Below are 57,200 nucleotides of genomic sequence, written 5' to 3' on the forward strand. Positions count from 1 at the left end.
TTAGAGCGATATGCCACAGCGTGCGTATTCGCTACCAATCGTTTCTTTAAGAAATTCACCATCATCTACCTCCTTGTTGTTTTCTAATAGACTCTCTAATTATTATATAGTGGCAAGGTTAAATCTATTTTGCCTATCAGGACTAAATCGACCTTACTGCAAATCACCTCAATTGCAATATACCGTATTTTGATGAATAGTATTATGAGTCATCGTTGGCTGTTATGTTAAATTATGCTTAACATTAGAGTTTCATCTGATAGAAAGAGAAGCTTTGTATAATAGAAAAGAAGGATTTATACGATTAACAATAGAGTAGAGATAGACTAGGGATAAAGAATAGTTGCGAAAAGTAGTAAGGTAAATAATAAAGTAGGTTGTTGAAAATAAGGTACGCAAGATACAACCATAAAAAAAGCTAGCAGATAAGTGCGTTTAGGCAACTTAGCTGCTAGCTTTTTTTATCTATCTCTTAGAACATTAGTACCAATAACTAATCCAGTACGTAGGCCAGATCTAGTCGTTATTTTGTAATTCAGTCAACGGATGCGTGATGTTATTATTGTGAGTGACCACAATTGCTTCATCAATGATACGTTGGCTGACACCGCGCTTACGCAAGGTCTCAATAAAAACTTCATCATGTGCTAAGGTATAGTCTTGATGATCACGGTCAAGCCCTTGGCGAATGTACAAGCGAATCAGCCCTTGAATGCGTTTAAATCCAAGCTCCGATGAAGTTGCCTCTAGCAGCTCAATCATCTCCTCAGAGAGGCGAATACTGATCGGGCGCATGATTTTTTGCGGATGATCAGAGAACTTATTTTTTATGCGTACAGGTATCATAATAAACCATTACTTTTAGTGACTAAAAACAAAGAACAAGAATAATAGTAGCTATTCATCTGCAATTGACGCTCACAGTAGTTACTTATAAATATTTTAGATAGCCGTTATAGATCAACAGTTATCAATACTACTTACCATACAACAAAACCACTGCAAAGAACACTACAGAGGCAAAAACAATAACCATAAAAAAGCCTTCATCAATAGTAGATGAAGGCTTTTCAATATATGGCTCCCCAACCTGGGCTCGAACCAGGGACACACGGATTAACAGTCCGTTGCTCTACCAACTGAGCTATTGGGGAATAAGCTGTGATAACGGCAAACCTGCTGAACGTGTCTGACATAGCAAGCACTAAGCTCGTTTGCGTTATGTGGGGCACATTTTAGCCAAGTAGCTGTAGCCTGTCAACCAAATAAATCACTAATCATCAGTTATTGATGATAATTTTTGATTTAACGATGTTTAGTACTAATTGTGCTGCATATTTGACCATTATTTGTCGTTTTTTCAAGCTATTTTGGTTGGAAGTAAGAGTTTGATTTAAGCAAAGACAGATAAGATGGTTAATGCAGGTGAAAACTTGAGTAATAGCCAAGCTGCGATTGTTTTTGATTAAGTTTTTTCTAGTCAAATTATTTAGGGCTAACTATCTAAGGTTAATCGTAGAGTTGCGCATATAGCACCCATAAAAAAACCCTCATCAAATCGACGAGGGTTTTGGCAAATGCCATAATTGAATTAATAATAATTCAAAGTAGTTTACTACTAAAATTTGGCTCTCCAACCTGGGCTCGAACCAGGGACACACGGATTAACAGTCCGTTGCTCTACCAACTGAGCTATTGGAGAATAAGCTGTAAGTGTTTAACTTCTTACAACGAGACTTAGAAGGCTCTAACGAGTTCTTGCTAAGTGGGGCGTATTCTAGCAAAAATAAAAGATACGTCAAGCTTTTTTTGCATTTTCTACAAAAATTATATTTTTCTGTGCTTACAAATCCCGTTATAAGCGTATTTTTGAAGTTGAAAAATTTAAGAAATACATGAAAAAAGACACCTACGATAGATATCATAGACGTCTTTTTTAGTTTAAAACTTACTATTAAGTCAGCTGTTTTAAACGAGTTTCTACTAAAACTTACTCAGTAACATCAAGGTCTGCAACCGCTTTTTCAATACGTGATAGGGCATCTTTTAAAGTAGCTTCATCAGTGGCATATGAGATACGCATGTAGCCACCAAGACCAAATGCATCACCAGGGACGACTGCTACACCGACTTTCTCCAATAACCATTCTGAGAATTCAGTACAAGACGAGAGACCAGCCGCTTTAATCAATGGCACGATATTAGGATAGACATAGAATGCGCCATCAGGACGTAGACAAGTGATGCCTTTAATCGCATTTAAGCCATCGACGACGAGGTTACAACGCTGCTCGAAAGCTTCGACCATAGGCGTCAATACGCTTTGGTCACCGCTGATAGCCGCTTCGGCAGCGACTTGACTGATCGATGCTGGGCATGAGGTTGATTGTGATTGCACTTTTTTCATTGCGCCGATTAATTTAGCAGGGCCACCTGCATAACCAATACGCCAACCAGTCATCGCATACGCTTTTGATACGCCATTTAAAATAATCGCACGCTCTTTTAGCTCAGGTGCGGCATTTAAGATGTTGTAGAACTTATCACCTGTCCAGCGAATATGCTCGTACATATCATCAGAAGCCACATAAACTTGTGGATGCTTTTTGAGCACTTCAGCGATGGCTTTTAGTTCATCTAAGGTATAAATCATGCCTGTTGGGTTAGATGGACTATTCAGCACCAACAATTTGGTTTTGTCAGTAATGGCCGCTTCTAACTGTTCGGCAGTGATTTTAAAGTCTTGCTCAGCTGGACACTTCACGATGACTGGCACACCTTCAGCGATGATAACCATGTCAGGATAGCTGACCCAGTACGGTGCTGGAATGATGACTTCATCACCTGGATTGATAAAAGCTTGCGCAAGGTTAAAGAATGACTGCTTGCCACCGACCGATACCAAAATCTCATTAGGCTCATAGCTGAGGTCATTATCACGCTTGAACTTCTCAATAATGGCTTTTTTAAGCTCTGGGGTGCCATCGACAGCGGTGTACTTAGTAAAACCTTCGTTAATCGCTTGAATTGCTGCTTGTTTTACGTGTTCTGGGGTATCAAAGTCAGGCTCGCCTGCGCCCAAACCAATGATGTCTTTACCAGACGCTTTTAGCTCTTTGGCTTTATTAGTAATAGCTAGGGTAGGTGATGGTTTAATGTTGTTGACGCGGTCAGACAGTTGCAATTCGCTCATGAGAGCTCCTTTTTAGCGGGGAGTAAAAGTTGGGTAATCAAGGCTAATTATATAGCGTTATTAGTTATCGTTAGTACGGGGTAAAAACTGGAAGGCTGGGTTGAATATAAATCCATGAAGGCCTTTATATTAACTTTAATAAGTTCATTCTTGGCATTGTAGCATGCTGATATTGCGCTGTCTTAATTGGCAATAGGGCATTGCTGTGGCTAGTGTAAGAAAGAAAGTTGGTTCTAAACAACAACATTTATAAGAAACATCTTGCGAAGTTACAACAGTAATTATCAGTCCTTATACTATAATTATTTAACTGCCTATTATTTAGTTTTATTAAATGAATTAGAAGTTTCGATAAGATTATTGCTAACAGAGATACCTAGTATTATCTCTTAACATATTCATATTTTTGAATTTATAAAAATTTCGGTATTTAACAAGCTACTTCAAAGAACTACTGAAAAAAGACCACTCAAAAAAGGATCTTACGATGACGGACTCTCCTAGAAAACTACATATTCTAATCACTGGTGCAACCTCTGGTATTGGCTATCAATTGGCAAAGGACTACTTACAAGATGGTCATGAAGTGTACGCGGTTGGGCGTGATGACAAGGCATTAGCAGAGCTAAAAGACCTAGGCGCAACACCGATTGATTTAGATCTGATGGATCGCGAGAAGGTCATCGAGGCCTTTGACAAAGTAAATCAAATTGATTTAGCGATTTGTGGCGCAGGTATGTGTGAATATTTAGATATGCCTAATTTTGATAGTAGCGTCTTTATGAAAGTCATGTCGGTCAATATGGGTACGCTATCACATGCTATCGAAGGCGTGTTGCCCAAACTCATTGCCTCAAAAGGACGTTTAGTCGGCCTTGGTTCTGCTTCGGCTTATGTACCATTTGCCCGTGCAGAAGCTTACGGTAGCTCGAAAGCTGCGATTCATTACTTAATGAAAACCTTGCAAATTAGCCTAGCACCGCACCATGTCGATGTTAGTTTAGTGGTACCAGGTTTTGTAAAAACGCCAATGACGCAGCAAAATGACTTTCCAATGCCGTTTATACAGACGCCTGAGCAAGCGAGTTTTGCTATTCGTCAAGGTATCAAAGATGGCGATGAGGTCATTGAATTTCCCAGAAGACTAACGCTATCGTTAAAGACGTTAGGCGCATTGCCGGATACGGTATGGCAGCAAGTCAGTGAAAAAATGAATAAAAAATAGTGAGCTAAGCGACTCATTATCAAGCTAAGTAATGTCTTATTAAATAGAACACCAAGGAAAGTTTTATGCCATTTTTTCGCCGTCAGCGTGCATCTGATCAACCAAAAACTGTAAAGCAACAACCAGTACAAGCTAATCAGACAGTCAATGATCAAGCAGTCAATGATCAAGCAACAAAAAGTGTCGCTATTATCGGTTCTGGGGTAGCAGGGTTAACTTGTGCCTATTATTTGGCAAAGCTCCATGAAGTAACAGTGTTTGAGACCAGCGATTATATTGGCGGGCATGTAAATACGATTGATGTGACATTGCAATATGGCAAAAAGTCAAAAGAAAATAAAGTGGAGAATAGTGCAATAGATACGGGTTTTATTGTCTTTAACGAGCGTACTTACCCTAATTTTTTTCGTTTATTGCATGACTTGCAAGTACCGTTTCAAGCAACGGATATGAGCTTTTCAGTGAAGAATACCGCTCGCAACTTTGAATATAACGGTCATACGCTTAACACCTTATTATCGCAGCGCAAAAATGTCCTTAATCCTAAGTTTTGGGCGTTTATGACTGATATTTTGCAGTTCAATAAACATATCCGTCAATTGCGTCAAGACTATGAGACAGCGCGCGCACAAGGGCAGGATGTTAGGGGTTTTACTGAGCAAACCCTAGGTAGCTATCTGACGAGTAAGCGTTATGGCGCTTTGTTTACCGATAACTATCTATTGCCGATGGTCTCAGCAATCTGGTCAACCAGTCTAGAAAAAGTACAAGATACGCCATTAGTATTCTTCGCCCAGTTTTTTGATAACCATGGCTTGCTCGATGTGGTTAATCGTCCGCAATGGTTCACTATCAAAGGTGGCTCTAAGCAGTATGTTAATAAGTTAGTGACGCGTTTCGTTAAAACCGGCGGTACTGTGCGAGTCAATAGTCCGGTGCAATCGGTCACTCGGCATGACAATAAAGTGACGTTAACCGTCATCGATAAAAGTGCTAATAGCGATGCGCAACAGCTAACCTTTGATGACGTTATCTTTGCTTGTCATGCAGATACGGCGCTAAAATTACTGAAAGATGCCAGTCCTGATGAGAGTGAAGTACTGGGACAATTTCAGTTTACTAATAATACGGCGGTGCTGCATACCGATACCGAAGTATTGCCAAAGAAATCACTAGCATGGGCCAGTTGGAATTACTTGATTGACAGTAAAGATAAAGCTCAGGATAAGACTGGTGAACGCGAACAACAAGCATCTGCGAAGCCAGTATTGACTTATCATATGAATATCTTGCAGCGTTTGACCAAGCAGCATAATTATCTAGTCACGCTAAATAAAGATATTGATCCAGCGCAGGTCATTAAAAGTATTGACTATAACCATCCCGTATTCGACAACGAGATGATTGCTGCACAAGCTCAGTGGTCGCGCATATCGGGTAGTGGTCTACATACGCATTTTTGCGGAGCATATTGGTTCAATGGCTTTCATGAAGATGGCGTACGTAGTGGCCTGCGTGTCTGTCAGGCATTGGGTAGTACGATTGATATTAAAGATGAAGTCGATCCAAATCACCTACCCCATAGTGATAGCACACACACGCCATTTCGTTATAGAGACTTGCCAGTAAAGGCAGATAAGCAAGCACGCAAACTCAAAAAATGTCACGTAATGACGGCTACTACCAATCAAGAATTGGTGGACTATGTTGCAACTTTACAACCAGCTGCACAAGCATTCAATAATAAGAAAAAACGAGGCTTATTCGGCCGTCGCAAAGCTAAAAATGCATAGCAGTGCAATAATATCATTATATAAGAGCACATTATGACTACCTCAGCCCATCCGTCTGACACCATGCCAATTCATGAGTTACCACAAGTCTCTAATATGTTGCTGCATCAGTTGTTTCAAGGGACAACGTGGCATAGTCGGTTGCTACCAAGCGTGCACAAATTTGCTTATCCGTATCGTTATTGGGGTGTCAATATCAGTGCGCTAGCAGCGGGAGAGTTATTACCGGAAGTGAGCACATTAGCCTTAGCCAAATCAATGTTAAATAAGCGTATCGGTATAAAAGGCTTACTGCTATTTTCAGCGAAAAAAAAAGCATTGCAGCAGTTCTGTGCAGATGATTATTTACATCCAAGTGTAGATGACGATGATGCTGATAACGACAAGAAGAATGGTTTAAATAGTGCTGAAACTCTCGAACAGCGCTTAAAAAAAGCGTTTATTAAGTATGCAGGTAGTGCTCCGGCAGGTGAAATGATGGGCATGGTAGTCTGCCGCAATGTTGGACTATATTTTAGCCCAGTCAATTTTTACTTGGGTTTTGATAAGGAGCAAATACCTACGCATCTGCTCGCAGAGGTTTCCAACACACCATGGGACAAACGTCACTATTATGGGTTTTTATTAGACGGTACTGACACCGAGTTTTGCCACGATAAAGACTTTCATGTTTCACCATTTAACCCGATAGATCAGCTGTATCGCTGGCAGGTAAAGGTAAAAAAACAGTCAGATAATTGCTTGCAAGTTCGCATCGCTATCAACATAAGTGACGCGCGTGGTGAAGTATTAAAAACAGGGGTCAAGATGTCCGGTATACCGATGACACAGACGACAATTCGTGACAGTCTGCGGAAAAATCCGTTAATGAATTTTACGTCGCTGACACGTATTTATTGGCATGCTTTCAAGCTCTACGCTATTAAAAAGGTTCCTTATATCAATTACGATGAAAAGCTGGCTGATAGTCAGCAGCACGTCAAAGATTCTACAGATATCTCTTAGTAAAAGTGACCGTCAATCCTAACAAAAAATTTCCGCTTTAAAATATAAAAGGATAATAGCACGATGCCAGCAAGCCCAACCGACCGTACACCTACATCAAAAATAGATAAAATCACTGCGCGTTTGAGTCAAACAATTAATGATAGTGTGGTCTTAAAGCCAGTTAATAAAAGTGTAAATTACTTGACTAGAAAGGCAATATTCCGTGCGCTTAGCTACCTTCAATTCGGTAGCATCACTTTAATAGAGGATTTTGACGAGCGAGCACTGAAGACAAACAGCTTCGGTAGCAAGCAGTCCAGCGCAATAAGCAGCTCAGCAGTGGGTCGTCACTCATTAGACGTTACTCTGACAATTCATGACAGTAATGTCTATCGTCGATTATTATTTGGCGGCTCTATTGCACTTGCCGATAGCTATATTGAGGGTGAGTGGGATACTGATGATTTGACTGGTTTAATACGGCTGGCTGCACGCAATTTAGCAGTGCTGAACAGTTTGGAAAATCGCTTTGCAAGTCTAAGTAAAACCTTAGAGAAAGCCAAGCATCAACTGCGCGGTAACGATCAGGCTGGCTCCAAATCTAATATTCTAGCGCATTATGATTTGGGTAATGCCATGTACGAGCGCTTTTTAGACCCGACTATGATGTACTCATCAGCGGTATACATGACACCTGATACAACGCTTGCAGAGGCACAGCAGCATAAGCTGGCACTGATCTGTCAGCGCTTGCAATTGACGGCTGATGATCATGTCATTGAAATCGGCACAGGCTGGGGCGGTTTTGCGATTTACGCGGCCAAACATTATGGCTGTCAGGTAACGACGACGACCATCTCTGACGCTCAGTATCAGGAGGCGCATCGCCGAGTCGAGGCGGCAGGACTGTCTGATAAGATTACTCTGCTTAAACAAGATTATCGTGAGCTGACAGGGAATTACGACAAGCTAGTAAGTATTGAGATGATAGAGGCAGTTGGTCATGAATATCTGCCAACGTTCTTTGCTAAATGTAATAGCTTACTCAAGCCTACAGGACTGATGGTGCTACAAGCCATCACCTTTAATGATCAAGATTATGAAGATTATCTAGAATCGGTCGACTTTATCCAGACACATATTTTCCCTGGTGGTTGTTTGCTATCCAACCAAGAGCTAAATACTCAATTTACCGAACAGACAGATATGGTCATTAAGCAATTGCATGATTATGGCTTTGATTATGCTTATACATTGCGCGATTGGCGTACGGCTTTTATGGCGCAGTGTGAAGAGATTAAAGCACTCGGTTACGACGAGGCATTTATCCGTTTGTGGGAGTTTTATTTCTGCTACTGTGAAGGCGGCTTTTTGGAGCGTACGATTGGAGTAGTACAGGTAACAGCAGTTAAGCCGGACAATATCGATTCGCTGCATTTTTCTGATTCGCCAGCAGCCCTGGTGTCAGCTTAGGTATAATTAGCGTAATAATAAGCAATGCTGCAAGCGTGTCTCATGCTTAGTTACCATTATAAAAGGATATTATCATGGGTTATGTATTTATCTACCTTGCTGCGGTTGTCATATTTTTAGGTATCGACGCGGTCTGGCTTAAGACTATGACAGGCTTATTCTATGAAAAGCGTATCGGACACTTACTCGCTGATGATCCAAATATGGTCGCGGCTGGCGTGTTTTACATGTTTTATCTATTAGCTCTCTGCATATTGATTCTTTACCCGCAAATTAAAGCAGGTGCTTCGATCGGTCATATTTTTTTACTGGGCGGGTTAATAGGACTAATGGCTTACGGTACTTATGACTTTACCAATCTTGCGTTATATAAAGGCTTTACGTTAGATACTGCCTTAGTGGACTTCGTATGGGGCGGGTTATTAACAGGTTCTGTCAGTGCTATTGTGGCATGGCTGGCTTATCGTTTTCACTGGCTGAGCTAGTTAAATTGACAGTGATGAGTAGCTCGAAATATTGATTAACCGCTGATGCTGACCGACCGGACACTATCATAAAGCTGTCATAAAACAGCTGGTTTGCGTTACACTATTGCCAATTATGCACGCCACCTTTAACTGATAATAGCGAACTGGGAAAACTATGCCACAATTAAACACCACTTCAACGGCCAAAAAAGCCCCATTAAACCATGAGCTCTATATGTCGGTGCTAATGACGCCTGATATGGCAAACTTCATTGGTAATGTACATGGTGGTGATTTGCTTAAAATGCTTGATCAGGTCGCTTATGCTTGTGCCAGTCGTTATAGCGGTAGTTATGTGGTGACGCTGTCCGTCGATCAAGTGATGTTCCGTGAGCCCATTTATGTTGGTGAGCTGGTCACCTTTGCCGCGAGTGTCAATTACGTGGGCACAACTTCTATGGAAATTGGTATTCGCGTTGAAGCAGAAGATGTGCGCGCGCGTACCATTCGCCATACCAATAGCTGCTATTTCACCATGGTAGCTATCGATGATAATGGTAAGCCGACACCTATTCCGCCGCTTGATATTAAAAATGCCATGCAGCAATGTCGCTTTGATGCAGGTTTGGAGCGTAAAAATCTGCGCATGAATAGCTCACAACGTCCTAGCTGTGATATCGATGAAATGATTGGAAATTCAGCTAGTGCCACTAATGATAATGCTAAAAAAAGCGACTGATTACTTTATCTTAGACTAGGCCATATCTCAGACTGGGCTGGCTTTTATTTTAAATAGCAAAGTATCTGTTGTTCTAAACAGCAAGGTAACTGCCGTAAACCATATAGTAAATATAGTGATTAAACATTCATTATTTTATTGAGACTATTATGAGTTTGAAGCCCTCGAAAACCAATCTACATGGCCATATTAATAGCCAGTCAGCGCCGCGCAGTCATCGTGCTCGCGGTGCTGGTAATCCCACTGAAGAGTCCAATTCTAGTTCTGCTCCTGATAAGGCCTCTAACTTTGCATCTAATAACGACGATCAACATTCTGGGTCATTAGTTACGGTACTGATTGCAGTCGGGGCAAACCTTATCATTGCTATTGCAAAAACAGTGGCTGCATTTATGACTGGCTCTGCCTCTATGATAGCGGAGTCAGCGCACTCTTGGGCAGATGCGGGTAACGGCACCTTATTAATTGTCGCAGAAAAAAAGGCGATTAAACCTGCTGATGAAAGCCATCCGCTAGGCTACGGTAAAGAGTCCTATGTGTGGTCAATGATTGCCGCTTTTGGCGTCTTTATGGCAGGTTCCATCGTTTCTATTTATACAGGCATCACCGAATGGAATGCTGCTGAGAGTGAAACTAACTACACTATCGGCTTTATCGTATTAGCGGTAGCTTTTGTACTTGAAGGTTTTTCGTTAATACAAGCTTACTTACAAAGCAAAAAACATGGCAAAGCGATTAATGTTAGCGCCATTGGTTATGTTGTTAGTACTTCAAACCCAACTTTACGTGGTGTATTCTTTGAAGATTTGGCAGCTGTTATTGGCTTGGTTATCGCTGCTGCGGCAATGGGTATGCATGCTTATACTGGGCAGCCGTTTTGGGATGCACTTGGCTCCATCATTGTTGGCCTACTATTAGGAGTAGTAGCCATCTTTCTAATCAGCCGTAATCGTGATTTTTTAGTCGGATATAAAGTAACAGATAGCATACACAATTATGCGTTAGTCGAGCTGCTCAATCATCCTGATATCGATAGTGTCTCGTATCTGCATTTAGAGTGGGTCGGACCCAAAAAGATATTTATGGTAGCGGCAGTAGATATTGCCGGCAATCAAAAAGAAGAAAAAATCGCACAAAAATTCGAAGATATTGAAAACCAGTTCCGTGCAGATCCGTTATTTCAAGAGGCTATTCTGACACTCTCCGTGCCCAATGCCGAAATTTTGAGTCTAGAAAGTAGTGAGGCTGTCTGATATTTCTGTCAAACTGGTAGATAGCAATTATCAAAGCTGACATTCTAGTAACTTTTAAAACGCTGAATAAGTATTACTGAGTGAGTATTTAAGTTTTAAACGACAGGCAAAAAAAGGTCACCAATTACGGTGACCTTTTTGCATTCATATTCAGTTTTATACTAGCTTTTATGTATCAAATTTTTATATATCAAAGCTATTAGTTAGCTAAGTTTATAAAAAATTTATGATTTTGGCGCGTTTGCACCGATGAACCAAGCATCTTTGTCAACGATACGGCTAATTTCAGTTAATAGATCAGCGGTATCTTCATCACCAGCATCTCCAGCGGTATCGATCGCTTCACGCAATGATGCTGCAATTGTCTTATAGCGATTGGTCAGCTCACGAACATGTTGATCAACTTCAGTAATGTCAGTTGGATAAGTTTCCAAGATAGAGTCCTCAACCACACGCTTAGAGATACCATTGGCTTTACCGCCAAGGATAACAATACGTTCAGCGACAGTGTCAAAAGCCTCAGTCAAACGACCATAAGTGTCATCTAATAACTGATGTACACCGATAAAGCCAGTACCTTGTAGATTCCAATGACACTGTTTACTGTCCATACTTAAATCGATTAAGTTGGCTAGATTAGCGTTTAGTAGATCGACCATTTTTTTAGCAGTGTCGTCGTTTATACCACTTGCGTAACGTTCTCTCATATCTTGCTCCATTAGTTAGAGTTATTTTATTGAGTCTAGAAATTTTATGATGAATAGTTCTTTATTAATATATTTCTTAAGCAGAAATGATGCATTAGCTTTTACAATCAGTATGAAATCCTGACTAACATTCTGCTTGGGTGTTGCTCGTTAATTCATTAATGATAATAACAGCTTAAATCGATGATTGAACCCTTAAGCGTTAGGCTTTATTAAGTGGTCGTGTAATGACTTTGTTAATCGTGAAAAGCTTTGTAACGCTAGAAGAAAATATAAGGCTATTCAACATGGATTTAATGCGTATGATGATTACTTTTTGGCCGTGGTGATGCCTTTCTCAGCAAATTTATCGAACAGTTGTTGCTGAGTAAGATTTTCAGTATCGTTAGCAAATTCGTAATATTCAGGTTTTTTATCGATAAATATTTGGCTAGCAAAGTTAAGGTTGGCATGTTCTTGGAATAGTCCTAGTGACAATACATAAACCTCAGAACCAAGTTGATGGTAATACAGATTAGTGCCACATTTATTACAAAATGCACGCTCAGCCCACTCAGATGATTGATATACAGTTATCGATTCCTGACCTTTAATATTAGGCTTTGATTGACTATGTACCGCCATCAAAGGTCCGCTGCCCCAGCGCCGACACATTCCGCAATGGCATGCCACAAAAGTATTGATGTCTTCTACTTCAATCGTTATATTGCCGCACAAACAGTTGCCTTTCATAGTATATTCCTTGGTTCGTTATGTTTGATAATTAAGATGCTCTATCGATAAAATATACCTGAATATCCAACCTCTTTATTGTATATTTTTACGTCTTAATCACTAGATTAGCCGTCAGTCAATCCTAGCGATAAAACCTGCAATTATCCTTTAAAAAGAGTAGTTTGACCCCCATATTGTTTTAAACCTTACCTCTTATAACCTTTTATAGATATCAGGAAGAAAGCCATTATGCGAATGCCTGAACCGCGCTCGTCGCGTCAGTTAAACCAATTGGCCACTCAGCTCCAAGGCGAAGCTGAAATTAGTGGTGTCAATGCGTCAGGGACGCAAATATCAAGTCGTGCCTTTGAGATGGTTACGGACTTTGAGCCAGCAGGGGATCAGCCGCAGGCGATTGAAAAGTTAGTCAAAGGTATTAATTCTGGCATGGATGAGCAGTTGTTGCTTGGTGTTACTGGTTCTGGTAAGACTTTCACTATGGCCAAGGTAATCTCTGAAACTCAGCGTCCAACCATTATCATGGCGCATAACAAGACCCTAGCTGCACAGCTATATGGTGAGTTTAAAGCGTTCTTTCCGAATAATGCGGTTGAGTACTTTGTCAGCTATTATGACTATTATCAGCCCGAAGCTTATGTCGCCGCCAGCGATACCTTTATCGAAAAAGACAGTGCTATTAACGATCATATTGACCAAATGCGCTTGTCAGCAACGCGGGCATTATTAGAGCGCCGTGATGCGATTATTGTCGCCTCGGTATCGTGTATCTATGGTTTAGGTGATCCAGAAAGTTACTTGAAAATGCTACTGCATATCGTCGTCGGCGACAAAATAGATCGTACTGCGACCATTAAGCGTTTGGTTGAGATGCAATATACCCGTAACGAGCTGGACTTCGGGCGTGGTACTTATCGATTGCGCGGGGAGTTATTAGACATCTATCCAGCTGAATCTGAGCAGCTGGCTGTGCGTGTGCATCTATTTGATAATGAAGTCGAGAAAATTACATGGTTTGATCCACTGACTGGTAAGACGGTACGCAAGGTTCCACGTATTACTATTTATCCAAAATCGCATTATGTGACCCCGCGTAATAAACTAGAAGCGGCCAGTCATACTATTCGCGCGGAGCTTGAGCCACGTTTAGAGTATTTCCGCGATAATAATAAGCTGATTGAAGCGCAGCGTCTTAAAGAGCGCACACAGTATGATCTTGAGATGATTCAACAGCTCGGCTACTGTAACGGCATCGAGAACTACTCACAGCATCTCTCTGGACGCCCATCAGGGGAGGCGCCGCCTACCTTGTTTGATTACATTCCAGAGGATGCGTTGTTATTTCTTGATGAGTCGCACGTGACCGTATCCCAAATCGGTGCGATGTATAAAGGCGATAGATCGCGTAAAGAGAACTTGGTCAATTATGGTTTTCGCCTACCAAGTGCGATGAATAACCGCCCGATGAAGTTTGAAGAGTGGGAACGTATCAAGCCCAAAACTATTTATGTGAGCGCCACGCCCGCCTTATATGAGTTAGAACACAGTGAGCAAGTGGTTGAGCAAGTGGTGCGCCCAACGGGTCTGATTGATCCAGAGATTGAAATTCGTCCCGTGCTCACGCAGGTCGATGATGTGCTATCGGAGATTACCAAACGCCGTGAAAAAGACGAGCGTGTACTTATCACTACCTTAACCAAGCGCATGTCAGAAGATTTGACCAGCTATCTCAAAGAATACGATGTAAAAGTCGCGTATTTGCATTCTGACATCGATACGGTCGAGCGTATGCAGATTATTCATGAGCTACGTACTGGTGTGCATGATGTGTTGGTCGGCATTAACTTGCTACGTGAAGGTTTGGATATGCCTGAGGTGTCATTGGTGGCGATATTTGATGCGGACAAAGAGGGCTTCTTGCGTTCTGAGCGTGCTTTGATTCAGACTATTGGTCGTGCCGCGCGTCATATCAATGGTAAGGCTATTCTCTATGCTGACCGTGTCACCAACAGTATGCAAAAAGCGATTGAAGAAACGGATCGTCGCCGTGAAAAGCAGGTCGCTTTTAACCTTGAACATAATATCACGCCAAAAGGCGCGCGCCGGAGTATCACAGATAAGATTGATACTGGCGATGATCTCAATGCCAATGATAATGAGGTGATTCCAATCAAGAGTCATCTGCCGGATGTCGATATTAGTATCTTGCGTAGTCCTGATTTGCTTGCCAAAGAAATCAATCGTCTTGAGAAGCTTATGAAGCAGTTCTCGCGTGATTTGAAGTTTGAGGATGCAGCGAAGACAAGAGATAAAGTATTGGAGTTAAAAGCGCATTTGATTTAACAAATTACTTGGATAATAGTTAATATCAATTTGTATTTAACAAAAAGGTGAGTTGCATATTTGTAGCTCACCTTTTTTATGGTCTGCTAAATGCTTGAAAGTAAGATAGCTTTTTGTTGGATAGGATTAATAACTAATGTTTGGGGTTTAGAAAACTTGTAATCATACCAAATGCCACTTAATATGATATCAGTCACTAAGTTTGATCTTATTATCCACTGACATTTAGGCGTATCGTCCATCATGCAAAATAATAAAATGATAGAGTTAAATGCGAACGAAAACTCGCTAGGCATGTCAGATTCTGCCAAAAAAGCCGTTACAGAATCTTTAAGTGAAGGTTTTCGTTATCCAGATAATCCACGCGCTGCACTCATTAGCAAAATTGCCACCATTCATGGCGTGGCAGAAGACCAAATCTCATTAGGCAATGGCTCGACTGAAAATATGCGAGCTACCATTCAAATGCTGCAACATAAAGCATTCAAAGAGGGCAAAGAGTTTCAGATGGTAATCCCTGTGCCAACGTTTGATTGTGCAGAGATGTATGCAAACTCCATTGGGGCGTCCGTAGTCAAGATACCATTAACTGCCGAAAACTATGACCTAGATCTTCAACGTCTGCAAAAAGCTGCCGACGAGTTTGACGGAATTAGTTTACTTTATCTTTGCAATCCTAATAATCCAACCGGAACCATTACATCAACGAAACAGCTTAAAACATGGATAGGTGACGCACCAGACAACCACTACTTTTTATTAGATCAAGCTTACTTAGAATACGTGAATGACCCAAGCTTTGAGAGTGGGGTTGAGTGGGTAAAGCAAGGATTATCAGAAAATCTTATTGTGATTCATACTTTCTCAAAGTTATGTGCCTTGGCTGGTATGCGAGTGGGCTATGCGATTTCTAACCCGCAAGCTATTGAAGCTGTCGAAGCGTTTATGTCTATGGATAACACCAACTTATCAGGTGCGGTCGCCGCCATTGCGACGTTAAATGATGCAGAATTTTTAGAGTTAAGTTTGCGTACGACTAATCAGTCGCGCCAGATGATTGAAACCGTATTAGACGAGCTTGGACTTCGCTACTTGCCATCCCAGACCAATTTTATTTTTCATGAAATAAAAGGTGATTTAAAAACCTACATCGCTAGAATGCGAGACAGTGGTATTAAGGTTGGTCGCGAGTTTCCACCTGTCACGGGGTTCAACCGCCTAACGCTTGGCACGCCTGATGAGATGGAAATATTTATCAAAGTACTAAAGTCATTTCGTGAAAAAGGTTGGGTATGATTGGTACTTTAAAAGATTAGTGAGCTAAACAGGACTAATCAATATTAGAAAAGGTGAGTTGCATAAGTTGCATCTCACCTTTTTTATGGCGTGCTCAAGATTAAAAACGGTCTTTTTGCCTGTAAAAATTACTACCAAAAAAGTATCTCATGTTTGTTTATGAGACCCCCTTGTAATCAAATTCAATGCCACTTAATATGGCACCCATTCACTCCATCATTCACTTCCAAATTAGGTCTATTATCCATTGTGCATACTCATAACTTACTAGAGTTAAACTCTAACGAAAACTCACTAGGCATGGCAGAATCTGCCAAGCAAGCTATCCTACAATCTTTTGATATCGGGTTTCGTTATCCAGACGATCAACGCGCAGCCCTCATTAGCAAAATTGCAGAAATAAACGGCGTGACAGAAAGCCACGTCTCGCTAGGTAACGGCTCCAGCGAAAACATCCGAGCTGTCGTGCAAATGCTACAAACCAAAGCTTTAAAAGCAGGTAAGCAATTCCAAGTCATCGTGCCTGATCCTACTTTTGCTTATGCAGAATTGTATGCACTCTCTATCGGCGAGTCTGTCGTAAAAGTACCACTCACGCCTGACAATTACGATTTAGATTTTGATAACCTGCAAAAAGCAGTTAACGAATTCGATGGGATTAGCTTGTTTTATCTTTGCAATCCTAACAATCCAACGGCAACCATCACCGCAACGGATAAGCTAAAAGCTTGGGTAAAAAATGCTCCAGCGAATCACTACTTCTTATTAGATCAAGCTTATTCAGAATACATTACAGACCCAAGTTTTGAGAGTGGGGTTGAGTGGGTAAAGCAGGAATTATCAGACAACCTGATTGTCGTTCGTACTTTCTCAAAACTATGTGCGCTGGCAGGTATGCGCATGGGCTATGCGATTGCTAATCCGCAAACGACCACTGCCATCGAAGCTTTTATGTCCATAGACAATACCAATTTGTCAGGTGCAGTGGCCGTCCTCGCGACGCTAGATGACGAAGATTTTTTGGCGCGCAGCTTACGTATGACTAATCAATCACGTGAAATGGTTGAAGCGACGTTAGACGAATTGGGTCTGCATCATTTGCCTTCACAAGCCAACTTTATTTTTCATGAAGTCAAAGGCGATGTAAAAACCTACATGGAAAGAATGCGAGAACATGGCATTGTGGTCGGACGCGAGTTTCCACCAATTGAAGGTTTTAGTCGCTTAACACTTGGAACACCCGATGAGATGGCAGTGTTCATTGAAGTATTAAAGTCATTTCGTGAGAAAGGCTGGGTGTGATTGACAATGTAGAAGAGATTAATTAGCACTAAAATTAATACTAAAAAAGGTAAGTCGCAAAATTTGCAGCTTACCTTTTTTATTGGAGTGTAATAATAGCGCTAATCCTACCATCCGCTATTATGTTGTTCTATATTTCCTTTTCCTACTTTTCCTACTTTTCCTACTTTTCCTACATAGTAATGCCATTTTTTAGTGACTCTGATACTACTATTAACAATTATCCTTGATCTTACTAACAGCACACGCAGTTTTACATTTCCTATCTTAAAAAAAAGCGTTGTCTCTTATAAAATAGTTAGATAAAGCTTTATTTATCAAAGATTTGAACAAATGCTGGGTCAATCAATGATTAGCCCTATAGTTGGTGGACTCTAAAGGATAACGAAACAGATACTTTATGAATTTAAGTATAATAATTTATATAAAACTCATGATAGATAAAGTGATAGATTCTAAAGGTTGTACGTCTGTTGTATTCAATTGAAGGTAGGTAGTAGCGAATCTGTATTATAAGCAAACTTGTGTGAAAGTTATTTTAGATTGATTTTATAAAAATTTAAACGTTAGGGATATATCTATGTTTGATATTAAGTCGTTTTTAAAACGAGAAGTAGAAAAAAAGCTAATTGATGTGGATGATTATATTTTCATGCCTGAACGTGTAGAGCTGGTGATTGAGAATGGAGAGTTAAATTGCGTATTAAATAGTGATGGTCGAGTCGATATCTTTTATACCAAGCAAGGTGTAACTGAGGTGAGATCAGCAGCTCGTAAACATCCATATACGCCTTTTGAAAAAGAGTTAAATCATGGCATTTACGACGACATTATCCAAGATTTAATCAAAGAAGTTGATAAAGTTCTTGATGGTAAATCCAAATATTTTCGTAACAAAATTCTGCCTCTAGCAGCCCCTTTGTAGCCAAATGAATCTATAACAAATAGAAGTTAAGTCTTTTGAGCTCAGGTATTTTCTTTTGATAATGGCTATATTTAGGGTGTTAGGCAGTGTGTTGTACGGTTTTACGCAGTGTATTGTACATAATAGGGAGTAGGGTGCGTCAAGATTCACCAACGCACCCTTTATTAGCGTCTTTTTCTGAGCAAAATCGTTGTTTAGTGATGCTTCTTATTTAACAATACTGCCGTAGCAGCTCTGCAACGATTTGGCGACGACTTTTGCCACTAACTGTGTACGGTATGCTGAATCTATAGCAGCGTTACCCAACTCAACAATAGTAACTTGTTGAGGTGCTTGCTCACTCACGCAACCACAAACTTTACTTTTTACCGCTTCTTCTTGTGTCTCAGTCATGGCAGCGCTAGCAATACGCCAAGCACTTTGATTTTCAATCTGACTGCGGCATTGGTTATCAATAGCTGCCTTGAATACGTTCATACCGATTTCGTTCGCTGTACCCATCGCAGTGCCCGCATTAGTATTTACGCCACCTGTGGTTGTACATCCAGCTAGGGCGAAGGTAGCAAGCATAACGGTTGAAACTAAGATTTTTTTCATGGTTTTCCCTTCAATGTTTTCAGTTGTGTTTGTAGCTTAACGGACTATAGCAAATAAACCTCCAAACCTGAGATTTTTATAGCTTGTAAATGATGTTGTTTTTAATTAATTTTTATTATTAGTCACATTTATTTAGGGCGTGTTGAACATTCATAGATAAGTTCTGCCATTAATGTCAGTGCTATGGTCGAATGTGAAATACGTCCCAACCAAGGAGCGGTGCAATGGCTATTAAATTATCACAACTTACTTTGTCAGTGGTTGCAGTGCTGACCGCATTGACAGGGACACAGACATGGGCGGACGCTGAATATGGGGCTTATGGCACAGAGACAGCGTTAACACTTGCTCGTAACTACTCTGGAAGATATACAGGCTCTGATACAGAATCACAAGCTGCCAATTATATGCAACAACGTATGACTATCGATGGCAGTAACAATCAAGTTGATCTTCGGAATTTTGATTTTATCGCTCCGTATGGATTATTCAAAGACCAGCAGCTCACTAGTAATAATGTAGTGGTGACTCAATCAGGAACGGCTGATACCGACAGAACGTTATTTATAGGGGCGCATTATGACTCTGCTGTAGCCTATCCAAACTACCAAAATCTGCAAGCATTGGATGACAATGCTTCTGGCGCTGGGATATTGTCAGAACTGGTCAGAAACTTGAACGGTATCGAAGCCGAGCATGACGTTCAACTCGTCGCGTTTGGTGCTGAAGAAGGCGGGCTTAACGGCTCAAAAGCTTTCGTTGAAGCATTGAGCGAAGCAGAAAAATCAAATGCGCTAGGTATGGTTAATTTAGACAGCTTAATCACTGGTGACATTATGTATGCCAATGCAGGTCGAAACGCGTATGACGATAACGGTCAAGAAGTGGCAGCTAACGTGAGCTTGCGCGAAAATGCGCTTCGTATTGCAAAAGAGCTGGGCATCGACTTCCAAGTTAACCCAGCCATTATTCCACCAGGTGAAACTGAGCCATACGAGCCTTATGGCGTCGGGTGCTGTAGTGACCAAGAGTCTTTCGATAGTGTTATGCCGGTAGTTGCATTTGAAGCGACGAACTGGAGCTTGGGACCTTATTATGATGGTTATACGCAGACTGACAATCCAAAAATTCCGGATGGTTATACGTGGCACAATCCTGCATTAGACAATGAAGAGGTGTTGGTAGATGCCTTTGGTGAGGCGCGCATTGCTCAAAGAATGCGTGATTACTCTCGTATTATTACTCGATTGATCGTTGAGCAAACCAATGCAGACATCGTGCAATCGATGAAGAGTGCTATTAATCTGCAAAATACGATGAGCGAGCATTTAAAAAACAACGCTACTGATTCACATTCACCAGTGTTTGAGCGGGCCAATTTTCTCGCTTTAAATACTATTGATCAACCTGCATCTCTCGATTCTGATTCGCGTACTCATGTCTGGGTTGATGGCTCTCAAAGTTATATAGATACTGAGGATATGGAAGAGAGTAGACGGGCACAGATTGGTCTATATGGCGAATACACTCTACAGCCTAATTGGCGAATGGGTGCAGGTTTGCTGGCTGCCAATCAAAACAATAAGAGTATGGAAAATAGCATCAAAAAAGACACGAGCTATGGTGTTCAAGCTTACTCTTTACTGGGTGGCAAAAACACACCTTGGTGGAATACCACGTCTTTGAGCCTGTCTCAACATGATTTAGATACCAATAGAACGGTAAGATTGGATGGGAATGATGGTATCAATATCATCAATAATAATGAGCGTGGTAGCGTTGATGCTGATGTGTTTAGCGCACACAATGAATTGGGTTATAATTTTATTATTAATAAAAATGTCGCCCATGGCGCTTATTTAGGTCTCAACTATAGCCAGATCGACATCGATGGTTATACCAGTGGCAACGCTAACTCTCGTACTGCTCTTGATATTGACGATATCTCTAATGATGCGTGGGATTCAGAGCTTGGTTACCAATTACAGTATCGTTTCAATGTGGCGGATACGCCCGTTAAGTTACAAAGCAAGCTTGCCTACGTGCATGTCATTGAAGATGGCTTGATAGCTAATTTATCAGCGACTGCTTTAGCTGATGGTAAAAAGAGAGAGGTTAGAATTACTCAAGATAACGATGATAATTACGGACGTTTTGACCTGGGTGTCAGTAGCAAAGTTCACAAGAACGTTTATGCTTATCTAAACGGGGACACCACCTTTGCACGGGATAATAGAGACAGTTCAGTACAACTGGGTTTGCAGTACGAGTTTTAATCTTGGATAAGGTCTGTTCTTTACAGATTTTCTGAATGCATGCTGTACTGTCATAATTGCTATTGAGCTTACAAATACTTTAATTGCCATCAAAAAACCAGCTAAGACAAATTATCTTAGCTGGTTTTATTTTTATGCGCTTATCTAATAGTTCTAGACATTCTTGCCATGTTGTTTTTTCTGAATGTCTTTCGCTAGTTTATAACATTCATTAATATGGTCATTCGCGATTTTTTTGAAAATCATATAGCCCATGGTAGCTGCAACCATTTGACCACCAAGAGGAATAAACTTAGTTACTTGCTTGGCAGCGATACGACCACCGAAGCCTTGTACAGTCTTTTTGACAATACCGCGTGTCGCCATAAGACCAGCGAAATCAACAGTACGATCTTTTAAAGCACCCCAATGTACAGCACGCGACTCTAAATCGACTGCTGATTCACGACCTTCAATCAGGCCAAAGCGTTCGCTAATTTGAGGTAGTAGCTGGGTAAGCATACCTGCATCAACCGCGACATCAAAGAATGGTACAGGGACGACGGCGACACCAGCTGAATATTTGGCGCGTTTTTTGACCAATTTTTGGCAGTCTTTTTTTACTTGTTCTAAGTCTAAATTTGGATCAATAGTATTTGGTAGTTTTTCAGCTGCTGGAGTGGTTTTCATAAAGCTTCCTTATAGATGAATAAATGATAAAAAACAAAAGAGCAAAAATTCAACAGATAGCAAGTATCTCAGATGGTTACCATTTTATGGATTTATAGACGGCTTACAATCATTGCTTTGTATCAAAATGCAGAAAAATAAGGTCACTATGCACAGTTTTTGTAAATAACGCACCGTATTGAGTAGAAATTTAACCTGTAGAAAGTTCGCGAAGCGCCGAACGTAATCAATTTTGGGCAACCATGCATCATGTACCATAGACTGAAGCGCTATAAATTCCCGTTGTGACCATCTAACAAAGCCAGTAGAATACGCTCATGCTAAATTTAACCCCCCGTTATACCAGCACTCGCATCGACGAGTTGCCCACTGCGTTGCAACCACTTGCCGCTCAATCATTTACTCTGGCTCGCCTGTATGCAGGTCGCGGTATTACTGTGCCTGATGAGCTTGAGACAGGATTGTCTGGTCTACTGCCAGCTGAGATGCTACATGGCGTCACCGAAGCAGTGCGTCTATTAGACGTGGCCATTGATGAAGGTCAGCGTATCCTTGTCGTTGGCGACTTTGACTGTGATGGCGCGACCAGTACTGCGCTGATGATGCGTGCGCTCACCAAGATGGGCGCGGTCGTTGATTTCCTAGTACCAGATCGTTTCAAATATGGCTATGGTCTGACGCCAGAGATTGTCGAGTTAGGTATTGAGACCTACAAGCCAGACATGATAGTTACTGTTGATAATGGTATCTCAAGCCATGAAGGCGTAGCGCGTGCACAGGCTGACGGTATTATTGTCATTATCACTGATCATCACCTTACGACCAAAGAGACCCCGCCTGCTCAAGCGGTGGTCAATCCCAATCAGCTCGATTGTGATTTTACTAGTAAGGCATTGGTAGGGGTCGGCGTGGCGTTTTATGTACTTGGACGTTTGGCAAAACTGCGCCGCGAAGCTGGCAAGTCTACCGTACAAGTCAGTCAGTATTTAGACTTAGTGGCGCTTGGCACGATTGCAGACGTTGGCATACTCGATAAGAATAATCGTATCTTAGTGCATCATGGTTTGACCGCTATCCGTCAAGGGCGCTGCTGTATGGGCATATTGGCACTGCTTGAGCAAGCGGGTCGGGACCCCAAGCAATTACACGCGCAGGACTTCGGCTTCGTTTTAGGCCCGCGTATCAATGCCGCTGGACGTATGGATAATATGCGTATCGGTATTGAATGTTTATTGACTGAAGATTGGAGCACCGCGCAGCGTTTAGCGCAGGAGCTTGAGCAGCTAAACCGTACCCGTCGTCATGTAGAAGGCGAGATGCGTGCGCAAGCTGATAGCATTGTGCAGACATTAGCGGCTGATGACAGTCTTGAGAATAACGATCTTGAAAACAATGATCTTCAAAATCACAGCTTTGAGAATAGCAGTTCTAATAACAGCAATCCTGACGCAAACAATGATGGAATTATTCCTCATAATAGCCTTGTTAAAAACAAACCTAGCAGCAATGGCAATCGCAGTATTATTTTATATCAGGATGATTGGCACCAAGGTGTTATCGGTATCGTCGCTGGGCGCTTAAAAGAGAGTCATTATTTGCCTAGCATCGTCTTTGCACCAGCGGATACAGAGCGTACTGGAGATGATGATGCGATTAAAGGTTCAGCACGATCTATCGCTGGCGTGCATATTCGTGATGCCATTGAACAAGTCGCCGAGCGTTATCCTGAATTGATTACTCACTTTGGTGGTCATGCGATGGCAGCAGGTTTGACTATTAAACGTAGCAACTTTGAAGCGTTTGTGATGGCGTTTAATGAAGTCATGGCAGAGATGGATGATGAGGTGTTCGCCGAGCAGAAATTCACCGATGGGCCACTACAAGCAGGTGACTTTAGCTTATGGTTCGCTGAGCATTTAGCCAATGCCAGTATTTGGGGTCATGGCTTTGCACCGCCGATATTTGACGGCATATTTGAGGTGCTGAGCTTTAAAGTCTTAAAAGACAAGCATTTGAAGCTATCACTGCGTTATCCTGAGGTGCAGTATCCGATTGAGGCGATTTATTTTAACTTTGATAGCAGTGCTTGGGATTACCGCGCTGAAAAAGTACATTTGTTGTTTCAGCTAGACATCAACGAATGGAATGGCAAACAAAGCTTGCAGCTTATGGTAAAAGATTTAGCGCTCGTCAAAGAGACTGTAGAAGTGAGCTAGGGCGTTAACTGTATTGGCAGTTGCTGTATTAATAGTTGCTAGGCTTTAATACTTCCATTCGAGTGTCGGAAACTGCCAGTCATAACGAATGGCAAGCATCCTTAAGGTAAAGATAGTACTCATAGCAGAGATATCAGCAACCCATTCAGCTACGCCTAGGTTGTGTAGCGCAAAGTAGAGAATGCCACCAGTTAGTGCTGCGGTAATATAAATCTCCTGCTGGAGCACTAACGGAATCTCGTTGCAGATCATATCGCGGATGATACCACCGACAATAATCGTAATGACGCCCAGTAACAATGCTACGGGGACATTGGCCCATACTGTCGGCAACTTTGATCCCGATTAAGGTAAAGGCTGATAGACCAATCGTATCAGAGAGTTTTAAAAACTTATCGACCCGTCTTGAATTGGGATGAAAGAATATCTGCATCGCTAATGAAGAGATAGTGATGACCGTAAGGTAACTCATGTCCACCATCCAAAATAGCGGATGACGATCCAAAATCACATCGCGTACCGTACCACCACCGATTGCCGTCACTATCGATACCAGTAAGCAGCCAAATACATCGAAGTTTTTATGTTTGGCTAATATCGTACCCGAAATACTACAAGCAACAATGCCGATCATATCAAACAGATATATCAAAGAGCGTGGGTCAAAAGTGGTAATCAATTCCGCGGGGTCCAGGGCGATAGCCAACATGGGTGATTCTCACTAAGTTCTTAATTATTAAAAGGTATGATTGCTAATAGTCAGTATGTTCAACAGGAAAAACAGAGCAGTTTGATTCTAAGATTATGCAAGATTTATTCTAATTAACTAATCAACCAAGCGAATAGAGGGCAGATGCCAATCAAAGCGCAACGCTAGCATACGCACGGCAAAGATAACGCCAAGCATGATAAATTCATTCAATCCTGCATTTACGCCCAAATTTTCAAGCAGCAAATAAGTCACTGATCCGGCAATACTTGCAGAGATATAAATCTCACGCTGCAGTACCATCGGTATCTCATTACAAATAATATCGCGCAGCATACCACCAATGATAGCGGTCCAGACCCCCATCATAATTGCAATTAGCGGTGACATGTCTTGGTTTAATGCAACTTTAAAGCCAATAACGCTAAATGCTGCTAAGCCAATCGCGTCAAAAAGCTTCAGTGCGTTATCAATCTTGTGATACAAATGAAAAAAGATTTGCAGAATTAAGGAAGTCACAGTGATTACAATCACATAATTGAGATCGGTCATCCAAAATAGAGGATGGCGATCCAATGCCATATCACGTAGCGTACCGCCGCCAATTGCATTGACCATAGATACGAGAATACAGCCAGCGATATCAAAGCCTTTATGCTGAGCCAGCAAAGTTCCGGCGATAGCACAAGCAATCACGCCAACCATATCGAGTAAATAGAGTAAGATATCAGGAAAAATCAAATCATTAGTCATGATTGTATCACCAAGCACTCACTATCAAAGTTGATGGAACGCTCTAACTTGAGCATTATTTAATACTAATAACTTAGTTTAATGCTAATAACTTATCTTATATAACTGATATAACTTTTGCTAAGCGGCCGAATAAGATTTAAGCGTTTTTTAACCATCTTTTGCAAACAACACCAATCCTAGCATAATCAGTGCAATGCCGATGAGCCCCATCGCTGAGGGTATCGCATTATTCAATAATAATATACCGCCAATTAAAGCAAATATCACCTCGCTGGCTTGGGTCGAATCTACCCCAGCAACCTCACTTGACGTTTGCGCTTGACCACGCGCATACAGAAAGATAGTGGTCGCTGCTACTCCTGCCAATAGTGCTACTAATAAAGTATTAAATAGTTGTGAAGTATCAGGCAATTCAGGCCGCACTATAATGCCTGAAAGTAACCAAAACGGCAAACTACCCAAAGTCATTAGCCATACTTTATTAAAAGCATTTTGCAACAGTGAGGTTTCGATAGCAGGAATGCGTGCAATCAGGGTTTGGAGAGTAGTTTGAGATTGGACGGTAATGGCGCTACTTTGTTTAATAGCGTCGTCTGCTAAGGTTTTATATTTCGCAGCATCACGCTTATCAGCGTTAGCTTTTTTCGCGTTGTAAGAGACTTGCCAGACTAATTGATTACCGATGGGATAGCTAAAAGCGGCAATCAGCGCAGGTAATGCACCGTAAAGCAGCATTTCTGCCATTGGCGCAGCATTGATATCTGTTACAGCAGCGGCACGTAGGCCTTCACTGACGTTGACTAGCACCACACCGATAAATACTAATAGCGCGTAACCAATAAACTTTTTATCAAAGCGCTGTCCAAAGGCCAATAGTACGAGCAAACTGGTGACGACAGTGAACATAAATGTCGCCGCAACGACCCAACCTGCGACATGGTCAGCGGCATAGCAGATGCCCGTATAAAATAACCCGAAGCCAATACTTCCGGTCACACACCAAAAACCCCAATGCTGACAAAAAATAGTGGTCAGCTCTTTAATGCGACCAAAACCATATTGCATCGTAATAATAACGGTAATGATAAGCCACATAAAAACATAACGTAGACTTGCCGACCAAAACCAATGACCACCGGCTGCACTCATCAGCTCGTTTAAAATAAACGTCGAGCTAAAAAACGCACCAGCCAGTAGGCCTAACAAAATTAATCTGACCATTCCTGTGTCCTTACAGCTGGCTGGTATATGCTTTTAAGTGTGTGGGTTGACTATTATAATTTTACTAAGACAGGGCAGCTATTAGGCTTTGATTATTGGCTATTTACCTTTGGCATCCGCCCAGATGATTTTGTGTAATTGCAATTGAAAGCGTACAGGCAGCGCATCAGCTAACATCCATTCTGCAAGTTCTCGCGCCAGTACAGGCACTTCAGGGCTGGCCTCTTCATCAAAATCATCTGCTACATTGAACATTGGTGAAAACCAAACGGTACCGACCAGTTTATCAAGCTTATGCTCAAACAGTTTCACCTTTGCCCAATCGTAATCCTCACGATTCATAATGACAAACTTAATCTGGTCATGTTGGGTTAAATAATCAAGATTTGACCATAGGTTTTTATCAACTTCACCTGAGCTTGGTGTTTTAAGATCCATGACTTTGCTGACAACTGGCGGGACGTTTTCTACCGTGAGTGCACCTGCTGTTTCAAGGGAGATTTCATAATCATCGGCTAATAAGCGCTTCATAAGTTCAATAGCATTAGGCTGTGCTAAGGGCTCGCCACCGGTAAGACAAATGCGTTTGCAAGGATAACCTTTAATCGTAGTCATAATGGTTTCAAGCGCCTGACGCTCGCCACCACTAAAAGCGTATTCAGTATCACAATAGACGCAGCGTAGCGGACAGCCAGTCAGGCGTACAAATATCGTCGGCAAGCCTGAAGTTAAGGCTTCACCTTGCAAAGAATAAAAAATTTCAGTGATACGAAGTCCTGCTTCAGGATCGGTGACAGGAATAGTAAGGTTGCGTAGTGATGACTCATTCATAACATTTTCAAATACAGTTAAGTGTCGATACATGTTTAGACAGGTATCAATCAAGACGAAAAAAGAGGGCTTATAAAAAGATGATTTACAAGGTAGATAAACTTATAACTCAGTCATATTATTAATAATAAAAGGATTATAACGTAAGCTATCCTATTAAGCCGCAAAAAAAGATACTGGAGTGTAGCAAAAAAGCTCACGACTAATTCATTAGACTGTTAATCATGCTATAGCTCATTTACTTTAAAATAGATGCAGTACATGGCTATTAACGTAACATGGTCACCAACGTAATGATTTTATGTTGTACTGACTATATTTATGAATGCGTCATGACTTCTCTGACGATATATTCGGCAATCGCTAAGGATGACGTTGCACCTGGCGATGGTGCATTACGAATATGGGTAATGTTTCCCTGTTTTCTAATAACGAAATCATCGACTAAAGAGCCGTCAGTCTCCATTGCTTGCGCACGAATCCCTCTGGTAGCGGGGGTTACTGAGACATTTGCTAAAGAGGGAACATATTTAGCGGCTTGTTCGACAAAGTTCGTTTGGCTTAGTACCGTACGTAACTCACGCACGGCCGCAGACATGTTTCTCGACGAAAACTTCCAAAAACCTTTATAGGTGAGAAAGTCATAAATATCTGAGATATTATAATCTTTACCGCTGTAATTTTCACGACCAAAAGAGATAAATGCGTTTGGCCCAATGGTCATTTGACCATCAATGCGTTTGGTAAAATGCACGCCTAAAAAGGGATAGCTAGGGTCGGGAACAGGATAAATTAAACCTTTAACGTGTGCTTTGTAAGCTTCATCAATCACGTAATACTGACCAAAAAATGGCACTATTTTAGGAGTTTCTATATCGCCTGAATGAGCGGCTAGTCGATCAGACTGCAGGCCAGCACAAGCAATAACCTGATCGAAATGAATATCGTGTTGGTCACTGTCTGAAAGATGGCCTGAGAAATGGACAATAACTTTATTATTTTTTTCAGTTAAACGAATCACCTTTTTCCCAAGGATAATATTGCCGCCTTTTTGCTTGATTTCTTTTGCCATTTCTATGGCAATATCTCCATAGCTTACGATAGCGGTACGCGGAGAGTAGAGAGCTTTAGTGCCAATACAATTGGGCTCAACCTCTCTGATTTCTTCGCCATTTAGCATGCGAACGTTTGGCACTTTATTGGCGATAGATTTTTGATAGATACTCTCTAGCCTAGCTTCTTCAACGACATTTAATGCCACTACTACTTTTCCGCACTCATCATAAGCAATATTATTTTCTAAACAGTATTGTTTGACCAATTCAGCACCTCGGCGACATAAGCGTGCTTTAAGACCACCCGGCTCATAATAAAGACCAGCATGTACTACACCGGAGTTATGACTTGACTGGTGCTGGGCGACATCGCCTTCTTTTTCAAACACCGTGACTCCAGATTCTGGAAAATCCAAAAGTAATTGCCGTGCCACAGAGAGTCCGTTAATGCCTCCACCAATAATGGCGTAGTGACAGTTAATCATATCAGTTCCTTTGATAAGCAGTCTGAAAATGAACAGTATAGAACTGTTCCAATTGCCAAGCACTCAGAAAAAAGCCGACTTAGGACAAGTCGGCTTTTCATTAAACTGAGTACAACGCTCACAATTAAATAACAGCTGAAATGATATAAAAGTTATTTAAAGGTGATTCGTTTATGCTAAGCGTAATAGCTCATTTACTGAAGTTTTAGCGCGTGTTTGCGCATCGACTTTTTTCACGATGATAGCGGCATATAAGCTATGGGTGCCGTCTTCAGAAGGCAAGCTGCCTGGTACGACAACTGAGCCAGCTGGTACGCGACCACGATGAATCTCACCCGTTTCACGGTCATAAATGCGCGTAGACTGACCGATATAGACGCCCATAGAGATAACTGCGCCTTCTTCTACGATCACGCCTTCAACGATTTCAGAACGTGCACCGATGAAGCAATTGTCTTCAATAATAGTAGGGTTGGCTTGTAGTGGCTCAAGTACGCCGCCGATACCCACGCCACCTGATAGATGCACGTTTTTACCAATTTGAGCACATGAACCAACAGTCGCCCATGTATCTACCATGGCGCCTTGATCGACATAAGCACCGATATTGACATATGATGGCATTAACACTGCGCCTGCTGCGATATATGAGCCTTTACGAGCAACTGCTGGTGGTACGACACGTACGCCAGCTTCTTTAAACTGTGCTTCGGTCCAATCAGCAAACTTAGTTGGCACTTTGTCATAGAACTGCACATGCTCGCCAGCTGGCATGACATAGTTGTCATTGAGGCGGAACGATAGTAAGACCGCTTTTTTGGCCCACTGATTGACAACCCATTCGCCATCTTTCTTTTCAGCAACGCGCAAGCTACCATTGTCTAACTTTTCAAGCACTTCATTAATGGCGTCGCGTACGTCTTGTGGCATAGTGCTTGGGCTGTATTCGTTACGTTTTTCAAATGCTTGTTCGATGGTCTGTTGTAATGACATAAAAGTTCCTAAAAAGTGATCATACCAAACCTAAAAACCTGCTTAACTTTGTCAAACTCGTTTAGCCTACTAGCTGTAGGGCTTGCACTTGTTTTCCGCGTTACTCTAATTTTTGAGATGGTATAGGTGAAGGTAATTGAAAATAGATTTTATATTTGAATATGAGCTGCAACTAAATATGACTGGCAACTAATACTAAAAAAGTAGCTTAGCGTATTGTCGCTAATTTGGCGAGTTTTAGCAAACCGAGTCAGCCACTGTTATGCACTTAAATGACGTATCCAATGCAAAATATCATGATAAACCACGGTTTGGTGTTGCTCATGTAGCGGCTCGTGGCGCATGTTAGGGTATAAGCGTGCATCAGTATTGCTAAAGCCTTGCTTATGCAAGTTTTTGATTATATCGCGAATGCCGCGACCCATATTACCGATAGGATCGTTCTCGCCGCTGACAAATAGCATCGGAAAGCTCTTGTTGATAGTAGATGCCCAGCCTTTATGCAATCCAGCCTGCATCAACGTAAACAACGTCATAAAACCATTGTTAGTAAAGTCAAAACCAGTCAGTGGGTCAGCTTCATATGCTTCAATATTAGCAGTGTCTTCACTTAACCATGCAAATGGAGAGGGGGAAATACGCTCATTAAGCTTAGCATTGAGTACCTTATTCATGATTTCGGCGAATACGGTATTTGGCTTTTTTGGGGCTGTTTTTGCAAGAATAGTGTTTAACGGAAGCAGGATTTTTACTAGTGGATTCGCATTTGCGGTGCCCATCAGAATGGCTCCAGTAAAATCTTGAGCATGATGCTTAAGTACGGTGCGCACGATAAATGAACCCATCGAGTGACCCATAACGAAGTGCGGCACATCAGGATGACGATTTTTTAAAGTATTCGCCATAACGATGACATCTTTTAATAATGATTGTGCAGGGTGCTCATTACCGAAAAACCCCAACTCATCTGGTGCTTTAATGGTACGTCCATGACCGAGCTGATCATAAGTAGCGACTGCAATACCATTGTCGGCTAAGAATTGCGCAAATTCTGCATAGCGACCACTGTGCTCTGCCATGCCGTGTACGATTAGCAAGGTCGCCTTAACCTCGCCGTCTGTTGGCTCAAAAAATGTATGATGCAAATAATGGGTATTATCAGAAGAAGTAATTTGTTCAAAAGTACTCATAAGCGAATCCTTAAATAGTTATGGGTTTAAAACGTATGGCCTGTTGTATTGTGTTGGAGTCTACGCTTATAACCGTCTTATCCTTTTTGATTATTTAACGCGCTCTAGGGTGCATATTATAATCATATCATTCTAGATAACCTGTCTTTAATAGCACTTTATTATATCGATAAGCTACAAAATCAATGTTTTATCACATTTATTTAGGATAAATTCATCATGCAACAAATTATGGCTGCAACCAATCTAACTATAAAGCCAGATGCGGTCAATATTATTTGGCTATTTATATCGTCTGTATATATCCGATGAACGTCTCGTAGCACCCAATAAAAGTTAGTGCTGATATGGAATAACCAGCTAAATAGTTAATATTAATAAAAATATGAGAAAAAAATAAGGTATTATTAATTAGATTAACTTTATTTTGACAGCGAACTTATAAGATTAATATTGCTTAAGTCAGAGTTTTAGTTATGTTTCCTTACGCTAAAGAGGGCCAACAACTGGATTCTATACCATTATGAAATCTACCATTGAACTACTCGAAGATACTGATTTTCCTACTATTAAAAGACGGAAACTCAAAGTCCTGCAAGTTAATATGGGCTACTTATGCAATATGTCCTGTGTGCATTGTCATGTCGCAGCCAGTCCGTACCGTACGGAGATGATGTCACGTGAGCTAGTTGATCTCATTCCACAAGTCCTACAAGCACAAAATATCGATACGCTAGATTTGACCGGTGGCGCGCCTGAGATGCACGAAGATTTTAAGCACTTGGTCAAAGCAGCACGAGCGTTGGGTGTAAAAGTGATTGATCGCTGTAATTTGACGATTCTGATGGAAGAAGGTTATGAAGATATGGCGCAGTTTTTAGCGGATAATGAGGTTGAAGTCGTCGCCTCGCTACCTTGTTACTCGTTAGAAAATGTAGACAAGCAGCGCGGTAAAGGGGCTTTTGATGACAGTATTTTAGGATTGCATAAGCTTAATGCCTTGGGTTACGGAAAGAGCGATAATAAAGCTGACTCTAATTTAACGTTGAATCTTGTTTATAACCCGCAAGGTGCAACGCTACCACCCAATCAGCAACAGCTGGAAGCTGACTATAAGCACGAGTTGAAAGCGCACTTCGATATTGAGTTTAATCAGCTGTTTGCCTTAACCAATATGCCTATTCAGCGCTTTGGTGCGGTGCTATTAGCTAAAAATGAATTCCATCCCTATATGGATCTGCTCAAAGCCAATTATGTGGCTGCTAACTTAACCGAAGTTATGTGCCGCTCGACCATTAGTGTCAATTGGTTAGGAGAGTTGTTTGATTGCGATTTTAATCAGCAGCTAAAGATTCCGGTACCAAACAAATCCCGTCGGCATCTACGAGATTTATTAATGCAGAATCCTGCTGGTGATGATATTGCCATTGCAGATCACTGTTATGGTTGTACGGCAGGACAAGGCAGCAGCTGCGGTGGAATTTTAGAAGAGTCAGCTATTTAGCTTTGTTATAGTCCACAAAATTAAAGTACATAAAATTAGCATAGGTAAAAACCTATCAATTTCAACGGAGTTAATACGATGTCGTTATTCAATAACTTAGTAGTCAAGACGACTATTGCTACCACTATCTTGTTATCAAGTGCAGTGGCCTATGCTGACTTTAATCACAGCAGTTGGGATGCGTTGCTAGACAAACATGTGACCATGACTAGTGCTGGTAAGGCGTCAGTGGTGGATTATGCTGGTATGCAAGCGGATAAGAGTAAGCTGTCAAGCTATCTGAGTGCCACTAGTAAAGTTAGTCAATCTGAATTCAATCGTTGGAATAAAGATGAGCAATTAGCCTTTTTAATTAATGTCTACAACGCGGCTACGGTAGAGTTGGTGCTCACCAAATATCCAAATATCAAGTCGATTAAAGATATTGGATCATTATTAAGCTCGCCTTGGAAGCAGAATTTTATTCCATTATTGGGTAAAACACGCTCGCTGGATGATATTGAACACAATCTGATTCGTGGCTCCAAGCGTTATAACGACCCGCGTATTCACTTTGCGGTTAATTGTGCGAGCATTGGCTGCCCAGCCCTGTTAGATGATGCTTTCACAGGCAACAAATTAGACAAGCAGCTAGAGCAAGTAACCAGTAAATTCTTAGCCGATAGTAGTCGTAATCGTCTTAAAGGCAGCACGCTTGAGGTCTCACCAATTTTTAAATGGTACAAAGAAGACTTCGCGACAAATTGGCGTGGTACTAATAACTTAGAGGGTTTTTTAGGTCGTTATAGTTCATCTTTGGGTCTTAATAAATCTCAAGCCGCCGATCTAAAAAGTGGCAAGACTAAAATCAGCTACACTGATTATGATTGGCGCTTGAATAAAAAATAAACTGGGCGTTAAGAAACATGACTGCTGTGGCAATTAATATCTCTATCGTAATACCGGTATTAAATGAAGCGGACAATTTGCCGCGATTGATTAGTCATATTGTCCATCTGAATCCACTACCGCATCAAGTCATATTAGTCGATGGCGGTTCAACGGATAGCTCAGTGGCTGTCGCCAAGAAACTGATTGAAGGGTTGATCGATACCAGTCACTCAGTTATCGCTAGCCAATCAGCTAGTAACGGGCAAGTTGCTGACTGGCAAGTAGTAGAGTCCGCCGCTGGTCGTGCTACCCAGATGAATGCAGGTGCTGACCTAGCAACAGGTAACATATTACTATTTTTGCATGCTGATACGCAGTTGCCGAACCACGCTATCACCGATATTAAATCGGCAGTCATGCGAGCAGAGTGGGGGCGTTTCGATGTACATTTGGACAGTTCTGAGTGGATGCTCAAGGTAGTCAGTCAAATGATGAATTGGCGTTCGAGATTGAGTGGGATTGCTACAGGTGACCAAGCAATATTTGTTGAGCGAGAACTTTTTGAGCAGCTAGGCGGTTACCCTGACCAGCCGTTGATGGAAGATATTGAGCTTTGCAAACGTCTTAAAGCTATCGGTAAGCCAGCTTGTCTAAATAGTAAGGTGATAACTTCACCACGGCGCTGGCAACAGTATGGCACTTGGCGCACGATATTACTGATGTGGCGGTTGCGCTTTGATTATTGGTGCGGTGTATCTGCTGATAATATCAAACAGCGTTACTATAAAAATTAGTTATTAACTTAAAGACCATTAAGCAGCAAGCGTAGGGTGTGCCATGCGCACCAATTTAGAACAACAACTTTCTATCGGTGCACGCGGCGCACCCTACAAATAAATTTAAATATTATATGCCAAAGTATCCTATGCCAACAGACACGCTCATCATTATCTTTGCCAAGTTTCCCGCACGTGACATGGCAAAAACTCGTCTGCAACCCGCACTCGGTATCGAAGGCTCTACCAGTATGGCACGCCAGCTGTTATTGCATAGTGTTGAGCAGGCAGTAGCAACTGGGTTTAGCGTTGAGCTGTGCGTTAGTCCAGCACCAAATGACCCATGTTGGCAGATGCTTAATTTACCCGAGTCATTACAGTGGTCAGCGCAAGCAGATGGTGACTTAGGGTTGCGTATGTTAACTGCCAGCCAGCAAGCTTTGAGTAAATTTGAACAGGTTTTATTAATTGGTACTGATTGTCCCAGTCTGATTGAAACACGTATCCAAGGTGCAGCGCAGCAACTAGAGCAGTCTGATGCCGTAATGATTCCAGCCTCGGATGGCGGTTATGTGCTCTTAGGATTTAAGCAAATTCATGCTGATTTATTCTCGGATATCGAGTGGAGTACTGCCAGCGTAGCAGCGGTGACTCGACAGCGTATTAAAGCATTGGATTGGTCGCTGATATTACTAAATCCATTACATGATATTGATGAGCCTGCAGATTTAAAATACCTGCCCGTAGGCTGGCTTGAAAAAATATGATGTTGATTGGCTTGTCCTCTAAATGTGACTAATTTTTATTACTTTTAGAATGACATTTATAAGATTGCTTAAGCTGTTTTATTATTAACAAGGAAGTTATTATGCATGAGGTCGTTCAAGATTATTATGGCAAGCAGCTACAAAGCACCGAGGACTTAAAAACGTCAGCATGCTGTGATGTTAGCAATATGCCAAGTTGGTTAAAGCCTTTGTTAGCCAATATTCATGATGAAGTTTTAAGTCGATACTATGGTTGTGGATTGGTCTGCCCAGCGCTACTTAAAGGTTGCCGTATCCTAGATTTGGGATGTGGATCAGGCCGTGATGTGTATGCGCTCGCACAATTAGTTGGCAAGACAGGTCATGTGGTCGGTGTTGATATGACGGATGAGCAATTGGCTATTGCTAACCAGTATCAAGACTATCATATCGATAAATTCGGCTACGACAATGTGACTTTTTTAAAAGGTTATATCGAAAAGCTAGATGAGCTAAATTTAGACCCTAATAGTTTCGATGTCATTGTCTCAAATTGTGTCATTAACCTATCACCTGATAAAGCCGCGGTGATGGCCAGTGTGCAGCGTTTGCTTAAGCCGGGCGGTGAGTTTTACTTCTCTGACGTATATGCAGACCGCCGTATCCCGCAGCACTTAACCAATGATCCTGTCCTCTATGGAGAGTGTTTGAGCGGTGCATTATACTGGAAGGATTTTGAGCGTCTAGCGCGAAATGCTGATTTTTTAGACCCACGTTTGGTTGAAGATCGTCCGCTTGAAATCACTGATACGCTACTTGCCGCTAAGATTGGTGATATTCAGTTTTTTTCCGCTACTTATCGATTATTTAAGATTGCAACGCTTGAAGATGCTTGTGAAGACCACGGTCAAGCAGTCGTTTATCACGGAACCATTGACCAGCTAACGCATTGTTTTGATTTAGATAAGCATCATGCGATTGAGACGGGTCGCGTCTTCCCCGTCTGCGGTAATACTTTTCGTATGCTAAAAGAATCGCGCTTTGCTAAGCATTTTGACTTTATTGGAGATGATAGTCGCCACTACGGTATTTTTGCAGGCTGTGGTGACATCCTGCCATTTGGTAATCAAGCGAATATAATGTCTAGCTCAAATGCTGGGACGTCTGTTGATTCAGGCAGCTGTTGTTAAAAATAAGATTTGTATGATTTAAAAAAACTATTTGTTAAAAAATAGTCTATTAAACATGAAAGAGGCCATCAAATGATTTGATGGCCTCTTTTATTGAATGCATATTTCAACATCTAAGGAAGTAACGCTGCAAGTCTAGTTTTGGTTTGTTCATCCATCGCTTCAATAGGGGTGACTAACGCTTGAGCTAGCGCAGTATGAGCGATTGATTTAGGCTGTTCGGCGGCAAGTAGAGCGATTGCTTGCTTAATCACTTGTTGCGCGTTATCTGCATTTTTCATTAGATTTTTTATAGCATAATCGGCACTGACGGCTTCCTCGGTAGGATGCCAGCTATCAAAATCGGTCACTAGCGCCAAGGTGGCATAGGCGATACTTGCTTCACGTGCCAGCTTCGCTTCTGGCATATTGGTCATGCCGATGATGTCCGCTTGCATCTGTCGATACCAGTGTGATTCTGCGCGAGTAGAAAACTGCGGCCCTTCGATACATACATAGGTCGCTTTAGGGTGGCACTGTCCATCCGTAATATTGGCTTTATCATAAGCTCGCATTAAGATGTCTGCTACTTCAGGGCATAAAGGGTCAGCCATTGACACATGGGCGACCGCACCATCTCCAAAGAACGAGTTTACTCTCTGCTTAGTCATATCAATCATTTGATCAGGAATGACCATATCTAATGGCTTCAGCGACTCTTGCAATGAGCCAACTGCTGAGACTGAGACGATATAGCTGACGCCTAAGGTCTTTAATGCATAGATATTGGCACGATAAGGCACCTCAGATGGGGTCAATCTGTGCCCTTGACCATGTCGCGTTAAGAATGCGACCGTTACGCCATCAAGTTCACCGAGTACAATATCATCGGATGGATCCCCATAGGGTGTCTCAACTTTAACGCTGCGCTTATTGGTTAAAGCCTGCATTTGATACAGACCGCTACCACCGATAATAGCGATATCAGCTGATTTGCGAATAGTTGTGGAGGTGCTATTGTTTAAAGGCTTTTCATTTGCGATTTGACTATCTATTACTGTGCTCATCTTAATTGGCTTCCATGTCGTTATGATTGTCGTCAGCATAGGTTATATTTTTTCAAAAATAAATCACTATTAATGAGAGGCTTATAGGTATAACACGAAAAAGTCGTTAGATATAATTTGTATTTGAAGTGAGTTGCGGTATGCTTACTAGGCTATTGATAAATTAAATTAACTTATAACCGAAGATAGTCTTAATCATCAAGGAAGAAACCAATGAAATTGACCAGTAAAACGTCTCTAATCATAGCAATGATTGCGTCTAGTTTAGCATTCACTGCGTGCTCAAAAACAGAAAATGAAACGGCGAGCGTTGATGATTCAGCGGTCACTGGCGAGTCAGAAACGGCTGCCCCAGCTGCTGATGATAAGCTTGAGACTAAGTTTGTCACCATAGCGACAGGGGGCGCGTCAGGCCCTTATAATATCATTGGTACATCGCTATCAGAGATTTATGCCAAGACCTTTGGGGTTAACTCAAAAACACAAACGACAGGCGCTTCAGTAGAAAACGTCAATCTACTGACCCAAGGCAAGGTTGATATGGTACTGGCGCTTAGTGATGTCGTCACTGATGCCGTTGAAGGTAAAAACAACTTCGATCAGCCAATAGCCAACATTCAACAGATTGCTGTGTTATATCCTAACGTGGTGCAAGTTGTCACTACCAAAAAATCTGGCATCAAAAATATTGAAGATTTGCGCGGTAAGCGTATTGCAGTAGGCGATCAAGGCTCTGGAACTGAAGTTAATGCTAGAACGTTATTAGAAGGGTTCGGTATCACTTATGATGATGTTGAAGTAGATTATCTAGGCTTTGCTGAAGCAGCAGATGGCATGAAAGCGGGTAAAATCGAAGCGGCATTCTTTAGTAGTGGTCTACCAAACTCGTCATTGATGGAGTTAGAGCAGGGCCTAGATTTGCAGCTGATAACCATCAATCAAGACAAGCTTAATGAAATCATTGCAACCAAACCTTACTTTAAAACTTTCGAGATTCCTGCAGGCACTTATGGTAATGATACAGCCATTCCAACTGCAGCGATTATGAATGCCTTATTAGTACGCTCGGATTTATCTGAAGCTGACGGTTATAAGTTGACCAAGGCTTTATTTGAAAACTTAGATGGTTTAAGAACAGCACACCAAGCGGCCACTGATATCAGTCTAGAGACTGCCAACACTGGCATGGTAGCACCGATTCATCCTGGAGCTAAAAAGTACTATGATGAGCAAGCAGCCAAATAAACGTTTATGGCTATTAACTAGCGCGGCACTGGTTGTTGCGCTAGTTTTTTTTGCGCCATGGGCCAGCTTATCACGTCAGCCTGTTATCGAAGTGCAAGTCGATGGAAGAACCTGTTATTTCACTGAACCTAATTTTCAGTTGCGCTGGATTCATTCTGTAGAAAAACAGTGGTGGGAGGAGCAGTATCAACGTGAAAACGATGGACTACTCCTGACCACTACTTATTTTGAAGCATTTGGCGCCGGCACCCCTTCTACTGAAGCGCTTGCGCCCATACAAAAACCTGGCTATTTGGGTTATCAAATCAATGAAAAACTGCCTAGCCTTAATTGGGTAGTGTCCAGGCTTACCAAGGGTGAGCTTGATTATGCTGACTATCGGCTTTTGATTCATGAGTGGGCGCCAGATTATTCTGAAGTAACTATTACGCCTAAGGCGTATAATTTAATTGATAGATTGAAAAAGGACTTTTGTCATGAACTCTCAAGTGACGGATCACGATAATGTGACAACGATGTCAGCCAACAATGCTGACCTGCCTATACATTCCAATACTCATGCTGATACCAATGTAGATGCTGAACTTGAAGCGCAAGCTCATAATCGAGCAATATTAGAAAAGTATGACCGAGAGTCAATCACCCGTAACATCACCCAAGGCCCAGTAAAATATTTTATCGCTGGGATTTGCATTTTATATTCTTTATTTCATTTGTATATCACCTTTAATCCCATGCCAGCATTATTACAACGCTCTGTGCATGTCGGTGTTGGATTTGCTTTAATATTTCTTATTTTTCCAGCCAGTAAAAGAAGCAGCCGCCAGCAGGTGGCTTGGTATGACTGGATTTGGTTTGCCCTGTCCTTATCTGGAATGGCCTATCTGATATACGAGTACCAAGATATTGTGACCTCGCGTGGTGGCATGGCCAATCAGGTTGATGTGATATTTTCTATTGTCACAGTGATTTGTGTGCTTGAAGGCAGTCGACGTATCACTGGTTGGATTTTGCCTATATTAGCGTCGATATTTTTGGCTTATCCGTTTGTCAGTCATCTAGACTTTATGCCTGATCGGCTGCTTACGCGCCCTTATGATATGGGTGATATCTTTGGTCAACTATTTTTAAAGACTGAAGGTCTCTATTCTGTCGCGATTGGAGCATCGGTTACTTTTATCTTTTTGTTTATTTTATTTGGCGCATTTTTAGCGCGCTCTGGCATGGGGCAGCTGTTTAATGACTTGGCACTAGCATTAGCTGGTGATAAAAAAGGCGGACCTGCAAAGGTTGCAGTCATCTCAAGTGGCTTTATGGGTAGTATCAACGGCTCAGCGTTATCGAACGTTGTCAGCACCGGAGCGTTTACCATCCCTTTAATGAAAAAGGTCGGTTATCATAAGGACTTTGCAGGTGCAGTAGAGGCGAGCGCTTCTGTGGGCGGGCAGATATTGCCACCTATTATGGGTGCCAGTGCTTTTATCATGGCGGAGACCACAGGGTTGCCCTATAGTACGATTGCTTTAGCAGCACTACTACCAGCGGTACTTTATTATTTGGGCGTCATTGCTCAAGTGCATTTTCGCGCCGGACGTCGCGACCTAAAAGGTATCGCCAAAGAGAGCTTACCGCAGGTAAAAGAGGTATTAAAAGCGCGCGGTCACATGCTATTACCGATTGTATTTTTGATATTTCTATTAATCAGAAACGTACCCGTAGGCTATGCCGCGGCTTATACCATTGGTTTTACGGTCGTGATTAGTATGCTACGCAAAGAGACCAGAATGGGGTTTTCTGACATTTTGGGTGCTTTAGAAGATGGTGCTCGTCAGTCGCTAGCCGTGATGGCAGCTTGTGCGGTGGTAGGTGTGATCATCGGGGTTGTGAGTTTGACCAGCTTTGGTACGGTGATGACCTCATCAATCGTGACGCTAGGAGCAGGGTCATTATTCCTAACCCTTATTTTAACGATGCTAGCATCGATGGTATTGGGCATGGGGCTACCGTCTATTCCAGCTTATATTATTACGGCAACGATGGCAGCACCAGCTTTAGCAGGGTTTGATATTCCGATTTTATCAGCGCATATGTTCGTATTCTATTTTGGTATTTTCGCTAATATTACACCGCCTGTGTGTCTGGCAGCCTTTGCCGGCGCTGGTATATCCGGTGGCGATCCGATGAAGACAGGCTTCTTATCGTTAAAGTTAGCATTGGCCGGATTTATCGTGCCATTTATGTTTATTTATAGCCCCACGATGCTGATGATAGACCCAACTGGTCTAGCGGTCACGGCGAAAGATTTTCCGCTACCGCCTATTCTTGACATAGTAACTGTCGTGTTGACTTCGGTCACAGGTGTTATCGCGCTAAGTGCGGCGCTGGAGGGTTATTTTAAAGGTGCTATGAATCCACTAACTCGTGGAATACTGACCATTGGCGCATTACTATTGATCTATCCTGAGCTTACGACAGGATTAATCGGCGGAGTAATAGTATTAATCGTGGCTGTATTTAATATAAAAACAGCTGATAAGCCAACGCCAACTCTAACCGTTTAAAGCGTTAGGTTTGAAGGTTTTAGAGATGTATTAAAGTCACAAAAAAGGGTGAATAACGATTATTTGTTATTCACCCTTTTTAGATTCTCAGCTAACTGTTTTTAGTTATGATTTTTAGGGTCTGTTAAACATTCAAATATTAGAATTGCCAGTACCACATTTGAATGTTTAACAGATCTTAAGCTCTAAACATAAATTGTAAACTCAGATTCTAAATATATAGCCACTAGCGTTTACTCACTCTTTTAAACATACCCTGAGCAAGCGCTTTAACGATCATTGCCTGACTTTGTACAAAGCCATTGTACTTGGGCAAATCATCGTCCATATCTTCAACGCGGCGGTTATAAAATAGATGCATAGTCGGTTCAGGCAATGCAGCTATATCATGGTAATTTGTTGTCGGTACTAATATGAGATTGCCACCCAACGCCATTTCTATACTGGGTTTGTTGCAGCGAGTACAAAGCCCGCGACTAATATTTGGCGGGAGTTTCCAACGGCGAAATTTGGTTCTAATGAGGTTTAAATTGCTGACATCGGACTTCATTAAAACCGTCACATCATTATAAGCTTGGCTAGTAAATTCTTGGCAAATAGTACAGTGGCAGATAAAACGACCAATGGGCTTATTGTTGACCGTATAAGTATTGCTATAACAGGAGCAAGAGCCTTCTTGTGGGGTAAATTCGCTGCTCATTAGTTAGTCCTTCATTAATAAGAGGGTAAGAGAGTTGTCATAATTTATTAATGCAAAATATAGCACTATCTTAGCGTACTAATGTAGTCGCTTTGAGTAGAGCACAATAAAAAAGGAGACCTTTTCGAGTCTCCTTTTTCTATAAATAACTGGCTTAATCAATCAGATACTAGCAGCCAAGCTTACCTTCTGCTGCCAATGCCTTTTTACTGCGAATAGGTGCTGGGCAATCTTCGCCGTAGTATTGACGATCGGCAAAGTAGCTTGAGCGTACCATCGGCCCTGCCCAAATGTTAAAGAAGCCAATCTTTTTGCCATAATCCATATAACGCTGGAACTCGTCTGGATGGACATAACGATCAACTGGCGCGTGGTTTTTACTAGGTTGTAGATACTGACCAACCGTAATCATATCCACGTTATGCGCTTTTAAATCATCAAGCAATGCATATATTTCTTCTTCAGTTTCACCAAGGCCAACCATAAAACCGCACTTGGTAGCGATATCAGGACGACGCTCTTTATACAGCTTGAGCAAATCTAATGAATGTTGATAGTCAGAGCCTGGGCGGAAGGCTTTGTACAGACGAGGCACAGTTTCGATATTGTGGTTAAACACATCTGGCGGTGTTTCCGTCAGCAAATCTAAAGCCACTTCCATGCGCCCACGGAAATCAGGTACTAGGATTTCAATTAAGCAGTTCGGGCTAAGCGCTCTTGATTCATTGAGTACTTCAACGAAATGCGCAGCACCGCCATCTTTTAGATCATCACGATCAACAGAGGTGATAACGGCATATTTCAACTGCAAGCCTAAAATGGTCTCAGCCGTATGGCGGGGTTCATCAGCGTCCAGCTCATTTGGACGACCATGTCCCACGTCGCAGAACGGGCAGCGACGGGTACAAATATCACCCATAATCATAAAGGTCGCCGTACCATCAGCGAAGCACTGCGGCAGGTTAGGGCAGGCAGCTTCTTCACAGACGGTATAGAGCTTTTGCTCACGCAAGGTGGCTTTGATACGGGCCACTTCAGCAGGCGACGACATCTTAACTCGAATCCAATCTGGCTTTTTCTTCGCCTCGACGGTCGGGATTACTTTAATTGGGATACGTGCAACTTTATCGTAGCCACGTAGCTTTTCGCCTTGGATGGCTTTTTTGGGTTTGACCTTAGCAGCAGGCACATGTGTTTGTACGGCAGTTGTCATAATTAAATTATCTCTTAACCCTTTGTAGTATAAGGGTTTATGGAATTATTAAAATGTTTTATGAGTTGAGATATTATAGCAGAGATTTAGGAGTTAATTTCCAAAGAATATTGTCTCACTGACCTAATCAAGACTACTACGATTGGTCTGATTACCATAGTTTTAAATATCTATGTCAATGTCCAACTCATTCAGTATTTCTATAGCAGCACGAAACGCTTCTTGGGTGGCAGGTGCACCGCAGTAAGGCAAACTGTGCATCAATACTTCTCGAATCTCAGCGACACTGGCACCGTTATTAATGGCACCTCGAATGTGTCCTTTTAGCTCAGTTGGGCTCTTTTGTGCAATTAAAAAGGCGATGGTGATTAATGAGCGATATTTGCGCGGTAATACCGAGTCATCTTGCCAAGTGCTGCCCCAAGCGTTTTCAATGATCCAGTCTTGCAATGGCTGGGTAAATCCAGTTGCGCTATCAAGCGAGCGTTTGACATGTGCCTCGCCCATTACTTCAGTACGAACCTTGAGACCGTTTTGATAATTAGCGTTGTGCTCCATATCCTTGTTTTCTATGTCGTGGTTTTCCATATCACTACCGTCCATGTCGTCATCCTTCATATTTATTTTATCAATTTAGTATTTGCTAATAAAAACTATTTTTTCAAGCGCTATTTTTCTAAGCTATCGTATTAAAATGATATTTTATGAAATAATATCTTACAAAAGAGTATCGCCGTCGCACAGTATTTGTTTAACCGTAAATCGAGCTGTGCTTGACAAGAGTTACAAACTGAGTACGGGTTCTATAAAGGCAGTCAATCATATTGTTGATGGTACTATTTATATAATAAATGTTCAATATGACCCCTTTATGGCTGCTTTATGAGCCTTTTAAAGGCTGAGCCATTAACATTTAGAGCGTTTTAAGCTATGATTGCACGGATAATTATTCCACCTAGTACATAGACGCAGGCTGTCATGCTGACTATCCACGTAATGTGCTAATACCCCCCAACTGACGAGGACGACTATTGTGTTAGAAGCTTATCGTAAACATGTCGAAGAACGTGCTGAGCTAGGAACGGTTCCGCTACCACTGAATGAAAAACAAGTAGCAGAGTTGGTTGAAATATTAAAAACCCCACCAGCAGGCGAAGACGCGTTCTTAATGAACCTGCTAGAAAACCGTATTCCTGCTGGCGTTGACCAAGCTGCTTACGTTAAAGCTGCATTTTTAGCTGCTATCCTTAAGGGTGAAGCATCATCACCACTTATCAGCAAGCAAAAAGCCGTTGAAATCCTAGGCACTATGCAAGGTGGCTACAACGTTCAGCCATTGGTTGCTGCACTAGACGACGCCGATGTTGCACAAGACGCAGCAGAAGCATTGAAAAAGACATTGCTCGTATTTGACGCGTTCAATGACGTCACTGAAAAAGCTGAAGCTGGCAACGACATCGCTAAAGAAGTCGTTCAATCTTGGGCTGACGCTGAATGGTTCTTGAACCGTGCTGCCGTACCAGAAAAGACCACTTACACGACGTTTAAAGTGACTGGCGAAACCAACACTGATGACTTGTCACCTGCGCAAGATGCGTGGAGCCGTCCTGATATCCCATTGCATTCATTAGCCATGCACAAAAACTCTCGCGACGGCATCACTGCTGACGAAGAGGGCGTTGTCGGTCCAATGAAGCAGATCGAAGCGTTAAAAGAAAAAGGCCATCCACTGGCTTATGTTGGTGACGTGGTTGGTACGGGTTCTAGCCGTAAGTCTGCGACGAACTCAGTATTGTGGCTCATGGGCGATGATATCCCTAACGTGCCAAACAAACGTGGCGGCGGTTTAGTATTAGGTAACAATATTGCACCTATCTTCTTTAACACTATGGAAGATTCTGGCGCATTACCAATCGAAAAAGTGGCTGTTGATAACCTAAACATGGGTGATGTATTTGACATCTATCCGTATGAAGGCAAAATCACTAAGCATGACTCTGACGAAGTACTGTCAACGTTCAAGCTAAACTCACCAACATTGCTTGATGAAGTTCGTGCTGGTGGCCGTATTCCACTAATCGTTGGTCGTGGTTTGACTAACCGTGCTCGTGAATACATGGGTCTTGGTCATTCAGATATCTTTGCCAAGCCAGAAGAGCCAGTTGATACGGGTAAAGGCTTTACCCTTGCGCAAAAAATGGTTGGTAAAGCTTGTGGCCTGCAAGGCGTACGTCCGGGTATGTACTGTGAGCCTAAAATGACGACTGTTGGCTCTCAGGATACCACTGGTCCGATGACCCGTGATGAGCTAAAAGATTTGGCATGTTTGGGCTTCCAAGCAGACTTAGTCATGCAGTCATTCTGTCACACTGCTGCTTATCCAAAGCCAGTTGACGTTGAGACTCAGCATACACTACCTGACTTCATCATGAACCGTGGCGGCGTCAGCTTACGCCCGGGCGATGGCATCATTCACTCGTGGTTGAACCGTATGCTACTTCCAGATACCGTTGGTACTGGTGGTGACTCGCATACTCGTTTCCCAATGGGTATCTCGTTCCCAGCTGGTTCTGGTCTAGTAGCATTCGCAGCAGCGACTGGTGTTATGCCACTTGATATGCCTGAGTCTGTCCGTGTCCGCTTCGTTGGCGAACGTCAGCCTGGTATCACGCTACGTGACTTAGTCCATGCGATTCCTTATCAAGCGATCAAAGAAGGTCTATTAACCGTTGATAAGAAAGGCAAAATCAACGAATTCAATGGTCGTATTCTTGAAATTGAAGGCTTAGAAGACCTAACCGCTGAGCAAGCGTTTGAGTTATCTGATGCGTCAGCTGAGCGTAGTGCCGCAGGTTGTACCATCACGCTATCTGAAGAGTCAGTAACTGAGTACCTAAATTCAAACATCACGCTACTTAAGTGGATGATCTCAGAAGGCTATGGCGATGCGCGTACTATTAGCCGTCGTATCGAGCAAATGCAAGAGTGGTTGGCTAATCCAAGCCTCATGCGTGCTGACGAAGATGCAGAATACGCCATCGATATGACTATCGACATGAGCACGATTAAAGAGCCGATCCTTTGCTGCCCGAACGATCCAGACGATGCAAAAACATTGGCTGACGTGGCTGGTGATACCATTGATGAAGTATTCATTGGTTCATGTATGACCAACATTGGTCATTTCCGTGCTGCGGGTAAACTGCTACAAGACGTACCAGCAGGTAGCCTCAAAACTCGTCTATGGATTGCGCCACCTACTAAGATGGATGCGCGTCAGTTGATGGAAGAAGGTTATTACAACATTTATGCTCAAGCCGGCGCTCGTACTGAGATGCCTGGTTGTTCACTATGTATGGGTAACCAAGCACGTATCGCACCGAACTCTACTGCGGTATCGACCTCAACCCGCAACTTCCCGAACCGTCTAGGTCAAGGCGCTGATGTTTACTTAGCTTCTGCAGAGCTTGCAGCAGTGGCAGCGGTACTTGGTAAATTGCCTACCAATGAAGAATATCAGCAGTATGCTGGTATGCTAAACAGCATGGGCGAAGAAGTGTATCAATACATGAACTTCGACCGTATGGAAGAGTACACTGAAGAAGCGGATAAAATTAACGTTGCTCAGTTGACCTAAGCTTTAAAATGAAATGTTTTTAAGTTTTACAGCTCTTATTTAAATAGTAACCCCGTATCGTCATGATGCGGGGTTTTTTGCTATAAGCACCGACTGGTTTCTCTCAGTATCTTAGGTATAATATAGGCGCAGGCGGAAACCGTGGCTCTGCACTTAATCTATTTTTTCTATCTCGGGACGGACCGATACTTTGATAGGCACTTTTTTGTTTACAATCAAGTGCTCTGGAGTTTTGGTTGATTACTTTATCCCCACTCAAACGTCGTATCGTCTATGTGATTATCTTTGAGATTATCGCAATCATTTCTTCTACCTTTGTACTGATGAAACTCAGTGGTGGCGATGCGGCAGAGTCCTTACCAGTTGCTGTGATGGTGTCATTGGCCGCTGTGATCTGGAACTTTATTTACAATACGGCCTTTGAGGCGTGGGAAAGTCGTAAGCAGGTGACCAAGCGCACGTTATGGATACGTAGTGCCCATGCCTTGGGATTTGAAGGCGGATTGGTTTTAATTTGCTTACCACTGTATATGATTTGGTATGATGTTGGTGTGACAAAAGCCTTTATAATGGAGGCAGCGTTATTGCTATTCTTCTTAGTTTATACCTTTGTTTTTACGTTAGGTTTTGACAAGATATTTACTTTACCATATCAACAGGAGTCAGCCTCCGCTTCTTAATGAGTAGCTAGATTTATCATAATGCTGCTGACCATTCTCTATATGACTTTACCTAAAATAAAAGGCTGCCATTTGGCAGCCTTTTTGATGATATTGCAAAAGCGAGCCTGACTAGTTTATTACTTACCTTGATAAACTGGTTTGCGCTTTTCAATGAACGCTGTAACCCCTTCAATGAAATCATCAGTTTTCGCCAGCATTGCTTGTTGTTGCACTTCCATATCGAGTGCCTCATTCAAGCCTGAGTAAGCATGAGTATTGAGCATATGTTTCATGCTAGACAAGGCTTTAGCTGGCAGAGCGCTCAGACGAGAGGCAAGCTTTAACACTGCGGCATCAAGATCTTCAGATGACACGACTTGGTTGACCAAGTTTAAGTCAGCCATGTCTTGTGCACTGATTTTATTGCCAAGCATTACAAGCTCAGTGGTTTTAGCAGGGCCAATTAACTGATTTAATAAATACACACCGCCAGCATCAGGTACGAGGCCGATATGTACAAAGGCTTGCACGAATTTCGCGTTATCTGCGGTGATACGAAAATCGCAAGTTAAGGCTAAGTTCATGCCTGCGCCTGCAACCGCGCCTTCTAATTTAGCAATAATTGGTTTATGGATTTTACGCAACTTTAAGCTGACTTCTCCAGCGCCTTCCACCATGCCTTTTAGTTTATTTGAAATGACTTCTTTGTCTATGCCTTCAGATAGCATCTCTTTAATGTCACCACCGCTTGAGAAATTGCCGCCTGCACCTTGTAAGACAATTACTCTAACTTTATCATCAGCTTCAGCCTGCTCAAGCGCTTCTAGTACACTGGTCTTTAATGGTGTGCTAAAGGCATTCAGACTTTTTGGGTCATTTAGAGTGATGGTGGCAATATGGTTTTCGCTGTGATACTCGACTAGAGATTGTGACATCTTGGATTTCCTTATTTTAAATGGCTGATTAACATTGATCGATAATGAATGAAAAGTGATCCGAATAAATGATTCAGTATTTGTTGCTAATTCTGCTTACTATAGCAGCTTGTCATGATTATAAAAGCAGGTTTTGTGGGCGCTTAAGCCATACTAATCTTGATAGTATTTCTGCATAGCTATAGACAGGAATTAATAGGTGGTGAGAAGTCTTTACGGGTTTAAAGCTGCTTACATTCATTATTAGAAACATTACTTGAAATAAATATCTTATGTCTTATGCTAAAGCATTCACGCTTGTACCAAAAAGTCATTCACAAGCGAGCTAATCGCTTTTTACTTATAAATAATTATCAGACAAGGAAGTTTCTATGCCTCATATTCAAATCAACAATGCGAATATTTATTACGAAGACAGTGCACCTAATGATCAGAGTAAACCCGTAATGGTGTTCGCTCATGGCCTACTGTGGAGTACACGAATGTATGATAAGCAGGTAGCACACTTTCAAGATGAGTATCGCTGCATCGCTTTTGATTTTCGCGGGCAGGGACAGTCGCAGATTACTAAGTCCGGCTATGATATGGACACTTTAGCCGATGATACTATCGCGCTACTTGATGCCCTTAACATTGATAGTTGCCATTTTGTAGGTTTATCGATGGGTGGATTTATCGGGCAACGTATCGCTATAAGTCGCCCGGAGCTGTTGTCTTCATTGATATTGTTAGAAACGTCATCTGATCCTGAAGATCCTAAGTCTGCACCGCAATATCGCAAATTGATTACAGCGATTCGTTGGCTAGGTATGAAGCGAGTCAGTAAAAAGGTTATGCCGATTATGTTTGGCAGTAGCTTCTTAGCAGACAAGTCACGCAAATCTGAATGCAAAGATTGGCTGGCACAGATACAAGGCAATAATAAGGTTGGTGTGTCCAAGGCCACGATGGGCATCATTGAGCGCAAGGGGACTTATGATCAGCTGGGAAGTATCACGACGCCGACATTGATAGTGGTCGGTGATGAAGATGCAGCGACGCCATATGCCAAGTCTGAGCGGATGCATTTTGCGATTAAAGGCTCCAAGCTTGCTGTCATTGAGCGAGCTGGTCATACTGCGACCGTGGAAGAGCCTGAGCAAGTAAATACAGTGATGAGTAATTTCCTAGAATGCTGTGTGTAAGATTTCAAAGTTTGAATAATAGAAAAGCCGCTATCATTGATTGAATAGCGGCTTTTTTATTAAAATTAATAGACGACTTTTACAACTGCATTTTTTATATAGTTAAAATAGGTACAGTGCTGCTGGTATTAGTTTCGCGCAGCCTCTGTCGGCGTAGGCACAGCACGCAAGGGAAATTAATACCAGCAGCCTGTGGCATAGAGCGTGCCAGTTTTATTTAGGATTGATTATAAGCGCGCTTTATAGTCACTATTACCATCGTTAATCGTACCAAACACTTCTGCACGATTGACCACTTCATGCGCCCAAGCACGGTGTGTGGCAGGCTCTAACATCGTATTATTATATTTAAATACAGCTTTCGCTTCACTATGGAGTATCGCTTGCGCCTCATCTAGCATACTAAGGGGCACGCAGTAAGCTTGTTGTACCAAAGCAATCTGACTTGGATGAATGACGGTTTTTCCGACCAAACCTAAGCTCACATCGCGAGTCAGCTCTTGCATAAATAGCGTTGGCTGGTCTAAATATTCAAAGACTGGCGCGCTTAGATAAAAACCATGCGGTACAAAACAGCCAAGTAACTGATAGGCAAGAGTACCAATCGGAGTATCGTAGACAATGCTGTCTTTCGGACGGCGCAAACGCAGCGCGGCAAACAGATCATTGCCACCGATACGTAGGGCAAAGACTGGCTGACTAAAGGCTTCTTTAAAGCCAATCGCTAACTCTTGATTATGATGCGGGTTGAATAGGGCTGCAGTCTCTAAGGTCGGCATCAATAACTGGTCAGTACTTACATTCTGACAGGCCATACGCCAATTGGATAAGCTATACATATCGACTTTAGGCATGACGAAGCCATCAATCAGATCAATGTGAGCAAAATCTGCTAGCTGCTGTAGCATGGCCGGATTACGTGGACGTACAAAGACCAATGGTCGCGTCGGCTGCTGGTTTTGCTGCTTTGATTGCTGCTCTGATTGAAGATTAGCTTGTCTGGTTGGCTCATTAATACTATTAACATGTGCCGACCACGTATGGAGCAGTACCTGCAAGCGCTCGAGTGCCAACTCAACATCACTATGGCTAACCGCGTCTTCTAAACAAATGATAATGCTATTAATCGTCGGTAATTTGTCACGCTTAATGACTTGCCAAATGTCTTGGCGAGTGGCTGGCATATAAAGGCTAGCACCAAGTTGATAAGGGTGATGGGTATGCGGCTTGATCATAGCATGACGCTCAGTGATCAGGTGTTCATAAGACTGAGTATAATTATAAAGGCTGGACGTTTTTTCTGACATAGTAGATGTTATCGTAAATAGTAGTGAATGATAGTGCAGGGACAAAAGCGCTGGACGCTTATCCTACTTATGGTTGGCTGTCTGTTGTGCGTTGCTTGATAAGAGTGATGGCTTGGTAGGGGAGTATTTTAGCACCTAACACAGTAATATTAATATCTCGCTGCGCACATAAATGTCGCAATAACACGGTATCGGGATGCTCGGCAGTAGCCAGTAGAATGCGCTCGGGATCGCGGCGTAATATGGCGCGTGTCGCCTCTGCAATCGTCGGCTTGATACGGTTACGATTGGTGATATTGTAGTCTGCAGCCAGCTTATCTATTAAATCAGCAGTCTGATAGCGCGGCTGCTTAAATGTTGGCAAACGTTGCAAAGGTATCGTTAATGCACGTCGTGCTGTATCAATATGATCGATAAACGCTAAGCTATGATCTGCCTCTATTAAATTATCATAAAAAACACTGCGATGTAGACCTGATTGCGGCTCAGTATAAAGACTACGTGAAATCAGTCCCGACACCGTGCTATTTAATAAACCTGATGGGATCAACCAGTCTTCTTCACTAGCAGCTAGCCATGCTACGCCCGCTGGATCAGCGAGTGTAAGTAGCGGGATGGCGTCTTTTCCTTGATGAAAAATATTGGCAAAATTGGGATGGCTAGGGTCACTAAAGACTTCTAAGCTATGAGCAAGCTCTTGATAAATAGCGCCTTTCCCCGTCCAGCCGTCGACGAATACGATAGGGCTGTCTGGGTAAGCGTGTAATATCATTTGTAAAGCGACTGGATCAAGGCCACGATCACGGATGATGCTAATACCGTAATGCACACTGGGCAGAGAGTAGTCGCTATCGGCATCGGCTAACGCACGCTGCAGCAATACTCCAACTGGCAAACCTGCTCGTACTAAGCTAACTAGTACTAGTGGGCGCTTAACATTAATGGTGCTTTCATTTAGAGGGTTTTGAAAAGTATGGTGTAGCGTATAAGCCAAGTTAGCGATATCCGTCGCGGTTCTATTTGTGCCTTGCTCTAATGCCTGCGCGTATAATTGCTCATGCATGGCTGTCGGTGCTTTCTCTAAGGTCAGCATGTCCGAATAATGGCGCTGCCCACTTTGGATCAGTGCTTCTTTTTGGCTGACTGGCACGTCTGTAACTGCGTCTTTATCGACGATACCGAGCAATACGGTTACATCGCTGGCAAGATAGCTGCCTGAGCCGTATTTTTCTAGTTTCTGAATATTAGGATTGGTCATAGGAGGTTTTTACTCGTATAAGCTGCTGTCGTTATTATAATTATTGATATTTAAGAGTTGTTAAGAGCCGAAAATCATTAAGAACTAAGATTGTCATGCAGCTGACCATGATTGGGCATACCGTACCAGTCTAGCAGTTGCAGAAAAGGTAAATCTGCCAGACTGTCACCAAAGCCAAAACTCGGACGCTGACTGTCTAAATGATGGTCTAATAAAAACTGTACCGCATGATGCTTATGAACCGCATGTGGCAGTATCGCGAGATTGTTGGCGTTGACGTGCACATAAAAATCCTGATCAAAATCACGTATTAATGTAGGTAGCTTTTTGGCTAGTTCGACTAACGCTTGATGGTCTTTTTGCGCATGTTTAATAGCTAGATAAATGGTCAGCTCTTCATTAACAGAACCATTATTAAAATTATCAATATGCGGTGTAAATACCAGCTGACTGTTATCGTTTCTACTGTGACCCGCGAATAATTGGCTCAGCTGGTTAAGTTTGTCTTGCAAAGGACTTAGCTGTTCATACATATGCTGTTGCCATGCGCTTAATAGTTCGCCATTAGCTGTCAAAATAATTGCACCATGGGTCAATACTTGCCAACTTTCAAAAGGCAGTTTTACACGTTTGATTTCACTACGATCACGCGCGGTAACTACTATTAACTCAGTGCTAGCAAGTAGCCAATTAAAAAACGTCGCTTGACGTTGGCTCATAAAGCTTAATGGTTCGGCTTGTTTATTTACCGTGGCACACACTAAGCTTTCAGATTCAGCCGTTGGCAAGTCCCATGCATCAATTTTGCGTTGGGTTTGAAATAGGGTATCGTCTAAATCCATTAAGGCGTAAGGTTTGGTAATGTTGGGGTCGCTCTTGAAGAATGGGGTGGTCATAAAAGTGTCCGTAGTAATAGATTTGAAAATCAAAGAATGGCTTAGAGGCTAAGTTAAATCTAAGAACCCACTATCAACACATTATCCAAACCTTGCCACAGGTCATCAACGCTATCGTTTGAGGTCTCCACACACAAGACAATCAAATCCCAATCGCTAGGCTCAACGTTATAAGCAAAGTTAGTCATACCAAGCCCATAATTGTCGCTAAAGCTCATCATCGTTTCAATTCCACCACCAAGTGCAATCGGTGATCGTGTCAAGGCGCTAAACTTCACTGTTTGAATATCGCTATGACTATTGTTCTGTGAGCCAGTATTTTGCTCAAGCCATTCCGCCAATAAAAACGGCAACCACACAAACTCATTACTACCCAATACCAAAATCCGCTCAGGTAATTGCTTTTTATCAAACTGTGCTTGCTCACTAAAACGCGTAAATGCAGTTTGAAACTTCTCCAGATAATTATCAAATCCATCTGTGCTATCTAGCGTTGGGAAGCGTCCCCAATTACCAGTGTTGCCTAATGGCTGACTGCCAGCCTCTGTCGTATCGACCGATGGCATGATAATAGGTTCAGGGTCGGGTGCATCCGTCCATTGCCATGCACCAGACAATAAATGATGACGATGAAAGTCTATATTAGGCAAACGAGTAGATATTGTATCGTCTGCATCAGCTGTACCCTGATTCTGATTTAGGGACCAATCAACCAAAGTGGTGAGATGTACTTGCTCTAATTGTGCGAGTCCAGCATTACGTAGGGCAGTCACGACATTGACGCAAGTATTGCCCGTTGAGGCTTCATCATCGACCATAATAAGCGTCTTGCTAGCAAGTAATTGCTCTTGGGTGACTTTATCAGAGCTTTGATAAATTAAATGTTGGCTGGCATGACTGTGGTCTTCGCTAAAAGTGGTCAACAAAGAGTCGCGGCTTTTGTCATTATTGCCACTATGTTGCGCATGACGCGTAGAGTTTAATAGTAGTGCATTCGGATAGCGCGTTTGTAGCGCTTGATGCACACCAGCAGATAGCCCAACGGCAGTCTCTGCCATACCAATGACCAAAATCGGCTCGGGTAAATCATTAGGTACTAAATTTGCCAAATCAGTAAAAGCACTGCGCATGGTACTAGGTGCGACTGGAATATGACGACCTAAGACTTTTGAGACGAATAGAAATGCGCGTTTGGGGTTTATACGTTGCGCAAAGCTCAATAGTTCTTCTAGTTGATAAGTCGCTTTACTACCTGAAGTATCGTTAAGTTGATAGGTGAGATCAAGATTACCTCGCGGTAAGTTAATAGTGGTGCTGTGTTGCTTATTTGACATTAATATTCCTTTGTACTTTTGATCTTGTATAGTTATAAATTCTATCAATTACAACAGCCATAACGTGCTGCGGCTTTGCTTGCTTAATTATAGTGTAGTCAGAGGTGTAGCTGTCATGAATGACCAACCAAACGAGTTGTCCGAAACGATTTAAGCGTTCGCTAATAGCGCAGATAATAACTGAAATTTCGTCATATAGCGCATATTTTATGAATAGTCACAAAAAGACTTGTAGTGACTCCCGACAGTAGGAAGCCTAAAGCAATATTCGTTGATCATGAATAACGTGATAGTTGGACTTTCACTAGACTGGGTAACAAGTCAGTTCAGCCATAGTTCAACTAGATTTATCCAACAAAAATTAAGTCAAATAAAAACGCTATTTAAGCTATGACCTTTAAACGAAAATCTCTCTCCTATTCTGACTTTAATCATGTATGTCACTATCTCAATGTCATTTATCGGATGATATCACCCTCTATCGGACGATATCGCGTTAAGACTTGCTAGTGTGTATACCTTGAGTAATAATGCTGACGAAATCCTTCTGAGAACTTAGTACTGTTATAGTTTCTCAATGATAAAGAAGGAAACAAAATTTATATTTTTAAACTTAGGATTTTTACCTTTGTTTTCTAGTTTACTTTTCGTTGTCATATAAGTAACCGTTAAGAAGAAATTATTTAAGATACTGATATTATTGATAATTTAGTGTATCTGACTGGTTTTATGTTGCCGATAAGTTATTTGTTTTTTGGACTTATGGAAATAAATAAACGACTGCTAATTAATAGGTAAAGAGCATAGAGTTGATATGTAAGAAGTATAGGTTTGTGGTCCAATAACGATTATGCGACAAAAATTCATCCAAAATATAAGTTACAATATTATCATTAATTACATATTGTAAATATTAAATAAATAGTATAATAAATTCGGGACGATTCTATAAATAATCGTATGCGGTTTATTTTAATTATCAGCTTTGTTTAAATAGCTTGGTATTAGAAAATTCTAGCTATATTTTCAGAAAAAGGAGTGGTCTTTGAAATTTTCTTGCGCATTGGAAACGTCGTCTGAACGCATTCGCCTAGTCAACGTTATTTCACCTCTTATTAAAGCAGGTTATCAACTAGTATCGCAGAAACAAGAACCATCAGAAAATGGTGGAAACATTATTTATGTGGTTGCCAGAAGTCAGGGATCGAAAACGCAAGCTGATTTAGTCGATGACTTATCTTCTATTGCCGGTTGTACATTGTTCAACCTAGAAATTTCTGAAGACGAAGAAACGGTAGCACCGAATAAAAAAGCGTTAGATGAGAAAGCTATTCTAGCGGCTATCGGAGCGCAGTATCCAAATATAGTTGATGTCGTCAAACAATATGAAGAAAGTTTGGCAAGTGATAAGCGTGCTGCTGCATTGCATGAATTGGGTCGCAAGGTCGGCGGCGGTATTTACCAACGCGACTATGCTCTTGGTAGCCCGTTAAAAAGATCGGCGGCGATTAGTCGAGAGCTTGTCCCAGCATTAAAAGACTTTTCTAAAGTGAAAGCAGGTGAGAACGTAATCACATTAATTAGATGTCCATTTTGTGGTCCATCAGATACCAATCATTCAGGTTGCCACTTTGTTGTAGGTTATATAGAAGGATTCTTGACGGCCAACCCTGCAGTAGGGAGAGCGAGCGTTGAGGAAACCAGTTGCGGATCTGGTAGTACCAATATTTGTGAATTTAGCATTAGATAGAAAGTAATCATTCATAGGAAATTAAATTCCTATGAACAATAAATAGTAAACGTATTAAGCACCTCGGTTCAACCAAACCAGCGTTGTCTTATGCTCAGTTTTTATTAAATATGAAGGGTAGAAAAATGATTGAAGTTCAATATGACATGCTTTTGGTGCTTGTTTCATACGCGATTGCAGTATTTGGTTCTTATGTTGGTTTAAACCTTGCTATTCGGGTTCCAGCTGCAAAACCAGGATCAGATCTATATTTTTGGGTAGCGCTATCTTCAATTGCTATTGGTGGCGCAATTTGGTCAATGCACTACATTGGTATGATGGCAGTCGATATGCAGATGCCTGTTACTTATAACATCGGTATGACAATTGTCTCTATGTTGCTTGCAATTGTGTTTGTTGCAGTTGGAATTATTATCGTAGGCCGTGGTACACCAAGCATTGCCAAATTGTTAGGCGGCGGTACACTAACGGGTCTTGGCGTTGCAGCGATGCATTACACTGGTATGGCTTCAATGCAGATGGATGCAACTATGTCGTACAACACGACACTTTTAATTGCCTCAATTGTTATTGCTATCGTAGCCGCTATTGCAGCACTGTGGTTGGCATTTAACCTACGTGGAAATCTACAACGTTTTGGTAGCGCGTTCATCATGGGTATAGCAGTTTGCGGTATGCACTATACTGGTATGGCGGCTATGGAAATGACTCATACAGGTGAAATGATGTCTATGGGTTATAATAATTCAAGCGCGTTTACTTCATCGCTTACTATCTTTGTAGGTTCGGTAATTGTACTGAGCTTGCTATGGGCCGCTGCTTCTTATAACGCACCTAAGAAAGCAACTCTAGTATTTGGCGAGTAACTATTATAGCTATATAATTATAAGCAATTATCACTCCTACAGCTGAGTGAAGAGAGCCATAAAAAAAGGTTTTTAGATTTATATCTA

General features: G+C 41.9%; 48 protein-coding genes, 2 tRNA genes and 1 pseudogene (1 of these 51 cut by a window edge). 26 read left to right on the plus strand and 25 right to left on the minus strand.

What is annotated here, in order from left to right; all coding sequences use genetic code 11:
* From ACTQ9S_RS07790 to ACTQ9S_RS07810, 5 genes are all read right to left on the minus strand, one after another.
* Positions 1 to 65, minus strand: the 5' end (the start) of a protein-coding gene (locus tag ACTQ9S_RS07790; RefSeq protein ID WP_440454619.1) for a hypothetical protein. It extends 754 nt beyond the left edge of the window; the window shows 65 of its 819 coding nt (coding positions 1–65); it begins with the start codon at positions 63 to 65; its stop codon lies off the left edge, out of view.
* Between the two features lie 451 nt (positions 66 to 516).
* Entirely contained in the window at positions 517 to 846 is a 330-nt protein-coding gene (locus ACTQ9S_RS07795) for a CopG family transcriptional regulator (protein ID WP_068036744.1), read from the minus strand.
* Positions 847 to 1,078: 232 nt separating this feature from the next.
* Positions 1,079 to 1,154 (minus strand) — tRNA-Asn (locus ACTQ9S_RS07800).
* A 472-nt stretch (positions 1,155 to 1,626) separates the two neighbouring features.
* Positions 1,627 to 1,702, minus strand: a tRNA-Asn gene (locus ACTQ9S_RS07805).
* Between the two features lie 288 nt (positions 1,703 to 1,990).
* The gene (locus ACTQ9S_RS07810) at positions 1,991 to 3,193 is read right to left on the minus strand and encodes a pyridoxal phosphate-dependent aminotransferase (RefSeq protein WP_440454620.1); all 1,203 of its coding nucleotides are present in this window, start codon (positions 3,191 to 3,193) and stop codon (positions 1,991 to 1,993) included.
* A 487-nt stretch (positions 3,194 to 3,680) separates the two neighbouring features.
* On the opposite strand from ACTQ9S_RS07810, the gene ACTQ9S_RS07815 reads away from it, so the two are divergent.
* The 7 genes from ACTQ9S_RS07815 to ACTQ9S_RS07845 all read left to right on the plus strand — a co-directional run bounded on the left by ACTQ9S_RS07815 (position 3,681) and on the right by ACTQ9S_RS07845 (position 11,130).
* Positions 3,681 to 4,418 (plus strand): SDR family NAD(P)-dependent oxidoreductase, encoded by a 738-nt coding sequence (locus ACTQ9S_RS07815; protein ID WP_068036739.1) that lies wholly within the window; start codon positions 3,681 to 3,683, stop codon positions 4,416 to 4,418.
* 65 nt (positions 4,419 to 4,483) lie between these two features.
* The gene (locus ACTQ9S_RS07820) at positions 4,484 to 6,211 is read left to right on the plus strand and encodes an NAD(P)/FAD-dependent oxidoreductase (RefSeq protein ID WP_440454621.1); all 1,728 of its coding nucleotides are present in this window, start codon (positions 4,484 to 4,486) and stop codon (positions 6,209 to 6,211) included.
* Positions 6,212 to 6,244: 33 nt separating this feature from the next.
* Positions 6,245 to 7,216: a DUF1365 domain-containing protein gene (locus ACTQ9S_RS07825; RefSeq protein ID WP_440454622.1), complete on the plus strand. Its 972-nt coding sequence runs from the start codon at positions 6,245 to 6,247 to the stop codon at positions 7,214 to 7,216.
* A gap of 63 nt (positions 7,217 to 7,279) precedes the next feature.
* Positions 7,280 to 8,671, plus strand: a complete 1,392-nt coding sequence (locus tag ACTQ9S_RS07830) for a class I SAM-dependent methyltransferase (protein ID WP_440454623.1) — start codon at positions 7,280 to 7,282, stop codon at positions 8,669 to 8,671.
* Between the two features lie 74 nt (positions 8,672 to 8,745).
* Complete coding sequence (locus ACTQ9S_RS07835; protein WP_440454624.1) at positions 8,746 to 9,156, plus strand: DUF2177 family protein; 411 nt, start codon at positions 8,746 to 8,748, stop codon at positions 9,154 to 9,156.
* A gap of 157 nt (positions 9,157 to 9,313) precedes the next feature.
* Positions 9,314 to 9,877, plus strand: coding sequence for an acyl-CoA thioesterase (locus ACTQ9S_RS07840; RefSeq protein WP_068328573.1), 564 nt, complete (start codon positions 9,314 to 9,316; stop codon positions 9,875 to 9,877).
* 149 nt (positions 9,878 to 10,026) lie between these two features.
* Positions 10,027 to 11,130: a cation diffusion facilitator family transporter gene (locus ACTQ9S_RS07845; protein ID WP_440454625.1), complete on the plus strand. Its 1,104-nt coding sequence runs from the start codon at positions 10,027 to 10,029 to the stop codon at positions 11,128 to 11,130.
* A gap of 224 nt (positions 11,131 to 11,354) precedes the next feature.
* On the opposite strand, the gene dps is transcribed toward ACTQ9S_RS07845, so the two are convergent.
* Positions 11,355 to 11,837 carry a DNA starvation/stationary phase protection protein Dps gene (dps, locus tag ACTQ9S_RS07850; protein WP_068036726.1) on the minus strand — a complete coding sequence of 161 codons (483 nt, stop codon included), beginning with the start codon at positions 11,835 to 11,837 and terminating at the stop codon, positions 11,355 to 11,357.
* Positions 11,838 to 12,146: 309 nt separating this feature from the next.
* Positions 12,147 to 12,569 carry a GFA family protein gene (locus ACTQ9S_RS07855; RefSeq protein WP_440454626.1) on the minus strand — a complete coding sequence of 141 codons (423 nt, stop codon included), beginning with the start codon at positions 12,567 to 12,569 and terminating at the stop codon, positions 12,147 to 12,149.
* Positions 12,570 to 12,800: 231 nt separating this feature from the next.
* Between ACTQ9S_RS07855 and uvrB the strand changes: the two genes are divergently transcribed.
* From uvrB to ACTQ9S_RS07875, 4 genes are all read left to right on the plus strand, one after another.
* A complete protein-coding gene (gene uvrB / locus ACTQ9S_RS07860) occupies positions 12,801 to 14,912 on the plus strand; it encodes an excinuclease ABC subunit UvrB (protein WP_350656743.1) in 2,112 nt (703 codons plus the stop codon).
* 243 nt (positions 14,913 to 15,155) lie between these two features.
* Positions 15,156 to 16,208: a pyridoxal phosphate-dependent aminotransferase gene (locus ACTQ9S_RS07865; protein ID WP_440454627.1), complete on the plus strand. Its 1,053-nt coding sequence runs from the start codon at positions 15,156 to 15,158 to the stop codon at positions 16,206 to 16,208.
* A 249-nt stretch (positions 16,209 to 16,457) separates the two neighbouring features.
* Entirely contained in the window at positions 16,458 to 17,510 is a 1,053-nt protein-coding gene (locus tag ACTQ9S_RS07870; RefSeq protein WP_440454628.1) for a pyridoxal phosphate-dependent aminotransferase, read from the plus strand.
* 580 nt (positions 17,511 to 18,090) lie between these two features.
* Positions 18,091 to 18,435: a hypothetical protein gene (locus ACTQ9S_RS07875; protein ID WP_068036716.1), complete on the plus strand. Its 345-nt coding sequence runs from the start codon at positions 18,091 to 18,093 to the stop codon at positions 18,433 to 18,435.
* 207 nt (positions 18,436 to 18,642) lie between these two features.
* Here ACTQ9S_RS07875 and ACTQ9S_RS07880 read toward each other — a convergent pair whose 3' ends face one another.
* Positions 18,643 to 19,032: a hypothetical protein gene (locus tag ACTQ9S_RS07880; RefSeq protein ID WP_068036715.1), complete on the minus strand. Its 390-nt coding sequence runs from the start codon at positions 19,030 to 19,032 to the stop codon at positions 18,643 to 18,645.
* A gap of 224 nt (positions 19,033 to 19,256) precedes the next feature.
* Here ACTQ9S_RS07880 and ACTQ9S_RS07885 point away from each other — a divergent pair, with 224 nt between their 5' ends.
* On the plus strand, positions 19,257 to 21,308 hold the full coding sequence (locus ACTQ9S_RS07885; protein ID WP_440454629.1) for an autotransporter domain-containing protein: 2,052 nt from the start codon (positions 19,257 to 19,259) through the stop codon (positions 21,306 to 21,308).
* Between the two features lie 153 nt (positions 21,309 to 21,461).
* Here ACTQ9S_RS07885 and ACTQ9S_RS07890 read toward each other — a convergent pair whose 3' ends face one another.
* On the minus strand, positions 21,462 to 21,977 hold the full coding sequence (locus ACTQ9S_RS07890; protein ID WP_068036713.1) for a hypothetical protein: 516 nt from the start codon (positions 21,975 to 21,977) through the stop codon (positions 21,462 to 21,464).
* A 317-nt stretch (positions 21,978 to 22,294) separates the two neighbouring features.
* Here ACTQ9S_RS07890 and recJ point away from each other — a divergent pair, with 317 nt between their 5' ends.
* Positions 22,295 to 24,193, plus strand: a complete 1,899-nt coding sequence (gene recJ / locus ACTQ9S_RS07895; RefSeq protein WP_440454630.1) for a single-stranded-DNA-specific exonuclease RecJ — start codon at positions 22,295 to 22,297, stop codon at positions 24,191 to 24,193.
* Positions 24,194 to 24,238: 45 nt separating this feature from the next.
* On the opposite strand, the pseudogene ACTQ9S_RS07900 reads toward recJ, so the two are convergent.
* The 7 genes and pseudogenes from ACTQ9S_RS07900 to ACTQ9S_RS07930 all read right to left on the minus strand — a co-directional run bounded on the left by ACTQ9S_RS07900 (position 24,239) and on the right by ACTQ9S_RS07930 (position 31,433).
* Positions 24,239 to 24,902: pseudogene (locus tag ACTQ9S_RS07900) on the minus strand (trimeric intracellular cation channel family protein).
* A gap of 117 nt (positions 24,903 to 25,019) precedes the next feature.
* Positions 25,020 to 25,655, minus strand: a complete 636-nt coding sequence (locus ACTQ9S_RS07905; protein WP_068036705.1) for a trimeric intracellular cation channel family protein — start codon at positions 25,653 to 25,655, stop codon at positions 25,020 to 25,022.
* Positions 25,656 to 25,805: 150 nt separating this feature from the next.
* Positions 25,806 to 26,879 carry a multidrug resistance efflux transporter family protein gene (locus ACTQ9S_RS07910; RefSeq protein ID WP_350656753.1) on the minus strand — a complete coding sequence of 358 codons (1,074 nt, stop codon included), beginning with the start codon at positions 26,877 to 26,879 and terminating at the stop codon, positions 25,806 to 25,808.
* A 99-nt stretch (positions 26,880 to 26,978) separates the two neighbouring features.
* On the minus strand, positions 26,979 to 27,710 hold the full coding sequence (queE, locus tag ACTQ9S_RS07915) for a 7-carboxy-7-deazaguanine synthase QueE (protein WP_068036700.1): 732 nt from the start codon (positions 27,708 to 27,710) through the stop codon (positions 26,979 to 26,981).
* 319 nt (positions 27,711 to 28,029) lie between these two features.
* Positions 28,030 to 29,250 carry an L-2-hydroxyglutarate oxidase gene (gene lhgO, locus ACTQ9S_RS07920; protein WP_440454631.1) on the minus strand — a complete coding sequence of 407 codons (1,221 nt, stop codon included), beginning with the start codon at positions 29,248 to 29,250 and terminating at the stop codon, positions 28,030 to 28,032.
* A 171-nt stretch (positions 29,251 to 29,421) separates the two neighbouring features.
* Positions 29,422 to 30,243 carry a 2,3,4,5-tetrahydropyridine-2,6-dicarboxylate N-succinyltransferase gene (gene dapD, locus ACTQ9S_RS07925; RefSeq protein ID WP_068036694.1) on the minus strand — a complete coding sequence of 274 codons (822 nt, stop codon included), beginning with the start codon at positions 30,241 to 30,243 and terminating at the stop codon, positions 29,422 to 29,424.
* Positions 30,244 to 30,503: 260 nt separating this feature from the next.
* Positions 30,504 to 31,433 (minus strand): alpha/beta fold hydrolase, encoded by a 930-nt coding sequence (locus ACTQ9S_RS07930; RefSeq protein ID WP_440454632.1) that lies wholly within the window; start codon positions 31,431 to 31,433, stop codon positions 30,504 to 30,506.
* Positions 31,434 to 31,956: 523 nt separating this feature from the next.
* On the opposite strand from ACTQ9S_RS07930, the gene arsS reads away from it, so the two are divergent.
* From arsS to ACTQ9S_RS07955, 5 genes are all read left to right on the plus strand, one after another.
* The gene (gene arsS / locus ACTQ9S_RS07935; protein ID WP_440454633.1) at positions 31,957 to 32,937 is read left to right on the plus strand and encodes an arsenosugar biosynthesis radical SAM (seleno)protein ArsS; all 981 of its coding nucleotides are present in this window, start codon (positions 31,957 to 31,959) and stop codon (positions 32,935 to 32,937) included.
* Positions 32,938 to 33,015: 78 nt separating this feature from the next.
* Entirely contained in the window at positions 33,016 to 33,825 is an 810-nt protein-coding gene (locus ACTQ9S_RS07940; protein WP_440454634.1) for a DUF547 domain-containing protein, read from the plus strand.
* A gap of 17 nt (positions 33,826 to 33,842) precedes the next feature.
* Positions 33,843 to 34,601: a TIGR04283 family arsenosugar biosynthesis glycosyltransferase gene (locus ACTQ9S_RS07945; protein WP_068328533.1), complete on the plus strand. Its 759-nt coding sequence runs from the start codon at positions 33,843 to 33,845 to the stop codon at positions 34,599 to 34,601.
* Positions 34,602 to 34,732: 131 nt separating this feature from the next.
* Positions 34,733 to 35,350 carry a TIGR04282 family arsenosugar biosynthesis glycosyltransferase gene (locus ACTQ9S_RS07950; RefSeq protein WP_440454635.1) on the plus strand — a complete coding sequence of 206 codons (618 nt, stop codon included), beginning with the start codon at positions 34,733 to 34,735 and terminating at the stop codon, positions 35,348 to 35,350.
* Positions 35,351 to 35,451: 101 nt separating this feature from the next.
* Entirely contained in the window at positions 35,452 to 36,519 is a 1,068-nt protein-coding gene (locus ACTQ9S_RS07955; protein WP_440454636.1) for a methyltransferase domain-containing protein, read from the plus strand.
* A 113-nt stretch (positions 36,520 to 36,632) separates the two neighbouring features.
* On the opposite strand, the gene mtnP is transcribed toward ACTQ9S_RS07955, so the two are convergent.
* Entirely contained in the window at positions 36,633 to 37,565 is a 933-nt protein-coding gene (mtnP, locus tag ACTQ9S_RS07960; protein WP_440454637.1) for an S-methyl-5'-thioadenosine phosphorylase, read from the minus strand.
* Positions 37,566 to 37,778: 213 nt separating this feature from the next.
* On the opposite strand from mtnP, the gene ACTQ9S_RS07965 reads away from it, so the two are divergent.
* From ACTQ9S_RS07965 to ACTQ9S_RS07975, 3 genes are read left to right on the plus strand one after another with little or no spacing between them, the layout of a single operon-like run.
* Positions 37,779 to 38,810, plus strand: coding sequence for a TAXI family TRAP transporter solute-binding subunit (locus tag ACTQ9S_RS07965; RefSeq protein ID WP_440454638.1), 1,032 nt, complete (start codon positions 37,779 to 37,781; stop codon positions 38,808 to 38,810).
* Positions 38,788 to 39,315 carry a DUF1850 domain-containing protein gene (locus ACTQ9S_RS07970; protein WP_440454639.1) on the plus strand — a complete coding sequence of 176 codons (528 nt, stop codon included), beginning with the start codon at positions 38,788 to 38,790 and terminating at the stop codon, positions 39,313 to 39,315. The genes ACTQ9S_RS07965 and ACTQ9S_RS07970 overlap by 23 nt, the downstream gene beginning before the upstream one ends.
* A gap of 10 nt (positions 39,316 to 39,325) precedes the next feature.
* A complete protein-coding gene (locus ACTQ9S_RS07975; protein ID WP_440454649.1) occupies positions 39,326 to 41,371 on the plus strand; it encodes a TRAP transporter permease in 2,046 nt (681 codons plus the stop codon).
* Between the two features lie 226 nt (positions 41,372 to 41,597).
* On the opposite strand, the gene ACTQ9S_RS07980 is transcribed toward ACTQ9S_RS07975, so the two are convergent.
* From ACTQ9S_RS07980 to ACTQ9S_RS07990, 3 genes are all read right to left on the minus strand, one after another.
* A complete protein-coding gene (locus ACTQ9S_RS07980; protein WP_350656768.1) occupies positions 41,598 to 42,071 on the minus strand; it encodes a GFA family protein in 474 nt (157 codons plus the stop codon).
* 169 nt (positions 42,072 to 42,240) lie between these two features.
* Complete coding sequence (lipA, locus tag ACTQ9S_RS07985; RefSeq protein WP_068328511.1) at positions 42,241 to 43,284, minus strand: lipoyl synthase; 1,044 nt, start codon at positions 43,282 to 43,284, stop codon at positions 42,241 to 42,243.
* A 162-nt stretch (positions 43,285 to 43,446) separates the two neighbouring features.
* Positions 43,447 to 43,872 (minus strand): carboxymuconolactone decarboxylase family protein, encoded by a 426-nt coding sequence (locus tag ACTQ9S_RS07990; RefSeq protein WP_149038801.1) that lies wholly within the window; start codon positions 43,870 to 43,872, stop codon positions 43,447 to 43,449.
* A 445-nt stretch (positions 43,873 to 44,317) separates the two neighbouring features.
* On the opposite strand from ACTQ9S_RS07990, the gene acnB reads away from it, so the two are divergent.
* Both acnB and ACTQ9S_RS08000 read left to right on the plus strand, forming a co-directional pair.
* Complete coding sequence (gene acnB, locus ACTQ9S_RS07995; protein WP_068036659.1) at positions 44,318 to 46,921, plus strand: bifunctional aconitate hydratase 2/2-methylisocitrate dehydratase; 2,604 nt, start codon at positions 44,318 to 44,320, stop codon at positions 46,919 to 46,921.
* Positions 46,922 to 47,157: 236 nt separating this feature from the next.
* The gene (locus tag ACTQ9S_RS08000) at positions 47,158 to 47,601 is read left to right on the plus strand and encodes a PACE efflux transporter (RefSeq protein ID WP_203226468.1); all 444 of its coding nucleotides are present in this window, start codon (positions 47,158 to 47,160) and stop codon (positions 47,599 to 47,601) included.
* A gap of 119 nt (positions 47,602 to 47,720) precedes the next feature.
* On the opposite strand, the gene ACTQ9S_RS08005 is transcribed toward ACTQ9S_RS08000, so the two are convergent.
* Complete coding sequence (locus ACTQ9S_RS08005) at positions 47,721 to 48,518, minus strand: enoyl-CoA hydratase/isomerase family protein (RefSeq protein WP_068036656.1); 798 nt, start codon at positions 48,516 to 48,518, stop codon at positions 47,721 to 47,723.
* Between the two features lie 371 nt (positions 48,519 to 48,889).
* Here ACTQ9S_RS08005 and ACTQ9S_RS08010 point away from each other — a divergent pair, with 371 nt between their 5' ends.
* Positions 48,890 to 49,702, plus strand: coding sequence for an alpha/beta fold hydrolase (locus tag ACTQ9S_RS08010; protein WP_440454640.1), 813 nt, complete (start codon positions 48,890 to 48,892; stop codon positions 49,700 to 49,702).
* 227 nt (positions 49,703 to 49,929) lie between these two features.
* On the opposite strand, the gene ACTQ9S_RS08015 is transcribed toward ACTQ9S_RS08010, so the two are convergent.
* The 4 genes from ACTQ9S_RS08015 to ACTQ9S_RS08030 all read right to left on the minus strand — a co-directional run bounded on the left by ACTQ9S_RS08015 (position 49,930) and on the right by ACTQ9S_RS08030 (position 54,497).
* Positions 49,930 to 51,009: an HpcH/HpaI aldolase/citrate lyase family protein gene (locus ACTQ9S_RS08015; protein WP_068036648.1), complete on the minus strand. Its 1,080-nt coding sequence runs from the start codon at positions 51,007 to 51,009 to the stop codon at positions 49,930 to 49,932.
* A gap of 67 nt (positions 51,010 to 51,076) precedes the next feature.
* Positions 51,077 to 52,267 (minus strand): cysteine protease StiP domain-containing protein, encoded by a 1,191-nt coding sequence (locus ACTQ9S_RS08020; protein WP_440454641.1) that lies wholly within the window; start codon positions 52,265 to 52,267, stop codon positions 51,077 to 51,079.
* Positions 52,268 to 52,344: 77 nt separating this feature from the next.
* Positions 52,345 to 53,163 (minus strand): HAD hydrolase family protein, encoded by an 819-nt coding sequence (locus ACTQ9S_RS08025; RefSeq protein ID WP_440454642.1) that lies wholly within the window; start codon positions 53,161 to 53,163, stop codon positions 52,345 to 52,347.
* Positions 53,164 to 53,222: 59 nt separating this feature from the next.
* A complete protein-coding gene (locus ACTQ9S_RS08030; RefSeq protein ID WP_440454643.1) occupies positions 53,223 to 54,497 on the minus strand; it encodes a phosphoribosyltransferase domain-containing protein in 1,275 nt (424 codons plus the stop codon).
* Positions 54,498 to 55,542: 1,045 nt separating this feature from the next.
* Here ACTQ9S_RS08030 and ACTQ9S_RS08035 point away from each other — a divergent pair.
* Together ACTQ9S_RS08035 and ACTQ9S_RS08040 are read left to right on the plus strand one after the other, a co-directional pair.
* Positions 55,543 to 56,247 (plus strand): hypothetical protein, encoded by a 705-nt coding sequence (locus tag ACTQ9S_RS08035; protein ID WP_440454644.1) that lies wholly within the window; start codon positions 55,543 to 55,545, stop codon positions 56,245 to 56,247.
* Positions 56,248 to 56,372: 125 nt separating this feature from the next.
* A complete protein-coding gene (locus ACTQ9S_RS08040; RefSeq protein ID WP_068036631.1) occupies positions 56,373 to 57,113 on the plus strand; it encodes an MHYT domain-containing protein in 741 nt (246 codons plus the stop codon).
* The last annotated feature ends 87 nt before the right edge of the window (positions 57,114 to 57,200 follow it).

The organism is Psychrobacter sp. ASPA161_9, assembly GCF_051970275.1.
Taxonomy (GTDB): Bacteria; Pseudomonadota; Gammaproteobacteria; order Pseudomonadales; family Moraxellaceae; genus Psychrobacter.

Coding starts and splice junctions, on each gene's coding strand:
- ACTQ9S_RS07845 (WP_440454625.1), top strand. CDS start 10,027: ATGAGTTTGAAGCCCTCGAAAACCAATCTACATGGCCATATTAATAGC.
- ACTQ9S_RS07965 (WP_440454638.1), top strand. CDS start 37,779: ATGAAATTGACCAGTAAAACGTCTCTAATCATAGCAATGATTGCGTCT.
- uvrB (WP_350656743.1), top strand. CDS start 12,801: ATGCGAATGCCTGAACCGCGCTCGTCGCGTCAGTTAAACCAATTGGCC.
- arsS (WP_440454633.1), top strand. CDS start 31,957: ATGAAATCTACCATTGAACTACTCGAAGATACTGATTTTCCTACTATT.
- ACTQ9S_RS07970 (WP_440454639.1), top strand. CDS start 38,788: ATGATGAGCAAGCAGCCAAATAAACGTTTATGGCTATTAACTAGCGCG.
- ACTQ9S_RS08015 (WP_068036648.1), bottom strand. CDS start 51,009: ATGTCAGAAAAAACGTCCAGCCTTTATAATTATACTCAGTCTTATGAA.
- ACTQ9S_RS08030 (WP_440454643.1), bottom strand. CDS start 54,497: ATGTCAAATAAGCAACACAGCACCACTATTAACTTACCGCGAGGTAAT.
- dps (WP_068036726.1), bottom strand. CDS start 11,837: ATGAGAGAACGTTACGCAAGTGGTATAAACGACGACACTGCTAAAAAA.
- ACTQ9S_RS07830 (WP_440454623.1), top strand. CDS start 7,280: ATGCCAGCAAGCCCAACCGACCGTACACCTACATCAAAAATAGATAAA.
- lipA (WP_068328511.1), bottom strand. CDS start 43,284: ATGACAACTGCCGTACAAACACATGTGCCTGCTGCTAAGGTCAAACCC.
- ACTQ9S_RS07835 (WP_440454624.1), top strand. CDS start 8,746: ATGGGTTATGTATTTATCTACCTTGCTGCGGTTGTCATATTTTTAGGT.
- ACTQ9S_RS07855 (WP_440454626.1), bottom strand. CDS start 12,569: ATGAAAGGCAACTGTTTGTGCGGCAATATAACGATTGAAGTAGAAGAC.
- dapD (WP_068036694.1), bottom strand. CDS start 30,243: ATGTCATTACAACAGACCATCGAACAAGCATTTGAAAAACGTAACGAA.
- ACTQ9S_RS07990 (WP_149038801.1), bottom strand. CDS start 43,872: ATGGAAAACCACGACATAGAAAACAAGGATATGGAGCACAACGCTAAT.
- ACTQ9S_RS07885 (WP_440454629.1), top strand. CDS start 19,257: ATGGCTATTAAATTATCACAACTTACTTTGTCAGTGGTTGCAGTGCTG.
- ACTQ9S_RS08005 (WP_068036656.1), bottom strand. CDS start 48,518: ATGTCACAATCTCTAGTCGAGTATCACAGCGAAAACCATATTGCCACC.
- ACTQ9S_RS07945 (WP_068328533.1), top strand. CDS start 33,843: ATGACTGCTGTGGCAATTAATATCTCTATCGTAATACCGGTATTAAAT.
- ACTQ9S_RS07810 (WP_440454620.1), bottom strand. CDS start 3,193: ATGAGCGAATTGCAACTGTCTGACCGCGTCAACAACATTAAACCATCA.
- ACTQ9S_RS08025 (WP_440454642.1), bottom strand. CDS start 53,163: ATGACCACCCCATTCTTCAAGAGCGACCCCAACATTACCAAACCTTAC.
- ACTQ9S_RS07825 (WP_440454622.1), top strand. CDS start 6,245: ATGACTACCTCAGCCCATCCGTCTGACACCATGCCAATTCATGAGTTA.
- ACTQ9S_RS07795 (WP_068036744.1), bottom strand. CDS start 846: ATGATACCTGTACGCATAAAAAATAAGTTCTCTGATCATCCGCAAAAA.
- ACTQ9S_RS07955 (WP_440454636.1), top strand. CDS start 35,452: ATGCATGAGGTCGTTCAAGATTATTATGGCAAGCAGCTACAAAGCACC.
- ACTQ9S_RS08020 (WP_440454641.1), bottom strand. CDS start 52,267: ATGACCAATCCTAATATTCAGAAACTAGAAAAATACGGCTCAGGCAGC.
- ACTQ9S_RS08010 (WP_440454640.1), top strand. CDS start 48,890: ATGCCTCATATTCAAATCAACAATGCGAATATTTATTACGAAGACAGT.
- ACTQ9S_RS07975 (WP_440454649.1), top strand. CDS start 39,326: ATGTCAGCCAACAATGCTGACCTGCCTATACATTCCAATACTCATGCT.
- ACTQ9S_RS07905 (WP_068036705.1), bottom strand. CDS start 25,655: ATGACTAATGATTTGATTTTTCCTGATATCTTACTCTATTTACTCGAT.
- ACTQ9S_RS07840 (WP_068328573.1), top strand. CDS start 9,314: ATGCCACAATTAAACACCACTTCAACGGCCAAAAAAGCCCCATTAAAC.
- mtnP (WP_440454637.1), bottom strand. CDS start 37,565: ATGAGCACAGTAATAGATAGTCAAATCGCAAATGAAAAGCCTTTAAAC.
- ACTQ9S_RS07875 (WP_068036716.1), top strand. CDS start 18,091: ATGTTTGATATTAAGTCGTTTTTAAAACGAGAAGTAGAAAAAAAGCTA.
- ACTQ9S_RS07910 (WP_350656753.1), bottom strand. CDS start 26,879: ATGGTCAGATTAATTTTGTTAGGCCTACTGGCTGGTGCGTTTTTTAGC.
- ACTQ9S_RS07815 (WP_068036739.1), top strand. CDS start 3,681: ATGACGGACTCTCCTAGAAAACTACATATTCTAATCACTGGTGCAACC.
- ACTQ9S_RS07930 (WP_440454632.1), bottom strand. CDS start 31,433: ATGAGTACTTTTGAACAAATTACTTCTTCTGATAATACCCATTATTTG.
- ACTQ9S_RS07820 (WP_440454621.1), top strand. CDS start 4,484: ATGCCATTTTTTCGCCGTCAGCGTGCATCTGATCAACCAAAAACTGTA.
- lhgO (WP_440454631.1), bottom strand. CDS start 29,250: ATGATTAACTGTCACTACGCCATTATTGGTGGAGGCATTAACGGACTC.
- recJ (WP_440454630.1), top strand. CDS start 22,295: ATGCTAAATTTAACCCCCCGTTATACCAGCACTCGCATCGACGAGTTG.
- ACTQ9S_RS07890 (WP_068036713.1), bottom strand. CDS start 21,977: ATGAAAACCACTCCAGCAGCTGAAAAACTACCAAATACTATTGATCCA.
- ACTQ9S_RS07980 (WP_350656768.1), bottom strand. CDS start 42,071: ATGAGCAGCGAATTTACCCCACAAGAAGGCTCTTGCTCCTGTTATAGC.
- ACTQ9S_RS07880 (WP_068036715.1), bottom strand. CDS start 19,032: ATGAAAAAAATCTTAGTTTCAACCGTTATGCTTGCTACCTTCGCCCTA.
- ACTQ9S_RS07865 (WP_440454627.1), top strand. CDS start 15,156: ATGCAAAATAATAAAATGATAGAGTTAAATGCGAACGAAAACTCGCTA.
- ACTQ9S_RS08040 (WP_068036631.1), top strand. CDS start 56,373: ATGATTGAAGTTCAATATGACATGCTTTTGGTGCTTGTTTCATACGCG.
- ACTQ9S_RS07950 (WP_440454635.1), top strand. CDS start 34,733: ATGCCAACAGACACGCTCATCATTATCTTTGCCAAGTTTCCCGCACGT.
- ACTQ9S_RS07940 (WP_440454634.1), top strand. CDS start 33,016: ATGTCGTTATTCAATAACTTAGTAGTCAAGACGACTATTGCTACCACT.
- queE (WP_068036700.1), bottom strand. CDS start 27,710: ATGAATGAGTCATCACTACGCAACCTTACTATTCCTGTCACCGATCCT.